66 protein-coding genes, 2 pseudogenes, 1 riboswitch and 1 other annotated feature (1 of these 70 only partly in view) are annotated in these 56,568 nt (G+C 36.3%); of the genes and pseudogenes, 34 read left to right on the top strand and 34 right to left on the bottom strand.

Annotation, left to right across the window (positions count from 1 at the left end):
- Positions 1-799, bottom strand: the 5' portion of a protein-coding gene (locus tag DN392_RS00355; protein WP_000007814.1) for a YdcF family protein. It extends 236 nt beyond the left edge of the window; the window shows 799 of its 1,035 coding nt (coding positions 1-799); it begins with the start codon at positions 797-799; the stop codon falls past the left edge of the window.
- Positions 800-1,508: 709 nt separating this feature from the next.
- On the opposite strand from DN392_RS00355, the gene DN392_RS00350 reads away from it, so the two are divergent.
- Together DN392_RS00350 and DN392_RS00345 are read left to right on the top strand one after the other, a co-directional pair.
- Positions 1,509-1,919, top strand: coding sequence for an excalibur calcium-binding domain-containing protein (locus DN392_RS00350; protein ID WP_001049555.1), 411 nt, complete (start codon positions 1,509-1,511; stop codon positions 1,917-1,919).
- Positions 1,920-1,999: 80 nt separating this feature from the next.
- A complete protein-coding gene (locus DN392_RS00345; RefSeq protein ID WP_033658693.1) occupies positions 2,000-2,233 on the top strand; it encodes a spore germination protein in 234 nt (77 codons plus the stop codon).
- Between the two features lie 162 nt (positions 2,234-2,395).
- Here DN392_RS00345 and cydB read toward each other — a convergent pair whose 3' ends face one another.
- Both cydB and cydA read right to left on the bottom strand, forming a co-directional pair.
- Positions 2,396-3,424: a cytochrome d ubiquinol oxidase subunit II gene (gene cydB / locus DN392_RS00340; protein WP_000017672.1), complete on the bottom strand. Its 1,029-nt coding sequence runs from the start codon at positions 3,422-3,424 to the stop codon at positions 2,396-2,398.
- Positions 3,414-4,763, bottom strand: a complete 1,350-nt coding sequence (gene cydA / locus DN392_RS00335) for a cytochrome ubiquinol oxidase subunit I (RefSeq protein ID WP_046956116.1) — start codon at positions 4,761-4,763, stop codon at positions 3,414-3,416. Before cydA ends, cydB begins: the two co-directional genes overlap by 11 nt.
- A gap of 224 nt (positions 4,764-4,987) precedes the next feature.
- Here cydA and DN392_RS00330 point away from each other — a divergent pair, with 224 nt between their 5' ends.
- Complete coding sequence (locus tag DN392_RS00330) at positions 4,988-5,551, top strand: beta-class carbonic anhydrase (protein WP_000838167.1); 564 nt, start codon at positions 4,988-4,990, stop codon at positions 5,549-5,551.
- Here the strand turns inward: DN392_RS00330 and yidD are convergent.
- Complete coding sequence (gene yidD, locus DN392_RS00325; RefSeq protein WP_000809334.1) at positions 5,548-5,784, bottom strand: membrane protein insertion efficiency factor YidD; 237 nt, start codon at positions 5,782-5,784, stop codon at positions 5,548-5,550. The genes DN392_RS00330 and yidD overlap by 4 nt on opposite strands.
- Before the next feature lie 128 nt (positions 5,785-5,912).
- On the opposite strand from yidD, the gene luxS reads away from it, so the two are divergent.
- On the top strand, positions 5,913-6,386 hold the full coding sequence (luxS, locus tag DN392_RS00320) for an S-ribosylhomocysteine lyase LuxS (protein WP_001141371.1): 474 nt from the start codon (positions 5,913-5,915) through the stop codon (positions 6,384-6,386).
- 388 nt (positions 6,387-6,774) lie between these two features.
- Here the strand turns inward: luxS and DN392_RS00315 are convergent, their stop codons facing one another.
- From DN392_RS00315 to ytzI, 6 genes are read right to left on the bottom strand one after another with little or no spacing between them, the layout of a single operon-like run.
- A complete protein-coding gene (locus tag DN392_RS00315; RefSeq protein WP_000916679.1) occupies positions 6,775-7,005 on the bottom strand; it encodes a YczI family protein in 231 nt (76 codons plus the stop codon).
- A gap of 11 nt (positions 7,006-7,016) precedes the next feature.
- Complete coding sequence (locus DN392_RS00310; RefSeq protein ID WP_000548108.1) at positions 7,017-7,256, bottom strand: hypothetical protein; 240 nt, start codon at positions 7,254-7,256, stop codon at positions 7,017-7,019.
- Between the two features lie 27 nt (positions 7,257-7,283).
- Positions 7,284-7,517 carry a hypothetical protein gene (locus tag DN392_RS00305; RefSeq protein WP_064056376.1) on the bottom strand — a complete coding sequence of 78 codons (234 nt, stop codon included), beginning with the start codon at positions 7,515-7,517 and terminating at the stop codon, positions 7,284-7,286.
- Positions 7,518-7,546: 29 nt separating this feature from the next.
- Positions 7,547-7,777, bottom strand: coding sequence for a YczI family protein (locus DN392_RS00300; RefSeq protein WP_000912049.1), 231 nt, complete (start codon positions 7,775-7,777; stop codon positions 7,547-7,549).
- A gap of 43 nt (positions 7,778-7,820) precedes the next feature.
- Entirely contained in the window at positions 7,821-8,018 is a 198-nt protein-coding gene (locus DN392_RS00295) for a DUF3953 domain-containing protein (protein WP_050552255.1), read from the bottom strand.
- Positions 8,011-8,160: a YtzI protein gene (gene ytzI, locus DN392_RS00290; protein WP_000472802.1), complete on the bottom strand. Its 150-nt coding sequence runs from the start codon at positions 8,158-8,160 to the stop codon at positions 8,011-8,013. The genes DN392_RS00295 and ytzI overlap by 8 nt, the downstream gene beginning before the upstream one ends.
- Positions 8,161-8,243: 83 nt before the next feature.
- On the opposite strand from ytzI, the gene DN392_RS00285 reads away from it, so the two are divergent.
- The 3 genes from DN392_RS00285 to DN392_RS00275 all read left to right on the top strand — a co-directional run bounded on the left by DN392_RS00285 (position 8,244) and on the right by DN392_RS00275 (position 9,776).
- Positions 8,244-8,561, top strand: coding sequence for a hypothetical protein (locus DN392_RS00285; protein WP_000448410.1), 318 nt, complete (start codon positions 8,244-8,246; stop codon positions 8,559-8,561).
- Between the two features lie 84 nt (positions 8,562-8,645).
- Positions 8,646-9,125 (top strand): antimutator 8-oxo-(dGTP/GTP)ase, encoded by a 480-nt coding sequence (mutTA, locus tag DN392_RS00280; protein ID WP_000276389.1) that lies wholly within the window; start codon positions 8,646-8,648, stop codon positions 9,123-9,125.
- A 111-nt stretch (positions 9,126-9,236) separates the two neighbouring features.
- Positions 9,237-9,776: a DUF3267 domain-containing protein gene (locus tag DN392_RS00275; RefSeq protein ID WP_000361296.1), complete on the top strand. Its 540-nt coding sequence runs from the start codon at positions 9,237-9,239 to the stop codon at positions 9,774-9,776.
- Between the two features lie 100 nt (positions 9,777-9,876).
- Here DN392_RS00275 and DN392_RS00270 read toward each other — a convergent pair whose 3' ends face one another.
- Positions 9,877-10,548 carry an HAD family hydrolase gene (locus tag DN392_RS00270; RefSeq protein ID WP_000617299.1) on the bottom strand — a complete coding sequence of 224 codons (672 nt, stop codon included), beginning with the start codon at positions 10,546-10,548 and terminating at the stop codon, positions 9,877-9,879.
- A 93-nt stretch (positions 10,549-10,641) separates the two neighbouring features.
- Between DN392_RS00270 and DN392_RS00265 the strand changes: the two genes are divergently transcribed.
- Together DN392_RS00265 and DN392_RS00260 are read left to right on the top strand one after the other, a co-directional pair.
- Positions 10,642-11,754, top strand: coding sequence for a hypothetical protein (locus tag DN392_RS00265; RefSeq protein WP_061673067.1), 1,113 nt, complete (start codon positions 10,642-10,644; stop codon positions 11,752-11,754).
- A 214-nt stretch (positions 11,755-11,968) separates the two neighbouring features.
- The gene (locus DN392_RS00260; protein WP_000849118.1) at positions 11,969-12,196 is read left to right on the top strand and encodes a hypothetical protein; all 228 of its coding nucleotides are present in this window, start codon (positions 11,969-11,971) and stop codon (positions 12,194-12,196) included.
- A 33-nt stretch (positions 12,197-12,229) separates the two neighbouring features.
- On the opposite strand, the gene DN392_RS00255 is transcribed toward DN392_RS00260, so the two are convergent.
- From DN392_RS00255 to DN392_RS00245, 3 genes are read right to left on the bottom strand one after another with little or no spacing between them, the layout of a single operon-like run.
- Positions 12,230-13,036: an ABC transporter permease gene (locus tag DN392_RS00255; protein WP_000368763.1), complete on the bottom strand. Its 807-nt coding sequence runs from the start codon at positions 13,034-13,036 to the stop codon at positions 12,230-12,232.
- The gene (locus DN392_RS00250; protein ID WP_064056374.1) at positions 13,029-13,793 is read right to left on the bottom strand and encodes an ABC transporter ATP-binding protein; all 765 of its coding nucleotides are present in this window, start codon (positions 13,791-13,793) and stop codon (positions 13,029-13,031) included. The genes DN392_RS00255 and DN392_RS00250 overlap by 8 nt, the downstream gene beginning before the upstream one ends.
- An 11-nt stretch (positions 13,794-13,804) precedes the next feature.
- Entirely contained in the window at positions 13,805-14,812 is a 1,008-nt protein-coding gene (locus DN392_RS00245) for an ABC transporter substrate-binding protein (RefSeq protein WP_000713416.1), read from the bottom strand.
- A 120-nt stretch (positions 14,813-14,932) separates the two neighbouring features.
- Here DN392_RS00245 and DN392_RS00240 point away from each other — a divergent pair, with 120 nt between their 5' ends.
- The 3 genes from DN392_RS00240 (at position 14,933) to DN392_RS00230 (ending at position 17,888) form a co-directional block, all read left to right on the top strand.
- Positions 14,933-15,229: a DUF3986 family protein gene (locus tag DN392_RS00240; RefSeq protein WP_000455571.1), complete on the top strand. Its 297-nt coding sequence runs from the start codon at positions 14,933-14,935 to the stop codon at positions 15,227-15,229.
- An 11-nt stretch (positions 15,230-15,240) separates the two neighbouring features.
- Positions 15,241-15,471: a hypothetical protein gene (locus tag DN392_RS00235; RefSeq protein WP_000227436.1), complete on the top strand. Its 231-nt coding sequence runs from the start codon at positions 15,241-15,243 to the stop codon at positions 15,469-15,471.
- 272 nt (positions 15,472-15,743) lie between these two features.
- Positions 15,744-17,888, top strand: a complete 2,145-nt coding sequence (locus tag DN392_RS00230; RefSeq protein WP_064056409.1) for an LTA synthase family protein — start codon at positions 15,744-15,746, stop codon at positions 17,886-17,888.
- Between the two features lie 207 nt (positions 17,889-18,095).
- On the opposite strand, the gene DN392_RS00225 is transcribed toward DN392_RS00230, so the two are convergent.
- The gene (locus DN392_RS00225) at positions 18,096-18,905 is read right to left on the bottom strand and encodes an alpha/beta fold hydrolase (protein WP_000498292.1); all 810 of its coding nucleotides are present in this window, start codon (positions 18,903-18,905) and stop codon (positions 18,096-18,098) included.
- 16 nt (positions 18,906-18,921) lie between these two features.
- The gene (locus tag DN392_RS00220) at positions 18,922-20,952 is read right to left on the bottom strand and encodes a catalase (RefSeq protein ID WP_000348757.1); all 2,031 of its coding nucleotides are present in this window, start codon (positions 20,950-20,952) and stop codon (positions 18,922-18,924) included.
- Between the two features lie 182 nt (positions 20,953-21,134).
- Between DN392_RS00220 and DN392_RS00215 the strand changes: the two genes are divergently transcribed.
- Together DN392_RS00215 and DN392_RS00210 are read left to right on the top strand one after the other, a co-directional pair.
- A complete protein-coding gene (locus DN392_RS00215) occupies positions 21,135-22,391 on the top strand; it encodes an ATP-binding protein (RefSeq protein WP_048565809.1) in 1,257 nt (418 codons plus the stop codon).
- Complete coding sequence (locus DN392_RS00210; RefSeq protein ID WP_001030578.1) at positions 22,388-23,608, top strand: ATP-binding protein; 1,221 nt, start codon at positions 22,388-22,390, stop codon at positions 23,606-23,608. The genes DN392_RS00215 and DN392_RS00210 overlap by 4 nt, the downstream gene beginning before the upstream one ends.
- A gap of 77 nt (positions 23,609-23,685) precedes the next feature.
- On the opposite strand, the gene DN392_RS00205 is transcribed toward DN392_RS00210, so the two are convergent.
- Together DN392_RS00205 and DN392_RS00200 are read right to left on the bottom strand one after the other, a co-directional pair.
- Positions 23,686-24,846, bottom strand: a complete 1,161-nt coding sequence (locus DN392_RS00205) for a collagen-like domain-containing protein (RefSeq protein WP_088321330.1) — start codon at positions 24,844-24,846, stop codon at positions 23,686-23,688.
- Between the two features lie 103 nt (positions 24,847-24,949).
- Positions 24,950-25,138, bottom strand: a complete 189-nt coding sequence (locus DN392_RS00200) for a hypothetical protein (protein ID WP_064056586.1) — start codon at positions 25,136-25,138, stop codon at positions 24,950-24,952.
- A 120-nt stretch (positions 25,139-25,258) separates the two neighbouring features.
- Between DN392_RS00200 and DN392_RS00195 the strand changes: the two genes are divergently transcribed.
- Together DN392_RS00195 and DN392_RS00190 are read left to right on the top strand one after the other, a co-directional pair.
- The gene (locus DN392_RS00195; protein WP_000289558.1) at positions 25,259-25,582 is read left to right on the top strand and encodes an iron-sulfur cluster biosynthesis family protein; all 324 of its coding nucleotides are present in this window, start codon (positions 25,259-25,261) and stop codon (positions 25,580-25,582) included.
- Between the two features lie 179 nt (positions 25,583-25,761).
- Complete coding sequence (locus DN392_RS00190; protein WP_001233582.1) at positions 25,762-26,667, top strand: DMT family transporter; 906 nt, start codon at positions 25,762-25,764, stop codon at positions 26,665-26,667.
- Positions 26,668-26,695: 28 nt separating this feature from the next.
- On the opposite strand, the gene DN392_RS00185 is transcribed toward DN392_RS00190, so the two are convergent.
- A complete protein-coding gene (locus DN392_RS00185) occupies positions 26,696-26,917 on the bottom strand; it encodes a hypothetical protein (protein ID WP_000639043.1) in 222 nt (73 codons plus the stop codon).
- A 291-nt stretch (positions 26,918-27,208) separates the two neighbouring features.
- Here DN392_RS00185 and DN392_RS00180 point away from each other — a divergent pair, with 291 nt between their 5' ends.
- Positions 27,209-27,592 (top strand): ATP synthase subunit I, encoded by a 384-nt coding sequence (locus DN392_RS00180; protein ID WP_000624934.1) that lies wholly within the window; start codon positions 27,209-27,211, stop codon positions 27,590-27,592.
- A 115-nt stretch (positions 27,593-27,707) separates the two neighbouring features.
- Here the strand turns inward: DN392_RS00180 and DN392_RS00175 are convergent, their stop codons facing one another.
- Complete coding sequence (locus DN392_RS00175; RefSeq protein ID WP_000788114.1) at positions 27,708-27,905, bottom strand: hypothetical protein; 198 nt, start codon at positions 27,903-27,905, stop codon at positions 27,708-27,710.
- A 273-nt stretch (positions 27,906-28,178) separates the two neighbouring features.
- The gene (pckA, locus tag DN392_RS00170; RefSeq protein ID WP_000108819.1) at positions 28,179-29,765 is read right to left on the bottom strand and encodes a phosphoenolpyruvate carboxykinase (ATP); all 1,587 of its coding nucleotides are present in this window, start codon (positions 29,763-29,765) and stop codon (positions 28,179-28,181) included.
- Positions 29,766-29,993: 228 nt separating this feature from the next.
- Positions 29,994-30,115: riboswitch (SAM riboswitch) on the top strand.
- Between the two features lie 169 nt (positions 30,116-30,284).
- Between pckA and metK the strand changes: the two genes are divergently transcribed.
- Positions 30,285-31,484, top strand: a complete 1,200-nt coding sequence (gene metK, locus DN392_RS00165; RefSeq protein ID WP_000163113.1) for a methionine adenosyltransferase — start codon at positions 30,285-30,287, stop codon at positions 31,482-31,484.
- A gap of 41 nt (positions 31,485-31,525) precedes the next feature.
- On the opposite strand, the gene DN392_RS00160 is transcribed toward metK, so the two are convergent.
- On the bottom strand, positions 31,526-31,705 hold the full coding sequence (locus DN392_RS00160) for a hypothetical protein (RefSeq protein WP_000486782.1): 180 nt from the start codon (positions 31,703-31,705) through the stop codon (positions 31,526-31,528).
- A 6-nt stretch (positions 31,706-31,711) separates the two neighbouring features.
- Positions 31,712-31,891: a hypothetical protein gene (locus DN392_RS00155; protein WP_048565806.1), complete on the bottom strand. Its 180-nt coding sequence runs from the start codon at positions 31,889-31,891 to the stop codon at positions 31,712-31,714.
- Between the two features lie 330 nt (positions 31,892-32,221).
- On the opposite strand from DN392_RS00155, the gene DN392_RS00145 reads away from it, so the two are divergent.
- A complete protein-coding gene (locus DN392_RS00145; protein WP_000117133.1) occupies positions 32,222-32,731 on the top strand; it encodes a MogA/MoaB family molybdenum cofactor biosynthesis protein in 510 nt (169 codons plus the stop codon).
- Complete coding sequence (locus DN392_RS00140) at positions 32,728-33,330, top strand: molybdenum cofactor guanylyltransferase (RefSeq protein ID WP_064056584.1); 603 nt, start codon at positions 32,728-32,730, stop codon at positions 33,328-33,330. Before DN392_RS00145 ends, DN392_RS00140 begins: the two co-directional genes overlap by 4 nt.
- A gap of 279 nt (positions 33,331-33,609) precedes the next feature.
- Here the strand turns inward: DN392_RS00140 and DN392_RS00135 are convergent, their stop codons facing one another.
- From DN392_RS00135 to DN392_RS00125, 3 genes are all read right to left on the bottom strand, one after another.
- Positions 33,610-34,752, bottom strand: coding sequence for a glycosyltransferase family 4 protein (locus DN392_RS00135; protein ID WP_088321331.1), 1,143 nt, complete (start codon positions 34,750-34,752; stop codon positions 33,610-33,612).
- 12 nt (positions 34,753-34,764) lie between these two features.
- Positions 34,765-35,298 (bottom strand): phosphatase PAP2 family protein, encoded by a 534-nt coding sequence (locus DN392_RS00130; protein ID WP_000868580.1) that lies wholly within the window; start codon positions 35,296-35,298, stop codon positions 34,765-34,767.
- 143 nt (positions 35,299-35,441) lie between these two features.
- Complete coding sequence (locus DN392_RS00125; protein ID WP_000640210.1) at positions 35,442-35,954, bottom strand: gamma carbonic anhydrase; 513 nt, start codon at positions 35,952-35,954, stop codon at positions 35,442-35,444.
- A gap of 74 nt (positions 35,955-36,028) precedes the next feature.
- Here DN392_RS00125 and DN392_RS00120 point away from each other — a divergent pair, with 74 nt between their 5' ends.
- From DN392_RS00120 to DN392_RS00110, 3 genes are read left to right on the top strand one after another with little or no spacing between them, the layout of a single operon-like run.
- Entirely contained in the window at positions 36,029-36,832 is an 804-nt protein-coding gene (locus DN392_RS00120; RefSeq protein WP_000267435.1) for an alpha/beta hydrolase, read from the top strand.
- Positions 36,833-36,869: 37 nt separating this feature from the next.
- Positions 36,870-37,934 (top strand): tetraprenyl-beta-curcumene synthase family protein, encoded by a 1,065-nt coding sequence (locus DN392_RS00115; RefSeq protein WP_064056582.1) that lies wholly within the window; start codon positions 36,870-36,872, stop codon positions 37,932-37,934.
- A gap of 40 nt (positions 37,935-37,974) precedes the next feature.
- A complete protein-coding gene (locus DN392_RS00110; RefSeq protein WP_074651699.1) occupies positions 37,975-38,208 on the top strand; it encodes a hypothetical protein in 234 nt (77 codons plus the stop codon).
- Positions 38,209-38,245: 37 nt separating this feature from the next.
- Here DN392_RS00110 and DN392_RS00105 read toward each other — a convergent pair whose 3' ends face one another.
- The 7 genes from DN392_RS00105 to mnmL form a co-directional block, all read right to left on the bottom strand.
- Complete coding sequence (locus DN392_RS00105) at positions 38,246-39,547, bottom strand: PepSY-associated TM helix domain-containing protein (protein ID WP_088321332.1); 1,302 nt, start codon at positions 39,545-39,547, stop codon at positions 38,246-38,248.
- Between the two features lie 115 nt (positions 39,548-39,662).
- The gene (locus DN392_RS00095) at positions 39,663-40,187 is read right to left on the bottom strand and encodes a hypothetical protein (RefSeq protein WP_016085862.1); all 525 of its coding nucleotides are present in this window, start codon (positions 40,185-40,187) and stop codon (positions 39,663-39,665) included.
- Positions 40,184-40,858 (bottom strand): aspartate/glutamate racemase family protein, encoded by a 675-nt coding sequence (locus DN392_RS00090; protein WP_088321333.1) that lies wholly within the window; start codon positions 40,856-40,858, stop codon positions 40,184-40,186. Before DN392_RS00090 ends, DN392_RS00095 begins: the two co-directional genes overlap by 4 nt.
- A 24-nt stretch (positions 40,859-40,882) precedes the next feature.
- On the bottom strand, positions 40,883-41,563 hold the full coding sequence (locus tag DN392_RS00085) for an ABC transporter permease (protein WP_088321334.1): 681 nt from the start codon (positions 41,561-41,563) through the stop codon (positions 40,883-40,885).
- An 18-nt stretch (positions 41,564-41,581) separates the two neighbouring features.
- Positions 41,582-42,415, bottom strand: coding sequence for an ABC transporter ATP-binding protein (locus DN392_RS00080; RefSeq protein WP_088321335.1), 834 nt, complete (start codon positions 42,413-42,415; stop codon positions 41,582-41,584).
- 267 nt (positions 42,416-42,682) lie between these two features.
- The gene (mnmM, locus tag DN392_RS00070) at positions 42,683-43,255 is read right to left on the bottom strand and encodes a tRNA 5-(aminomethyl)-2-thiouridylate-methyltransferase MnmM (RefSeq protein ID WP_000764470.1); all 573 of its coding nucleotides are present in this window, start codon (positions 43,253-43,255) and stop codon (positions 42,683-42,685) included.
- Positions 43,252-44,211 (bottom strand): tRNA modification radical SAM protein MnmL/YtqA, encoded by a 960-nt coding sequence (mnmL, locus tag DN392_RS00065; protein ID WP_000868033.1) that lies wholly within the window; start codon positions 44,209-44,211, stop codon positions 43,252-43,254. Before mnmL ends, mnmM begins: the two co-directional genes overlap by 4 nt.
- 111 nt (positions 44,212-44,322) lie before the next feature.
- Here mnmL and DN392_RS00060 point away from each other — a divergent pair, with 111 nt between their 5' ends.
- The 10 genes from DN392_RS00060 to leuS all read left to right on the top strand — a co-directional run bounded on the left by DN392_RS00060 (position 44,323) and on the right by leuS (position 55,952).
- Complete coding sequence (locus DN392_RS00060; protein WP_000840870.1) at positions 44,323-44,586, top strand: YtzC family protein; 264 nt, start codon at positions 44,323-44,325, stop codon at positions 44,584-44,586.
- Between the two features lie 15 nt (positions 44,587-44,601).
- A complete protein-coding gene (locus DN392_RS00055) occupies positions 44,602-44,751 on the top strand; it encodes a hypothetical protein (protein ID WP_001129345.1) in 150 nt (49 codons plus the stop codon).
- Positions 44,752-45,038: 287 nt separating this feature from the next.
- A complete protein-coding gene (locus DN392_RS00050) occupies positions 45,039-46,061 on the top strand; it encodes a DUF418 domain-containing protein (RefSeq protein ID WP_088321336.1) in 1,023 nt (340 codons plus the stop codon).
- Between the two features lie 232 nt (positions 46,062-46,293).
- Positions 46,294-47,055, top strand: coding sequence for an ABC transporter ATP-binding protein (locus tag DN392_RS00045; protein WP_046198226.1), 762 nt, complete (start codon positions 46,294-46,296; stop codon positions 47,053-47,055).
- 17 nt (positions 47,056-47,072) lie between these two features.
- The gene (locus DN392_RS00040) at positions 47,073-48,932 is read left to right on the top strand and encodes an FtsX-like permease family protein (protein ID WP_088321337.1); all 1,860 of its coding nucleotides are present in this window, start codon (positions 47,073-47,075) and stop codon (positions 48,930-48,932) included.
- A 342-nt stretch (positions 48,933-49,274) separates the two neighbouring features.
- Complete coding sequence (locus tag DN392_RS00035) at positions 49,275-49,841, top strand: tyrosine-type recombinase/integrase (RefSeq protein WP_000454223.1); 567 nt, start codon at positions 49,275-49,277, stop codon at positions 49,839-49,841.
- Positions 49,842-49,874: 33 nt separating this feature from the next.
- The gene (locus DN392_RS00030; RefSeq protein ID WP_001026047.1) at positions 49,875-50,372 is read left to right on the top strand and encodes a cation:proton antiporter regulatory subunit; all 498 of its coding nucleotides are present in this window, start codon (positions 49,875-49,877) and stop codon (positions 50,370-50,372) included.
- A 3-nt stretch (positions 50,373-50,375) separates the two neighbouring features.
- Complete coding sequence (locus DN392_RS00025; RefSeq protein WP_061673052.1) at positions 50,376-51,599, top strand: cation:proton antiporter; 1,224 nt, start codon at positions 50,376-50,378, stop codon at positions 51,597-51,599.
- 277 nt (positions 51,600-51,876) lie between these two features.
- Complete coding sequence (locus DN392_RS00020; protein WP_001137570.1) at positions 51,877-53,070, top strand: MDR family MFS transporter; 1,194 nt, start codon at positions 51,877-51,879, stop codon at positions 53,068-53,070.
- A gap of 188 nt (positions 53,071-53,258) precedes the next feature.
- Positions 53,259-53,478: a binding site (T-box leader), on the top strand.
- 65 nt (positions 53,479-53,543) lie between these two features.
- A complete protein-coding gene (gene leuS, locus DN392_RS00015; protein ID WP_064056579.1) occupies positions 53,544-55,952 on the top strand; it encodes a leucine--tRNA ligase in 2,409 nt (802 codons plus the stop codon).
- Between the two features lie 27 nt (positions 55,953-55,979).
- Here leuS and DN392_RS30640 read toward each other — a convergent pair.
- Positions 55,980-56,060, bottom strand: a pseudogene (locus tag DN392_RS30640) (GNAT family N-acetyltransferase); the annotation flags it as partial.
- A gap of 95 nt (positions 56,061-56,155) precedes the next feature.
- Between DN392_RS30640 and DN392_RS00005 the strand changes: the two are divergent.
- Positions 56,156-56,568 (top strand): annotated as a pseudogene (locus DN392_RS00005) (hypothetical protein); the annotation flags it as partial.

Here is a 56,568-nt window from a genome sequence, read left to right as displayed (position 1 = left end):
TATACTTACCTTCAGGTTTTAAAGAATCCATAATTTCTTTAGAGAACGACATATTTTGATATGTGTTTACAGAGCGATTTTCTTGCACTGTATGTTCAATCGGAATTCCTTTTTCAACAGCATATTTTTGCATTGCTTCTGCTTCAGGAAGGCCTTCATCCGGACCTTGTCCGCCAGAGAAAATGATTGTTGGTGGTGTATTTACAGCGGCTTGTTTCCAATAAAAGTCGATTGCTTTATTAATGCGACTTGCCAGTAAAGGCGGTACTTTATCATTAATTAAGCCACTACCAAGAACGATGATGAAATCTTGATTACGCCTTGGTCTGTTGAATTGATATAAAAAATACGCGCTTAAGAAGTTAGATAAATGCACAAAGAAATACATAGTTATAAGAGATATAGCAGCAAAAATAAATTGAAAATGCTCTGAGAATAAACTCGCTGGACTTATGATGATGAATAGTATAGACAATAAAATCCCTAAAGCAGCAATTAAAGTTAAAGAGTTTGTGAAGCGTCTTCCTTCACGTTGCATTAAAATTTTTGCATTAAGAAATAGTCCAAACATTAAAGCGACTATAGCAAAAGGTATCATTACAATTAGCGCTAACATGGGAATAATAACGATAAAATGTAAAGAGTTACTACCAGACTCATATGAGGCTATAGCGCAAAATAATAGAAATGAACAGAAAAAGGCATTAAATAAAAAGCCATTTATTATTTTTCGTGGGTCTTTTAAGTAAGAGATAAGAAAAATAATAAACAATATAAGAGGAATGATTCCAAAAGACATAAATATAGTACACCTCAATTTGTATAAGAATTTGACATATCTTTTATATTACATGATTTTATAATTGAAAATGAAAGAAAAAGGATTTTGAATTTTCTCAATAAAATATATGAATACATATGTTAAAATGTATGTAAGGCGATATATTAAAAGTAAAATGGTTGAAAAGGCACTCTATGGAGTGTCTTTTCTTTTTTTCATGTAATTATGCATATTATATTTATTTTCAAGTGAAGAGGATTAAAATATAAGTGGTAGGCAGACTATATAAAGCAGAATTTCTTACAAACATTTCCCTCTACTTGTTGTATCTAACAATCGTATAACAATAAATAATTCTGTTTTATAGCGTCTGTTTATGAAAGGTGTCCTCTTTGAAGGCACCTTTTTGTTGTTTCATGTAGATACTTTTCACTGTTAATATAGTGAAAAGTATCTATACTAAACATTAGCAATCTTCCGTATAAATATTATCAATTCACTATATATTCCAGTGGTGTTAACCTACATATGAAAGGCTTTCTTTTTCAAAATATTACCCCTAATAAATTTTTGAAGAAGTCAACTGTCTCCAAAATTGCCATTCATGCTTAGCAAAAAAGAATCCAGCAGGATTCTTTTTTGTGTTCGACACGATATGACAAATTGTATTCTAATAACTTATTATTATGTTAAACGGTTATTAAGGGGAGTAAAAGGGGATCTTAGAATGAATTTAAAGAAAATATTTTTAACAGGCGCGATTGTCGTAACAACTCCCTTTACATCTATTGGAACGGCACAAGCAAGTATTATTTTCAAAGATGTTCCAACAGGGCATTGGTCTTATAAAGCAATTTTAGATTTAACAAGTAAAAATATTGTTAGTGGGTACGGAAATGGAATTTCTGGGTTTGGTGATGATGTGACTCGTGAGCAATATGTACAGTTCTTATATAATGCGACATTACCATATGAGGAAAGACCAGGAGCAAATCAAGAGCCAAAGCGCTTTGCTAATTGTAAAGAAGCAAACGATGCTGGATTTTATGATATTACAAGAGATAGTCCGTACTATGGTAAGCATTTAGATCGTGATGGCGATGGAATTGCTTGTGAGAGAGAGAAGAGCGGTAAATAAAAAAGCACTCACCCTGAGTGCTTTTTCTTATGGAAACATGCTATTTTTTTAGGCGATTCTCATAAACTAAAAGTAAGGAAATGAAAGTAGGTGACAAAATGCCGTCAGTTGTGGAAGGTGTTATTATTGAAAACTGTAACGGAACGATTAATTTAGGAGATAAATATAACGTGCAGCCGATTGAAAAAACGAAAGCTTATAATGGATCAGGATCATCGAATACAGGAAAAAAAGTACAAACATTTAGTGGTATTAGTACAGCAGATGTAAGGGATAGCGATGTGAACGATCAAGGAATACAGTTTACTTTATAGATAAATATGTAAAATTGCATAAAATGATGAACTTGCCCTGTGCTACAATCTAGCTGTGAGCTGTTAATGATTCTTCTGTATTATAGTTGTTAGATTGGAAATATAACATCTTATCGAAAATCATACGTAAAAAAGACACTTCAACGAAGTGTCTTTTTTATTTTAGTGATACCCTTTAGCAGAGTCTTTATGAATTTTATTTTTAAAGATACTGTAGCTCCAAAGTTGATATCCAATAACAATTGGTACCATAACCATTGCAACGAAGAACATAATTTTTAAGTTTAATTGACTACCAGCTGCGTTATATAGCGTTGTACTATAAGCATCGTTAATACGAGATGGTAACATTCTTGGGAACATACCTGCAAATCCAGTTGTCATAAACATTGCGATTGTTAAGCAAACGAATGTGAATGCGAGACCTATTTTATGTTTGTACACCATAATAAGTGCGAGTACACTCATTAACATGGCAAGTACCGGAAGAATGAATAGTACCGGATATTCTGTGAAGTTTTGGAATAAATTTGTACGATTTGCAGTTGCTACATAGAAAATAGCTAAAATGATAGCAGCTGCCATTGAAAATGGTCTTGCGATTTTATAAGCGCGATCAGATACTTCACCAGTCGTTTTAATCATAACCCAAAGGGCGCCAGATACGACGAATATAGCAGTGAAGAACAGGCCACCTAAAATACCATAATGATTTAGTAAGCTGAGTAAATTTCCTTCATAGCCATTTTTTCCGATTTGTAGTCCGTAATAAAGGTTAGCGAATGTAACACCGAATAAGAAGGCGATTAGGAAACTACCAATTGTAAATGCCCATTTACAAGTTTTTTGCCAAATTGGTGAATCGTCTTTATGCATAAATTCAAGTCCAGCAGCACGAGCAAACAGTGCGAGTAATACTAAAAATAGTGGTGTATATAAATAACTAAACATATTTGCATATGTGACTGGGAAAGCAGCAAATGTTGCGCCACCAGCTGTAATTAACCATACTTCATTACCACCCCAGAATGGGCCGATTGCTTCTTGTAATTGATTTCGTTCTTGTCGGTCTTTCGCAACGAAAGGAAAAATCATTCCGTTACCAAGTGCATACCCATCAAGAATGAAGTAAACTGTCCAAATCACGCCCCATAAACCAAACCAGACGATTGCAAGCATATCATGAGACATGTGCTGCACCTCCCTCAGTAGCAGGTTCTTCTAATGCTGCTGGTCCTTTTTTCGCGAACTTTAGCATTAAGTATACATCTGCAATTAAAAGTAATGTGTAGAACAAGATTAAACTAATTAATGAGAACCAAATTTGTGGAACAGATATAGGTGATACAGATTCTGCTGTACGCATTAGTTTATAAACTGTCCATGGTTGACGACCTACTTCGGCAACAATCCAACCAGCGTTAATTGCGATATATGGTAGTAAGACAGACCATATTGTAATTTTTAAATAACGTTTTGAGTTTTCTAGTTTTCCTTTTCGATTTAAGTAGAAACCGTACCAAGTTAATGCCATAAAGAACATACCAAGTGCAACCATTAAGCGGAAGCTATAGTACACGAGGTTAACATTTGGACGTTCATCTTTCGGGATATCTTTTAAACCAACAATTTCGCCATCAAATGAGTTTGTATAGAAGAAACTTCCTAGTTTCGGAATAGTAAGGAATTCAAAGTTCTTTTCGTTCTTTACATCAGGAATTTGAACAATCGAAAAGCCTTGTCCTTTTCCAGTTTCCCAAACAGCTTCCATCGCAGCACCTTTTGCTGGTTGATACTTAGCTGCTGATACACCAGACTGATGCCCCATAAACGGTGTAACAGTTGCAGCGAATAAACCTAACATTAAGCCAAACTTAAATGATTTTTTGAAGAACTCCACTTCATTTTTACGTAATAAATGATAAGCACTAATTGCCATAACGAAGAAAGCACCAACGATATAACAACCAATTACAGTATGGAAGAACATGTTCCAAGCATATGGATTTGTCACAAGTGCCCAGAAATCATTTAGTTCAGCGCGGCCGTTACGTACGACGTAGCCAACAGGGTTTTGCATAAAACCGTTTGCTGTAATAATCCAAAGGGCGGAAATATTTGTTCCAAGTGCAACCATCCACATACAGAAGGCACGGAACTTTGGTGAAATTTTGTCTTTACCGAATAACCATATTCCCATGAAAGTAGATTCTAAGAAGAAGGCAACGAGTGCTTCGATTGCGAGAGGTGATCCAAAAATATCTCCCATATATTTGGAGTACTCAGACCAGTTTGTTCCAAATTGGAACTCCATCGTAATCCCGGTTATAATCCCCATTACGAAGTTAATTGTAAATAATTTACCCCAGAAATTTGCCATTTTGCGGTATGTTGGATTCAATGTGCGGGCGTATTGAGTTTCCATACATGCCACTAAAATAACAAGTCCGATTGTCAAAGGTACAAATAAAAAGTGATAAAAAATAGTAATTGCAAATTGAAAACGACTCAGTAACAGAACGTCGGACATAATGAATATTCACTCCTTTTTTACATTATCTACAATCAGTTTATAGTGAAAATACGTTTTAAATAGAGGGGACTTGTTACAAAGGTGTGTGTATATTTTGAAAGAATTATGTCGGTTATCTGAAAATATCTTATTTTTACTATAAAGCAATATCCTTTTTGAGTTTTTTAAATTTTGGTACACTATATAAGTAATGTAAATGAGAGAAAAGAGGGTTCTTTACTATGAAGTCATTAGAAGAGATTTTACAATACAATGAAAAATTCGTTGAAGAAAAAAAATACGAAGAGTACGAAACAGGTAAATTTCCAAACAAAAAGATGGTAATTATCTCTTGTATGGATACTCGTCTTGTTGAATTATTGCCGAAAGCGATGAATATGCGTAACGGTGATGTGAAAATTATTAAAGTAGCAGGCGCTGTTATTTCACATCCGTTTGGAAGTATTATGCGTAGTATTTTAGTTGCTGTATATGAACTTGGTGCTGATGAAGTTTGTGTAGTTGGTCACCACGATTGTGGTATGGCAAAAATTCAAGCAAGCAGTACAATTGAGAAGATGAAAGAGCGCGGTATAACAGAAGAGAAATTAGATACACTTCGTTATTCTGGAATCGATTTAGAAAGATTCCTACAAGGATTCTCTAGTGTAGAAGAAAGTGTAGAACATAGCGTATCAATACTTCGCAACCATCCATTACTTCCTGAAGAAGTACCTGTTCACGGTCTTGTTATAGATCCTGACACAGGAAAATTAGATTTAGTTGTGAATGGTTACGACAATTAAGAATTTACTTTGTCATCTTTTTTATCTGGGACAGGATCAAATCCTCCCGGGTGGAAAGGGTGACATTTTAATATACGCTTGCATGTAAGCCAAAATCCTTTCAGAGCACCATGTTTTTGAAATGCTTCTAATCCGTAATGAGAACAAGTTGGGTAAAAGCGGCACGTTGGTGGTGTCATCGGAGAAATGAACTTTTGATAAAAGCGTATAATCCCAATAAAAATCTGTTTCATAATGGTCTCCTTTTCAGCATAGTCTTAAAGTATTATAGCACGACTGTACATAATACTTTACTAATGTGCATTTCCGTTATATCATATTGGATATAACGGAATTAAATTAAAAGCGGGAGAGATGTTGTATGCCATCAGTAGAAAGCTTTGAATTAGATCATACGATTGTAAAGGCACCTTATGTAAGACATTGCGGAGTTCACAATGTAGGTAGTGACGGTATTGTAAATAAATTTGATATTCGTTTTTGCCAACCAAATAAACAAGCAATGAAACCAGATGTTATTCATACGTTAGAACATTTATTAGCATTTAATTTACGTAAATATATTGATCGTTATCCGCATTTTGATATTATCGATATTTCACCAATGGGCTGCCAAACAGGATATTATCTTGTAGTAAGCGGAACACCAACGGTTCGAGAAATTATTGATTTATTAGAACTAACATTAAAAGATGCGGTTCAAATTACAGAAATTCCAGCTGCAAATGAAACACAATGTGGCCAAGCGAAGCTTCACGATTTAGAAGGAGCACAACGCTTAATGAACTTCTGGTTAAGCCAAGATAAAGATGAACTTGAGAAAGTATTTGGATAAAGTGAAACTTTAATCAATGGTTGATGGGGGAGTGGCCCTATCAACCATTGATTATTAGTTGAACCAATCGGACCTTTACAGGCAGTTAAACTCCTACCTAACCTCTTCGTTTTTACATAATTTGGAGATAGGAGTCTTACTGCCTGTTAAGGCGGGATAAGAAGGGAAAACTGCCTGTGAAAGGGCAGTTTTTTTTGTAGCACGATAATAAATAAAATTATATCGACGATTTTTCGAATATATCGAACGCAACTTGAATTATATCAACGATTTTTTTAATATATCGACGTTTCGACACTGGATATCGACTTGCCGACAAAAACTGACAATATTATGAATCAAATAAAAAGAAGAGGTCGTCTAACATATGTGTTGGACGACCTCTTTTTTATGAAAGTATACTAGACACCCCAACATATAAAACAAAGGCAGAACCGAGAAAATAAACAAATGCCTTAGCTTTTTCTTGTTTCTTCATTTCATCAATTCCAAACAGGATAAACATAATACTTAAAAGAATAAACACGTAAGGTAAAAGAATAGTGAAGTTTGCAAATAGGCTAAATAGTGCAAGAGAAAGAGCGATAGTGGCGATTATAATTCGAATGTTTTTTAACATGTAATCCTCCTTTAAAAGAACATTATAAATGGAATAACAAAAACAATCGTAAAAAGACTTAAGCCGATGCTAATAGTTCCAATTTGTTTTTGCTGTTTTTGAATTGTCTCAATTCCTACTAAAATGCCATATAAACTAAAGAGGAACAAAATGATAGGTGAAAAGATTTGAAAGTTCATTGTAAAGGTGCTGTATAAGCATAAGATTAAAGTAATAAAAACGATGATGAGTTGTATTTGTCTAATATGCATTTTAGCCCTCCTTAGTAGAAAGAGAAGTTACCGAGAGAAAATAATAACAATAGCAACGATTAAAGTGAATACGCCAGAAAAGAAGGAGGGTGTACTATGTACTTTCTTTTGTTTCTGTTTTTCTTCTGCGCTCATGATGAAGGTCATAACAGATAAGGCGATGAGCATATAAGGCATTGTAACAAGTGCGTTTGTAAATATTACGGATAGAGCGAGAACGATGACGATAAGAGTGGATAATATGCGAAAGGTTTTTAGCATATTATTTCCCCCTTTTTTAAATAAACGACTTACCGAAATATTTCTGAGAAGCCAAGTAATAAAGCACCAGCTCCGGCCATGAAAGCAAGCATGCTGCTAGATTGTTTCTGTTTTTTTATTTCCTCTAAACCTATAGTGAAAGCCATAGCCCCTAAGAAAATGAACATGTAAGGCATAATGTCTCTGTTACCGCTAATAAAACTATAGGTTGCTATAGATAAAGTGATAAGTGCAAAAGTAATTCGAACGCCTTTTAACATAAAAGCCCTCCTTCTAGTTTATGTAGGTAATGATGATAACAATCTAAATGAAAGCACCTGCAACAATACAAATAAATCTAGTTCCTGAATCCTTTTTCCTTATTTGCTCAATGGTAATAAGAAGTAGTAAAACTCCTAATAGAAATTGTGAAAGTAGTAGAAAGTTATGTTGACCTGCCAGTAAACGAATGCTGGATATGATGTGGGCTAAAATAAGTAGTATATGAAGCGTATTATGAATTCTTCTTGCTGTTTTTTGTATAAGGGTTATCTTCTGGTTTATCAACGGAATGTTTATATGCATAGCCTTTATTAATCGTCATGACGGAGAGTACTAGTATGACTAGGACGATTATAATACCGATAATTAATATTTTGAACATAGAATCCCTCCTTTTCTTTATTTTACATAATTTTGTAATTGATGAAAACAATAGAAATTAAAAGGATGAAAGAAGGGTGTTACATGGAGACGAAAAAAACATATTATATATCAATAGGAAACGGCCAAATTTCACAAGTGAAGACAGCGGATACGTATAATTTTGAGATTTCCGCAAGTGATGAGGAAATTACGGAGTTAAGAGAGTACTTTGATCAAGCATATGTAGAGGATTTAGGTTCATTTGTACGTTCTCACGTTCCATTTGTTGAGTATCATCACGATTCGAATAATGACCGATATGATGAACAACTACAAAAAGCATATAAAATGATTTACGATTTAGGTAATCATGAGACGAAAGAATTAGTCGCGCAAATGGGAATAATCAATGGATTGTAATTGGATAATATTATGCAGAAAAGCGAGAATATGCTACAATTTGTGGTAGGAAAAACTTGTAACCATCAATAGGGGAGTAATGGCATGTACAAATTTAAAGATTATTACCACAACACTGTACAATTATCGTTTGAACGTTATCCATTTTCTCCTGAGCCAAAGCATGTTTGGGTTGTATGCCGGTACGGGGATCAATGGTTATTAACGCATCATTTACGTCGCGGTCTTGAATTTCCAGGTGGTAAAGTAGAATTAGGGGAAACACCGGAAGAAGCGGCAGTTCGAGAGGTTCATGAAGAAACTGGCGGCATAGTTTCTGATTTAACTTACTTAGGACAATATAAAGTATCTGGAAAAGACAAAATAATCATTAAAAACATTTATTTTGCAACAATTAGTGCGGTAGAGCAGCATACGCATTACGAAGAAACGAAAGGGTCTGTTTTATTAACAGACATTCCTGATAATATTAAAACTGATAGAAAATTTAGCTTTATAATGCGCGACGATGTATTGGCGCGTACGATGAAACATATAGAAGAAATCGGCTGTTTTACGAAGTAAAGTGGCTGGTTTCTTTTTTTTTGTAAGAATGAATGTAAATATATCCTTACAGTATTTTGGATATATTATACAATTTTTGTAAAGATATATTTACATTTTAGGAGGGGAAAGATGGATAAAAGAAAAGAAACGACTGTTACTGTTTCGATGGTTAAATTAAATATCTATGCATTTCTTATAATATTCGCTTTGGCGTTTGGAATTGGTTATTTGCATATATTTCTTTCAGGCGGGGTTCAATTTGAATTTACATTGCCCGTTATGTTTCTTTTGATTATTGGAATGATTGTTTTCGTTTGTATTCATGAGGCAATACATTTAATTGGATTTCGTTATATCGGAGGTGTTCCGTGGAGTGAACTAACATGGGGCGTCAATTGGAAATTAGGTGTAGCATACGCTCATTCTAAAAAAGAAATTACAGTAAAGCAAATGAAGAAAGTGTTAATGTTACCGTTTTTACCGACTGGAATTTTGCCAATTGTATTGGGATTAGTTATGAATCTGGAGCCACTCTCATTTTTAGGAATTTTACTAACAGCGAGTTGTATCGGTGACATTGCCTTATATCAAAAAGTTTCAAAGTTTCCAGATGATGCGCTAGTTAAGGATCATCCGAGTAAACCGCAGTTTACAGTATATGAATCATAAAGGAAGAGGAGGCGCTAGAGTAGCGACCTCCTCTTTTTGTTGTCACTTTTTGTCGGTAAGTCAATATATTGCAAAAATCGCTGATATAATTTATTAACTATTATTTTGTTTTCATCTCTACCTCTAAAAACGAAAGCACCTCCAACAAATCGTTCACCGTGCGTGAATGTTCAAAGTCACCCCAAAACGAATCTCTCTTCCAAACACCAAGAATTCCTACTCGTTCAGAACCAAGCACATCGTTTTCTGGATGATCTCCAACGTAAAGACACTCTGCGGCCTTAACGTCTAGCTTTTGCAAAGCTCGTTCGAAAATTTCAGGATGTGGTTTTTTTATTCCCTCCGCTTCGGAAACGAGAATTGTATTTGTATACGTATGTATGTTTAGTGCGCGGAGATTGCTCATTTGAAAGTCAGTAAAGCCATTTGTAATAATGCCAATTTTAATATTTTGTTGTGTTAAACGTTGAAGTAATTCATGCATGTTTTGGAAAGGAATACAATGATGTTGAAAATTTGTAATGTAGTCGTGCAGCAGTTGCTCTGGTGTTAAAGTGGTAATGTTGTATTCAGAAAGGAGAGTAGCATATACTTTATCTTTCCACGTATATCCATTATTATCGAGTTCAAGAAACCGAGAACAATACTCTAATTTTTCTATGCTCATTAAATGAGAGGCAAAGCGATTATATTGATCATAAATAAATTGTTCTAGAGATTGGCACCGATCTAAAAGTGTTCCATCTAAGTCGAAGAAGACTGCTCGAATCATGGGGAACCTCCTTACAATTTTTATAATTAATTATCGCATATTCGTTAAAAAATGATTATGATATTTTTGTAGAATGGAACGACGGAGGTTTATATGAAGAGACTGTATGGCAAGTTAGTAGGGTTTATCGTCGCAATTGGTTTACTAGCAGGATGCGATAGTTCTATGAAGAGTGTGAAGGAAAAAGAAGTTTGTAAAACAGAAGAAGAATGCGTGGAAATAGGAGATAATAAACTTCAAAAAGTATATGAAAAAATAGATGGATTATCTGAGCTTGAAGCAGTAGAAGATTATGATATAGAAGAGCATGAAAATGAGGATATGAAAGAGGCAGAGCAGAAAAAAGAGGATGACGAAAATTATTTCTTTTTAGCCTCTTATTATATTGATGGTGATGAAATTGTAGATCCTTATTTTGAAAAAATAGAACGGAAACGTTTAAATAAAGTATTCGCTGAAGATAAAGAAGCGAAAGAAGAGGTGCTACAACAGCGTCAAGATAGAGGTTATCATGAAGACTTATGGGATATGTACCGTACGCTCATTCCAGCTAAATATCGAGGGAATATAACAGAATTTGATTTAATAACGGACGGTTATGACGGTGTTGTTGCCCACGTTATGCCTAGTATGGAGAATCCGAAAGATTGGATCCTAAGCTTAGATACGCTTGATTCTGCAGTAAATATCGATGAAGTGATGAAAACATTAATTCATGAGACGGCTCACGTGTTGACGCTCGGGCATAAGCAAATACCAGTAGATGAAAAGTATGTAAAGGATTTTGAAGAAGATAAAGATATTTCAACGTACCGAAATAACTGTGAAACTCTTTTCTTACAAGAGGGATGTGCGAAGGAAAAATCTTATATTAATCAATTTTATAACTCTTTCTGGAAGGACATTGAGCAGGAGTGGACAGAAAAGAAAGTGGAAGAAAGTGAAGAAACTCAAATTGAATTTTTTAAAGAAAAGCATGAGGATTTTGTATCACAGTATGGAACGACAAATGTAGCGGAAGATATTGCAGATACGTTTACAGCATTTATTTTGCAAGATTCAAAAAAGGTGAAAGGGGAATCGGAGTTAAAGTATAAAAAAATTGCGTTCTTCTATCAGTTCCCTGAGCTTGTAAAAATGAGAGCGGAAGTGTTGTCGGGATTAGATGATATCTCAAAAACGATCGAACAACAAAGCGGACAATAATGAGAGGTATATATTTTAGCCAATAAAACGTAAAGAATTTTAGTTCTTTGCGTTTTTTTATGTTGATAAAATTGAAAATTCTGTCTTTTTTTAAAAAGAAGAAGGAACTGAAGCTTTAAAAGAGAATTAGTATAAAAATGTCACAAATTAGACACAATTATAATGCGCATATTGTAGGGACTATAAGTTTACTCTCAAGGAGGTAATGAAACGTATGAAAACGATTCTTGCGGTTGCTGGTCTCATTTGGGTAATGTCTCACGGTTTTCCGATTTTTGAAGGAGAGCAAATTCGTAGTGCATTAAATAAAAAGTATGATGATTATCATGTAATAGATCGAAAAGAAAATGTCGTTACAGTACGTGTGAAAGATTGTTTCCATACAGTTACGGTTGCAGATGGAAACGTTACAAATGAAACAAAGATGTGTGATAAAAGGTAAAGAAAGAAGCTGACTATAGTTTATCGCCCTAAGTCAGCTTCTTTTTCGTTTTCCAATTAGAAGTTTTTCAAATGCCTCAACAAACACATACATAAGTGTTGCGAGGACGCAGGTGAGTAGTACGCTCAGTAAGACGAGCGTGAAATTAAATACTTGGAATCCGTAGCTAATTAAGTAGCCAAGACCTTGTTTAGAGACGAGAAGTTCACCGAATATAACACCGACCCATGATAAACCAACGTTCACTTTTAACGTGGAAATAATTGCTGGGAAGGATGCAGGGAGAACGACTTGCTTATAACATTGCCACTTATTGGCGCCAAATGTGTCCATCACTTTTATATAGTTAGAATCGACTTCTTGAAATGCGCTGTAAATAACGAGAATGGTAATGATGATGGAAATGATTACTCCCATTGCAATCGACGAAGAAATATTTGGACCGAAGATTACAATGATAATAGGTCCAAGTGCCACTTTTGGCATGGCGTTTAGGACGACGAGATAGGGGTCGAGCACGCGAGCGAGAAGTGGCATCCACCAAAGAAAAGTAGCGATAATAGCGCCGAGCACTGTTCCAAGAATGAAGCCTACTCCTGTTTCAAGTAATGTCGTCCATATGTGAACCAAAAGCGAACCGTCAATCCATTTACTAAGGAAGAGATCCCAAATGCTTGAAGGAGAGCTAAAGAGTAAAGGATCAATCCACTCTTTTTTGCTAGCTATTTCCCATAGTGAAAAGAAAAGAATGAGCAGTAAAAGCTGCAGTGAGCGTGCTAACCATGCGCGCTTGCGTTCTTTTTTCTGAAACTGTTCATGTAGTTGCTTTATATTATCCAAGTCGCTCCAGCTCCTTCCATATATCTTGGAAGAGGGATGGGAAGTCGTGGTGATGGCGTGATTCTAACGGTGATAAGAAACGAATGCTTTCAGGGACGATAAATGTTTTTGCAATTTTTCCAGGGTTTGCTTGCAGTAAATAAATACGATCACTCATCGCAATGGCTTCTTCAATATCATGTGTTACGAGTAGTGACGTTTTCTTATATTTGCGTAGTAAGTTGAAAACGAGATCTTCTAGTTTCAACTTCGTTTGATAATCGAGAGCTGAAAAAGGTTCATCTAGCAATAAAATTTTCGGATCGGTCGCTAACGTTCGAACGAGAGCGGCACGTTGACGCATACCACCGGACAGTTCACGAGGGTATTGCTCTTCTACATCATGTAGACCGACTTGCTTTAAAAGTTGTAAAGTATGTTCTTTCGTCTGTTCATTGTAAATTTTTCGGGTGTGAAGTCCAAGCATAATATTTTCTTCAATTGTTTTCCAAGGAAACAAGTAATCTTGCTGCAACATATACCCCATAGATGAAGTTTTCGTTGTAATAGGCTCACCATCTAAAAAGACGATGCCCTCAATAGGATCAAGTAACCCGGCAATAATGGAGAGGAGTGTCGTTTTGCCGCAACCACTTGGACCGAGTATAGAAATAAATTCGCCTTCTTCCACTTGTAAACTCATATCTTCGAGAATCAGTTTGGCATTCTCTTTTGCGAAAAAGCAGTGAGAAACGTTACGTATTTGTAAAAAACTCATACACTTCGCCTCTATTTCTTAATAACGCTTTCGGCAATTTTTGTATTGACGAGCGCTTCATGTGGAACTTCTTTTTGTAATTCGCCAGCTTCTTTCATAATCGTTTGGAGCTGTTTCCATTCTTCAGCATCTAATAGCGGATTTGTCGCGTAAGAATGTTGCTTTTTATACCGTTCAATTACTTTTACTGTAATGTCTTTTGAAGTGTCTTTAAATAATGGAGACACAGCATCAGCAATCTCTTCTGGACTATGTGTATCAACCCATTGTTGCGCTTTATAGAGCGCACGTGTGAATTTTTCAGCAGCAGCCTTATCTTTCTTTAAGAAACTTTCTTTTGCCATAAACGTTGTATAAGGAACAGTGCCAGATTCAGCTCCGAAAGATGCGACGATATAACCTTTTCCTTCTTTTTCAAGTATACTTGCAGTCGGTTCAAAGAGCTGTACAAATTCTCCTGTACCAGATGCGAAGGCATTTGCAATATTAGCAAACTCGATATTTTGAATTAAGTTCGTATCTTTGTGAGGATCAATGCCATTTTTCTTTAAAACGTATTCTCCAACCATTTGCGGCATGCCGCCTTTACGTTGTCCTAAAAACGTAACACCTTTTACGTCATTCCAATTAAAAGAGTCTAACTTTTTACGCGAAACTAAAAATGTTCCATCTGTTTGTGTAAGTTGTGCGAAGTTAATGACGGGGTCTTTTGCTCCTTGTTGATGAACGTAAATAGACGTTTCAGAACCGACGAGAGCAATATCAATTCCGCCAGATAATAGGGCGGTCATCGTTTTGTCTCCGCCAGCTGTTGTTTGGAGGTCAATATTTAATCCTTCATCTTTAAAAAATCCTTTTTCAATCCCGACATATAACGGGGCGTAGAAGAGAGAATGGGTAACTTCGCCGATGCGAATGTTTTGAGTTTGTTCTTTCGTACCTTCTTTTTTACTACTGCAAGCAGCAAATGTGAAAACAGCTAGTAACATGATGCAAAAAACAGCTATAAATTTTTTCACTATATGACACCTCCTAGAAGTCACTCTACAAGCATGATATGTAGGTAAGTGCCCATATGTGAGTGTAGATAGCAGGAATTTTTTTGGTGATAAAGAAGTACAAATATAAGGGGTGATAAAATGGAGTACGAATATGATGATAGCGTACATTTACATCTTGATTATTTCGGAACAGAATGTGATATGGAATCGATTGCTTATAAGCGGAAGAATGAAGACGTGTGGGATGTGTATTTTAATTTTGGAGCATATGGTCTTCAGAAAGATGAGATTGAGACAGGTAGATTTATGGACGAATATGCTGGTCATTACGTTTTTTCTGTACATGCTCGTGATCTTAGCTGGGAATTTGGAAGTGCTCAATTTGAAGAGTGGGTTTTGAGAAATCAAATAGTAGAAAAATCGCTGCAAAAATAGGGAGGAATTTTGTGGTCGATTTTCTCATTTTCTTGTTCATTTTCGTAGTCGGATTTTTTATTATGCAAGTACTCGTTTATCGATTTGCAAAGAAAAACATTCAAAAATATACAAAAAGAAAATGGATTCATATGTGGCTAGAGATGAATATGAAAAAGGGCCCGAGATTAGATCTTTTTGATTTTGTAGTTATCGTACTTGTATGTATTATATGGAAAGTATGGATGTATTCTCTTATATAATACATATGCTCATGTCTGTTAGACTGAAGGAGAACCTGTCAGTGTTGGTAGGTTCTTTTTTTATGGTAATAATTTTGTGAAGCATAGTTCATTTATGCTGTTAGAATATAGAGCGAAGAAGTTTTATCCCGTTCAATCTTGAATGGTTCGGACTTATTAAAGTTTCACTGTATTTTTAAGGGGAAATTAAGGATACATGTGTATAATACAAACACATAGGGAGACTAACTGTATACAAATATGTTATTTTGTATATGACAATATGTTTGTTGATGCGAGACGAAGGGGTAAAGGAAAGAGGGAATAAATTGCGTTTTGATTTTTTAACACGACAACGAAGAAGAGATGAATTTTATCTTAGTTTTTCTCCTCAAGAGCCGAGGAAGAATCTATTAATTTCTATCATTCTTAGTGGAATGTGGGCGATTTGTTTAGAAACGCTGTTTTTTGTTATGTTAAGATCTTTCGAATTCGAGAGAACTAAAGAATTTTTTAATGGGAAAATACAGCTAAGTATACTTATTATTGTTTTGTGGGGTGTACTACTATACATTATTCATTTAAATAAAGGCATCGGTCATAAACTTAGGCCGGCTATTAGAGCTTACGCCTTACTATTTTTAATTGCCCATACAATGAATTGGATGTATATCATGATGCAGGAGAATATGAGCCTTGTATTAGTTAATAACTGGATTTACCAGCGATACGGACAGTATATACTAAGCCTATTATTTATTTATATGATATATGTTTTTGTGTATAGTTTGCTTGGACGAATCTTTTTGAGTGTCACGATAACAAGTTTGGTGTTAATTATCTTTGGTATTGTGAACCATTTTAAACTTATTTTTAGAGGAGATCCATTCTATCCGTCTGATTTCATACAGATTACTCAAATGCAGTCCGTTATACCAATGGTTATGGACTATTTTAGTTGGTGGACTATATTTTTGGGAATATTCGGGATTACTCTGCTTGTATATTTAGTTATGTATATACGAAAGCATATTCCAGTGATAAAACCTAATATAATTACGAGAATTATTTTAATATGTGGTTCTACGTTTATGGTGTATGCATATAGTAATTATCCTAATACATTTATGAGTAATGTATTGCAAAAATACGGGGTAACCTTCGTGGCTTGGAATCAAAATGTAAACTATATTGATAATGGTTTTGTTTTAGGATTTGTCAGTAACTTAGACACAACTGTCATTGAGAAGCCAGAAGAATATTCAAAAGAAACTATGCAACAAATTTCAAATAATATAAAGAAACAATATGGAAGCAATGTAGGGAAAAAAGAAAAGAGCGAGAAGCCAAATATTATATTTTTCATGAGTGAAGCTTTTTGGGATCCAACAAAGCTAACGAATCTTTCATTTAGCGAAGATCCGGTGCCGAATTTACATCACTATATTGAGAATTTTCCGGGTGGACAAACAGTAGCTCCTGTATTCGGGGGAAATACAGCGAATACAGAATTTGAAGCGTTAACGAGCTATTCAATGAGCTTTTTAAAGCAAGGTTCTATACCATATCAACAAGCGGTGACAGGACAAAGAGAAATTCCGTCTATCGCAAGTGAATTGAAAAAACATGGATATTATACGAATGCAATTCATGCTTATGGAAGGTCATTTTATAAGCGGGATGATGTATATAATGTTTTAGGAATTGATAATTTCAATGCAGAAGATACAATGCAAAACGTAGAGGTAGATGGAGATTATATTAGCGATGTATCTATTAGTAAAGAAATAATAGAGGAATTGAATAAGAGACAGCAACCTACGTTTATTCATGCAGTTACGATGCAAAATCATTTCCCATTCAATCCAGGACGATTTGAAGAAAAGCAAATAGAAATTAGCGGATTAACAGAAGAGGGATCGAAAGCAGAATTAGAAACATATACTGAGGGTGTACGTCGTTCTGATGAGGCTCTAAAATATTTAGTAGAACAAATTCAAGAGCTAGAAAGGCCTACTATATTGGTTTTCTTTGGAGATCACTTACCGATATTAGGGGTAAATAAAGCTATCTATGAAGAAGCTGGATATATAGAAAATGAAGAAACTCTAAATGAAAGATTAGCTATGTCAGAAACGCCATTGTTAATGTATGCAAATTTCGATTTGCCAAATGACAATTTAGGTTTAGTAAGTCCAATTTATTTTTCTAATCTTGTTTTTGATTATGCAGGGATAAATAAATCACCGTTTTATCAATTTTTATCAGAAATGCATAAAGAAATACCAGTCCTTAAAGAGGAGTTAAAGGTTAATAAAGATGGAGAAGAGATAACAGATTTAACAAAGAAACAAAAAGAAATGTTAGAGCAATATAAAATGATCCAATATGATTTACTTGCTGGAAAGCAGTATAGTAAAGATATACTTTTTAAATAAAACAAACAAAAAGAACTTGTATAACAATACAAGTTCTTTTTTTATAGTATTTAACGGGGTAACCAGACAAGCTGGGTTTAGGGAGTATTACCTGTATATTTAGTATAAATGAAAATGTAATCGTTTTATTGATTGATTTGTGAGAAATATGTGAATTTTAATCTTTTCAAAAACTGCGTTCCTATCGAAACGATTTGGTATAGATTTTTATGAATGCAAAAACTTTATAAGTTCTTCATTTAATTCATCCGCTTGATCGATTGGCGAGCCGTGACCGCTATTTGTAAGAGGATGTAACTGGGAATTTTTAATCTGCTTTTGTGTGAGTTCAGCGCTTTTGTAAGGGATCAGTTGATCGTGAACACCGTGGAATATTTTTGTTGGGACGTTAATTTTACTTAAATCTTTCGTTACGTCTTCATTTGCGGCTGCTTGCAATATTTTGATGAGAGCGTAGGAAGCAGACTGCATGCCGAGATAAGAAAACCATTCTAACGTAGCAGATCCTAAGTTTCTATTGAAAAATGATAAAGATACATCATTTAAAAATTTAGGCATATTGGCATACATTTGATTAATGAGGGTATCCGCTTGTTCTTTTGGGACGCCATAGGGCGATTCTTGATTTTTAACGAAAGAGGGGGAAACAGCATCGATTAATACAAGTTTAGAAATACGACGGCCATTGTAGCGGGACATGTACCGAATAGAAAGAGCGCCACCTATTGAAAAACCGACTAATGTAGCACTTTCTACTTGAAGTGCTTCTAGAACAATGGCGATATCGTCTGCTAAACGATCGTAAGTGTAACCAGTCCACGGTTTATCAGATTGCCCGTTTCCGCGTATATCCATAGCGATGCAGCGGAAACCATGCTGTGGTAACACATTGAGTTGATATTGGTACATTTGATGATTTAAAGGCCAGCCATGAACGAAAAACACGGTTTTACTACCGGGTCCAGGATTAACGTCTTGCACAAAAATATGCACATCTTTCTCGACGGTAACAAACATAAATTATCCCCCTAACCTATTCATATGCTCTATCCCAAAAGCGTTGTTTCGTCATGGCTTTAATGAATTCATTTGCAAGTTGCGTAGGATTTTGTTCTATTAGGACGCCAGGCTTTCCTTCAATATTTAAAGATTGAATAACGGTAGATCCATTTTGAAAGGCACCAATTGGCTTAAAGTGATTATATGATTCTACGACAAATGAACTCGCTTTATTAAGAAACTGTTCATCAAGGTTTCCTCCAATAAGAAGTAGCCCGTCATAAAGAAGTGAAGATCCCATTAAGAAAGTGTCATTCACGTCCCAACGTACATTTTGCGTTCCTTGCACAATACCTAATCGCTCGGAAACAATTACTGGCTGCAACCCAACTTGTTTGAATTGATTTACTATATATTGCGCGTTTTGTCCGTCATATCCATTTGCAACAATGACACCTACTCGTAATGTATTAGGACTAAATGTCGTATTTGCCATACTGAGTGCTGGCGATGATTTCGTAACGCCCGATTCTTGAATATTTGGGACTTTTGCGCCGATTGCTTCAGCGACTAACGTAGCTAATTCAGTACTAATATGCCCAATCATAGTTACGACTTGTTGGCGGACCGATTTACTTTTTACTTTTCCTAATTCAAAGGAGAAGGCTTGCATAATATGAACCTTTTCGACGTTACTCATACTATTCCAAAATAAACGTGCTTGAGAGAAATGATCTTTGAAACTAGCGGCTGTTTCTCTCGTTTTATGTCCTGATACAGTAGAAGGATATGTAACGAACCCACCCTTTGTACCGGGGACAGTGTAAGGAGTGTTATTTGCTAAGGAATTATTATGGTAAGCAATTTTTCCTTTGTCGATTATATATTTAGATGCACCATCTCTTTGATTGTTGTGAAATGGGCATATCGGACGGTTAATCGGTAATTCTTGATAATTTGTACCGACGCGTGCCAATTGAGTGTCTGTATAAGAAAAGAGCCTACCTTGTAAGAGCGGATCATTTGTAAAATCAATACCACGGACGATACTTCCCGGATGAAGCGCGACTTGTTCCGTTTCAGCGAATACATTCTCGACGTTGCGATTTAATGTCATTTTCCCGATGATTTTAACGGGGAAATCTTCTTCAGGCCAAATTTTCGTCGCATCTAATATATCGAAATCGTATTTAAATTCATCCTGTTCTTCTAAAATTTGAATGCCAAGTTCGTACTCAGGATAGTTTCCAGCATTAATATTTTCCCATAAATCACGGCGATGGTAATCTGGATCAGCACCACCTAATTTTTGCGCTTCATCCCAAATTAATGAGTGAATGCCGAGCTTCGGCTTCCAGTGAAATTTTACGAATCGTGACTTTCCATTTTTATTCACTAAGCGAAATGTATGAACGCCAAACCCTTGCATCATTCGAAAACTTCTTGGAATGGCACGATCAGACATAATCCACATCATCATCGCAGCCGATTCTTGGTTATTGGCGATGAAGTCCCAAAATGTATCATGTGCTGTTTGTCCCTGTGGAATCTCATTATGCGGTTCAGGTTTAAGGGCGTGAATAAGATCAGGGAATTTAATGCCATCTTGAATGAAAAAAATAGGAATATTGTTTCCGACTAAATCAAAATTTCCTTCTTCTGTATAAAATTTAACGGCGAATCCTCGTACATCTCGATTTGTTTCATTCGCACCTTTTGATCCAGCCACTTCAGAGAAGCGAACGAAAAGGGGTGTTTTTTTGGAAGGGTCTTGTAAAAAGTGGGCCATTGTTAGCTCTTCTAAAGATTCATATAGCTCGAAAACACCATGCGCACCGTATCCACGTGCGTGAACGACTCTTTCAGGAATTCGTTCACGGTCAAAATGAGCAAGCTTTTCTCGCATTAGGAAATCTTCTAGAAGGGTAGGACCACGATCACCAGCGGTTAAAGTATTTTCATCATTTGAAATGGTAACACCTGTATTTGTCGTCATTTTCTTTCCTTCATTCTCACGCGTGAAGGATTTAAGTTGTTCTGTTTTTTTATTTTTTTTGCCGTCCACATAAAACACCTCCCATAATATACGTATTATTGTTTATAGCTTTTATGCTTATATAGCCTGAAGATACTTTGCTTTATTGGGATGATTTTCCTCAAATGTTCGATTTATCTTTGTTTGTCTATGAAAATCATTTATTATAATAAATGGTATTCTTCGAGATATTATTTTGAAGGGGTGTTGAAGTGAAAGGAAGTTTTCTATCATATAAAGAAGAAGAAAGGAATGCAAAAATTTTTTTATGGGTGCTATATGTCATTGTTGTTTCATACCAAATTTTCTATGCAATCGTATTAGAAAATAAATCATTAACGGATAGGGGACATAGCATACTATGGCAAGTTATTTGCGGAACTGCAATACTCAGTGTGAATGTATATTTAATAAAAAAAGAGAAAGCGAACCTTGTTAAATATGCATGTGTATTTGCATACATAGGAATAGAAATCGTTAATATACTTTCGTATATGCTTTATAATGAGGCGGCATTTGATGGAGTAAATATAATAGAAATTATTTTCATCTTCTTTGTACCTATATTTTTAAATAAAAAATATTTTGTGTTTGTACTTTCGACAATTGTAGGGAAATATGTTATTTATTTATTCGTATTAAAGGAAGTAAAAGGATTTATGTTCCTCATTATGTATACACTCGTATTAATAGCGGCATACATCATTTTAAATCGATTTATACAATACCTTTCAGCGGTAAAGGAAAGTATTAAGATTGCTAGTGAATCACAAAAATTAGCAGTAATCGGAAAAATGGCAGCGACAGTGGGACATGAAATTAAAAATCCACTTGCTTCATTAAAAGGGTTTACGCAATTACAACGAGAGAAGCATGGGGAGGATCCTATTTACGAACAGATGATTTTTGAAATAGAAAATATGAATAATATGATAAGTGAATTGATGGAAGTTGCTACATGTAAACTCCCTATTTATAAGAAATATAATATAGGTGAAATTGCATTACAAGCAGTAAAAATTGTTCGCGAAAAAATGAATGAATCTAGCGTCCAGTTTATTTCTAATGTGGAAGAAAAGACGATAGAAGTTGAATGTGATGAGCGGAAAATAAGAGGAGTCTTTCTATATGTCATAAAAAATGCTCTGGAGGCAATGGAGCAAGGTGGCACATTAGAGTTACGGTTAGAAAACAAAGGACAAGATTATGTAATGCTAAGTGTAATTGATAATGGTTACGGTATTAAGAAAGAAAATTTAGCTCGTGTTACAGAAGCCTTTTATACAACGAAACAAGATAAAATTGGCCTGGGACTTACGGTAGCGAATCGGCTTGTTACCGAGCAGCATCTTGGTGAATTACATATTTCAAGTGAAAGAGATATTGGAACTAGAATAGACATCATTCTCCCAAAAAAGCGTGGAAATAGTGAAATCCAAGAAGGAGAAAAGCTAGGAGTTACGATATGAATAAAGACGATATATTTAAACATGAAGAAATGAAGGCATTGAAAATATTTTTAAGTTTATTTTTCATTATATTTTTTGTGTACGATCTTGCCTACGAATTTATTGTACCTTTAATAGGGGGCGGGCAAGAAGGAGTAGGAAAATTTGAAGATGGTTTAGGTTTATGGCTGTATTTTCTGATGGTGATTTTGTTTTGTATTGGAGTATACTTCATGAAATGGAAGAATCTATTTGCAGTGAAATATATTATTCTAATTGGATATAACCTATTAGATTTTATCCATAATTTTATGATTTACTATGGTAGTGATGCTGAGTTTGATGGTGGGAATATAGTAGAAGGATTTTTTATTTTATTTGCCCCACTCTTTGTAAACAAAAGATATTTTTTGTTAGTTCCGAGCATACTTGTTGGAAAATATGCTCTTATAGGAATCTTTATTCACTCGTCACTCGTTTTAATCCCGATGGCATTATATAGCGTATTTACTATCATATGTTGGATTATGTTTTTAAGGTTTCAATCTTACGTTCGTACGCTTGAGATGATGGATAAAGAAATACAACAAACAGAAAAGCTAGCAACTGTTGGGAAAATGGCTACAGTTATTGGTTACAAAATTAGAAGACCTCTAGCTAATTTGGATAAATTTGTTAATAAGCAAGCGAATAAATATCCTGAGGATAAAATATATAGTGATATTATGAAACAAGAAGTAGAGCGAATTCATACAATCGCTACAGAACTTAGTGGATTTGAGAAATCTAAATCACTAGAATCAGAAGTTCATAATATAGAAGAAATTATCGCTTATGTTATTCGAGTTATGGGAAAGCCTGCTTTAAAGCAAGGAGTGCACATACAAGGTATTTATAGTAAAGACATACCATCGATTACATGCGATGAAAAACGATTAAAGCAAGTATTTTTTAATTTAATTAAAAATGCGATTGAAGCAATGTCAGTTGGCGGAACGATTACGATTAAAGTGACTGTAGAAGATGCAATCATTGTTCAAGTTAAGGATGAAGGTTGCGGTATTCCAAAAGACAAAATTCCGAAGCTAAATGAAGCTTTTTACACAACAAAAGAAACGGGAACAGGTTTAGGTTTAGTAGTTACAGAAAAAATTATTAAAGACCACAACGGTAAAATGAGTTTTGAAAGTGAAGTTGGGATTGGAACGACTGTGAAGGTTATATTGCCGATATCATGAAAAACTATTTTTAAAAGGGAGATTACTTATTTGAGAGTGATCTCCTTTTTGTTAAATAAACGACTTTTAAGAGGGAACTATATATCAGTGATTAGAAAAATAGAATATACAGCACTGGCAGTAATTCCAGGGTTAATATAAAGGGATATAGCATCTCCTCTCGAAACTGAGTTTCCAGTTGTAATGCTAGTCCAAGTTACAGTAGCGGGACCTACTGCTGGATTAGGATTAAACACTTGAATTTGTCCTGCTCCAGTATCCGTCGGTTTAATGGAAAATATTATAGTTCCGGTGATTTTGTCAGTAATAGTTAAGGTAATAGTAGATAGGATGTAACTAGAAGTGGGGGCAGTGAGGTTTGTCGGGACATTCCTGCAAATATCAATCGTATAAACAGCAGCAGGTAAGTTATTTACATTTATAGACGCAGCAAACCCAACTATGCTACCGGTCCCAGCAGTGACATATGGAATAACGTTGGAGTCAATGCCAGGAGAACCTGCTATACGTTGAAAACCAGCATTTGTTCCTTGAAAAACAATACTTTTTGCTGATGCACTGCCGGCAATTCCAGTAGGCCCGGTACTACCAGTAGATCCAGTGTTCCCAGTGGGTCCGGTGATGCCGGTAGATCCAGTGTTCCCAGTAGGTCCGGTGATGCCGGAAGGTCCAGTGTTCCCAGTGGGTCCGGTGATGCCGGAAGGTCCAGTGTTCCCAGTAGGTCCAGTGTTCCCAGTGGGTCCGGTGATGCCGGAAGGTCCAGTGTTCCCAGTGGATCCAGTACTACCAGAAGGTCCGGTGTTCCCAGTGGGTCCAGTATTACCCGTAGGTCCAGTGATGCCGGAAGGTCCAGTGCTACCCGTAGGTCCGGTATTGCCGGTAGATCCAGTGTTCCCAGTAGGTCCACTTTCTACTAATACGATATAATCCGGAGATATATTCGGAAACCCTTGAGGTGCATCTTTTTTTACAACATAGCCGCTGCTCGTATAAGTGACAACTTGTCCTTTTTTATAGGTGGGAGCGGCTGCTAGACTAAAGGCGGTAGTACTTTGGAAACCAGCTCCGGAAGGCCCGGCAGAACCAGTAGGTCCAATACTTCCAGTGGGTCCGGTGTTCCCGGAAGGTCCAGTAATGCCGGTAGGCCCAGTAGGTCCGGTGCTACCAGTGGGCCCAGTGTTTCCGGTAGAGCCACTATTGCGTCTGCCGTCGCAACTAAAACAATTACGTGGGTACATGTATGTTCTCCTTTCTATATTTTGAAAAACTAGTTTTAAAAATAGAACCACTATATACATAGTATGAATTTTATATTTTTGTGTGTTCGATTGTATTGTATGTCTAGATTTCAAAAATAGGGGAGAAATGTGCTAGATTTAACGATGAGTGACATGCTTGTTTTTCCTGCTTAAAAGAAATCCAGCCAATAGAAGGAGAATAGGGAAGTATATGTTGTAATACCATTCCGCTAGAAATAAAAAAGCTACCGAGTAGCCCTAAGAAGATGGGGTATCGCAGTAATTTGAACATAAGTGATACAACCTCCTTTATGACATATATTGTATATTAGTCTTAATTTTCTGTATACAATGTTTTAGAAAAATAGTGGTACAATATATGAATGATACGAGAAAGGATGAGCATTAACATATGTACGTTACTGTAACAGAAGCCGCATATAAAAAGATTATGGATATGATTCCGGATGAAACGAAATATATAAAGTTATTTTACGATAATGAGGGTTGTGGTTGTGTCATGAGCGGAATTATCGATTTAGTAGCTGTAGCAGAAAAAGATGAGCGCGATGTGGATATCGAATCTAGCGTAATGAATTTTATCGCAGATCGCACAAAGCTTGTATTTATGGATGATAAGTTAACAGTTGATTGGCATGAAGTTGGAGGAACTTTTCAGCTGAAGAGCCCAAGCCAATTTTATAATCCAAATATGAAGTTACACGTTCGAGTATAAGAAAGAAAAGGTGGTTCCAAAATGTTTTTGGACCATCTTTTTTTATTGTCTAAGTCGCTGATATAATTTCATGTACTAAACAAAGAAAACCTCTCCATACAATACAAAGATTTTTTCACATAATGAAATGTACATGTGATTGAATTTTCTGTATAATTTTATTTGCGGAGGGGATACGCATGAGAAAATGGGGGATGGAGTTATTAATTTTAAGTGTCGTTATTATTTGGGGGATTAATTTTACGATTGCTAAATATGGACTTTTAGAATTTACAGCAATTGAGTTTACTGCACTTCGGATGATATCGGCGGCACCGCTTATGTTACTCCTTACATTTTTTATTGAAAAGTCGGTTTATATGGAACGAAAGGATATACCTAGATTAATCATCGTTAGTGTTGTAGGTATTGTACTGTATCAAACATTATTTATGGAAACTGTCAAATATACGTCCGCTACAAATGCCTCTTTACTCATTTCTATTTCACCTATTTTTACAACTGTATTTGCTATTTTTTTGAAACAAGAAAAGTTTTCTTCTAGAAAGGTCATCGGCTCTATCATTGCTTTTGGTGGGGCAGCATTAGTTTTAATAGCAGGGCATTCGCTGGCTAGTTCTTTTTATGGTAACGGAATTGGACTTATTACATCAATATGCTGGGGGCTTTATCCTGTTTTAGCAGGTCCATTAATTAAAAAATATTCAGCACTACGTGTTACCGCATGGTCAGCATTAGTTGGCGCGATTCCGCTTTTATTGTTAAGTGGACCACATGTATTTATAATGCCATTTCACATTACACATGGAATGACACTATTCGCTTTACTATATTCCATTTTCTTTGTAACAGTATTTGGTTTAGTGATGTGGTATGTTGGTATTCAAAAAATTGGCGCATCACATACGATGGTATATATGTATATAACGCCACTTGTAGCTGTTTTATTTGCAGCTGTATGGGCAAATGAATATGTATCATTTCAACAAATAATCGGTGGAATTATTATTTTCTTCGGTCTATGGTTTGTGAAATCGGAGAAAGTAAAAATTCATTCTACTGCGAGGGAACCTATATCAAAATAGGAAAACAGATCATCTATGATCTGCTTTCCTATTTTTTTATTTTTGGTAAGAAGACGAGAAATAAGATAGCAGTAATAAGTGGAATTAAGTTTAAAAATGGAATACGGAAGAGTGTGATAAGAATAATACCTGGAAGAAGAACACCGAGGACAGCGTAGAAAATACTATGATTTTTCGTGTACCAATACAATGAAAGTCCAATAAGTGCAGGGATAATGAGGTGAATGAGAGCCATTAAAAAATAAATCATTAGACGCCCCCTTTATTTGTGTACTTATTACATCATATCCGTATGTTCAGAAATTGATATCACATTTTTCATAAATGGACGAAAAATGTTTGGAAAAACGTCACAAATTATGAGAATATGATGTTTGAAATCTTGTATAATATTATTTCCTGAAAACATTTAAACAACATAAACACACTGTTTATGTTGTTTTTAATTTGAGTGAAATGAATTTTAAGTAGTATGAACTCGAAAGAAATGAGTTATACAGCTTTTGTTGGATAGATAAAAATTACTGAAGAGGAGAACAGCATGATTAGTATGTCATTAAGATCGTTTAAAATTCAATCGTATTATTTACTAGGTTTTCTTTTACTAGGCTGGATGTTAACACCGTTTTCAGCTCATTTTCTAGGTGCTGGAATTGGACTTATCGTAAGTATGTATTGTGTTTGGCTTTTAGGGAGACGAATTGAGAAGCTTGGAGATAGTATCGTAAAGAAAACGAAAGCACCGACGCTCGGTATGTTTAATCGTTTTGCAGCTGCCATTTTGGGCGCTGTTATTATGTACGAAATTGAGCACCACATGGTTATGTGGGCATTTGCAGTAGGGATTCTGGGTGGTTATTTCTTAATCGTTGTGAATTTAGGCTACTATAGTATGAAAGATGAGGAAGAATTAACAAAGAGCTAAAAAGATGAAAAGCCTCTTTTTAGATGGAATAGAGGGACCGGCGAGGGGTAGTTACAATAGGAAGCATAATTTTGCATAAAATACAGGTTTCTGCTTCCTATAAGCTAACATGAAATCACGTATTAGTATGACTCTTATGTTTTTTAAAAAAGGTGGATATAATACAACAAATTATTCCGGTAATTAGAATAATATATTTTATCGTTTCACTTGTATGCTCAAATAAATTAACATTAAGCATCACAAGTCCCCAAAACATTTGGATCGCTCCGTAACTGAATAAAATTTTTCCTGTACGAGAAAAATTTTTCATAGGCCTCATCCTTTCCTGCATATGTAAATTGTATCATAAAAAAATAATAATGAATGAATATAAAATGAATTTTCTGTAATTTCATGAACTAAGTCACAGATGAAGAGAGAAGATATAGAAAGAAGCTTACGTTAAAAACGTAAGCTTCTTTTTTATGTAAGTGTGTATAACCGTTAAGCCGCATTGGGTTTTGTCGGTGAGTACGCGAAACTTTACGGTTACACGACACTTATTCATATGAGTAAAAGGGTTATTCCAACAGAAAGTTTGTACTTAAGCGATTGGACCGCCTAAGTTAATAATATCTTCAGAAACGCTGTCGAACTTTTTGAAGTTCTCTTTGAATTCGCTTGCAAGTTCGATTGCTTTCTCTTTATAAGCAGCTTTATCAGCCCAAGTTTGTTCAGGCATTAACACTTCGTCAGGTACACCTGGTACGTGAAGTGGAACTTCAAGACCGAAGATGTCATGTTTAGCTGTTTCAGTTTTCGCAAGTTCGCCGCTTAATGCTGCTTGAATCATTGCACGAGTGTAACCTAAGTTCATACGTTTACCAATGCCGTATTCGCCACCAGTCCAGCCAGTGTTTACTAAGAATACTTTCGCATCGTGTTTCTCAATTTTTTCACCAAGCATTTCAGCATAGCGAGATGCATCAAGTGGTAAGAATGGTGAACCGAAGCAAGTTGAGAATGTTGCTTGCGGAGATGTAACGCCGCGCTCTGTTCCTGCTAGTTTACTAGTGTAACCACTTAAGAAATGATACATAGCTTGTTCTTTTGATAACTTACTGATTGGAGGCAATACGCCAGATGCATCAGCAGTTAAGAAAATGATTGTATTTGGGTGTCCAGCAACACTTGGCAGTACGATATTGTCGATCGCATGCATAGGGTATGCAGCACGAGTATTTTCTGTTAAAGTAGTATCGTTATAGTCTGCGATACGCGTTTGGTTATTAATGATAACGTTTTCTAAAACAGATCCAAATTTGATTGCATCGAAAATTTGTGGTTCTTTCTCGTGAGAAAGGTTTACACATTTTGCGTAGCAACCGCCTTCAATATTGAATACACCGTTATCAGACCAACCATGCTCATCATCACCGATTAATTTACGGTGTGGATCAGCAGATAATGTTGTTTTACCTGTTCCAGATAAACCGAAGAATAGTGCTACGTCGCCTTCTTCACCTACGTTTGCAGAGCAATGCATAGAAAGAATATCTTGTTCAGGTAGTAAGAAGTTCATAATAGAGAAGATTGATTTTTTCATTTCTCCAGCGTATTCTGTACCACCAATTAGTACGATACGTTTTTCGAATGAAACCATAATGAATGCTTCAGAGTTTGTACCGTCAACAGCTGGATCAGCTTTGAAATTCGGTGCAGAAACAATTGTGAACTCTGATTCATGAGTTGTTAATTCTTCTTCAGTTGGACGAATAAATAATTGATGTACAAATAAATTGTGCCATGCATATTCGTTAATAACTTGAATTGGTAGGCGGTAATTGCGGTCAGCGCCTGCAAATCCATTGAAGACGAATAACTCTTCTTTTTCTTTTAAGTATTCTAAAACTTTAGTATATAATTTATTAAAATGTTCTTCAGAGATCGGCTGATTCACTGCTCCCCAAGCAATTTTGTCAGCAACCGATGCTTCTTTCACAATAAATTTATCTTTAGGAGAACGTCCTGTATATTTTCCTGTTGAAGCAGAAACGGCACCAGTAGAAGTTAATTTCCCTTCATTTCGCATTAATACTTTTTCCACTAATTGCGGAACACTTAGTTGAATCTGTGCATTGCTTCCGTTCAATAATTCGTGTAAACCAATTTGGACATTCACAGTACTCATATTTATATACCATCCTTTTCATTTAATGAAATATTTCTCGTAATCCCCAACAAGAGTATAACACAATTATATAAATAATGTATACTATTTATTTCTTTTTGTTTGTGTGAATGTATTATTTCCTTATTAATATTTCATTCCAGGCGTATTGAGAAAAACTTTCAGGAAAATGTGAATATTAATTGACAAATGAATATCATTTCTTTAGTATAGGTTGGGACGGATACTCTCTTATCCCGAGCTGGCGGAGGGACAGGCCCGATGAAGCCCAGCAACCTCATTTGTAGTGGTAAATACAGGTGAATAGGTGCTAAAACCTGTGCGAGGCTAACGGTCTCGAACGATAAGAGCAAAGGGCAAAAAGCAGTATGCAAGTAGCAAATTAAACCTTTCCTCTATGTAAAGTAGGAAAGGTTTTTCTGTATGCTTGTGTGGGAGAATAAATGTATGTCGCAGTTTGTGGCAAATTAAGGATGAGTTCCGTACAATATATACAATTACTGTAGGGAGGTTTACCACATGACAAAAAAACGTCATCTGTTCACATCTGAGTCTGTAACTGAAGGACATCCAGATAAAATTTGTGACCAAATTTCTGATTCAATTTTAGATGCGATCTTATCAAAGGACGCAAATGCACGTGTAGCTTGTGAAACAACTGTAACAACTGGTTTAGTATTGGTAGCGGGGGAAATTACGACTTCTACTTACGTAGATATTCCAAAAATCGTTCGTGAAACAATTCAAGGCATTGGTTACACACGCGCAAAATACGGATTCGATGCAGAAACTTGTGCAGTTTTAACATCTATCGATGAGCAATCTGCTGACATCGCTATGGGTGTTGACCAAGCGCTAGAAGCACGCGAAGGTCTAATGACTGACGCTGAGATTGAGGCAATTGGTGCGGGAGACCAAGGTTTAATGTTTGGCTTCGCATGTAATGAAACACAAGAATTAATGCCACTTCCAATCTCGCTTGCTCACAAATTAGCTCGCCGTTTAACTGAAGTACGTAAAGATGACACATTATCATACTTACGTCCGGATGGAAAAACGCAAGTTACAGTTGAGTATGATGAAAATGGTAAACCTGTACGTGTAGATACAATCGTAATTTCTACACAGCATCATCCAGATGTTACATGGGAAGAAATCGATCGCGATTTAAAAGAGCATGTAATTAAAGCTGTAGTTCCAGCAGAATTAATGGATGGAGAAACGAAATTCTTCATTAACCCAACTGGCCGCTTCGTAATTGGTGGACCACAAGGTGATGCTGGTTTAACAGGACGTAAAATCATCGTTGATACTTACGGTGGATACGCTCGCCACGGTGGCGGTGCATTCTCTGGTAAAGATGCAACGAAAGTTGACCGTTCTGCAGCATATGCAGCTCGTTATGTTGCGAAAAACATCGTAGCAGCTGGTCTTGCTGACAAAGCAGAAGTACAACTTGCATACGCAATTGGTGTAGCACAACCAGTATCAATTTCAGTTGATACATTCGGGACTGGTAAAGTATCTGAAGACGTACTAGTAGAACTAGTTCGTAACAACTTCGATCTTCGCCCAGCTGGTATTATTAAAATGCTAGACTTACGTCGCCCAATTTACAAACAAACAGCAGCTTACGGCCACTTCGGACGTACTGATGTAGACCTAACATGGGAACGTACAGACAAAGCTGCAGCTTTAAAAGAGCAAGCTGGTCTATAATATATGAAAAAAAGCTTTGCGCGGTGAGCGCAAAGCTTTTTTTATTTTGTTTTACTTCTAATTTGAATGCATGAGCTACAATACACTTCGCCGTCTAGCTCAATATACTTTTTCATATTAGTCATACCACTTGCTGGAAAGGGCATATGAATCCATGCTTTTTCATACGTTTGTATTTCTTTTTCACATGATTTACAAAGGATTGGTTTCTTCTGGAACATATGTAATCAACCTTTCATTTGACGTGCTTTACCCGCGCAAAAGGCACTGCTGAGTAAAAATAGTGTTGCGAATATAATACTTACTAATGTAGCGTATTGGATTGCGCTTTTTAAGGAAAAGCCGACAGTGATTGAAGCGACAAATAAGAGGATAAATGTTGTTGTTAATTTTTTATAAAGTTCCATAATATGTAGACCTCCTTATTTAGAGATAGAACGTTTAAAAATAAAATCTATTATATAGGCAAGTGTGAGAGGAATTAATGTGCTAGTCAAATAGTAACGAATACCACCATCAGGCAAAAGTACATGCAATTTTAAAAAGTTAATATCGAATTCGTAAGCGATACATTGAAAAAGGGATAATATAATTAGGAATGGTATAATGGGTACGTATCGTTTTATATTTTGAATCATGTAAAGATCCTTTATATGGATAAATATACTTATATTGTATCATGTTGAATTCTTTGCTTCATACATAATTTTACAAGAAAATGAAAGGAAAGATAAAAAATGAGCGTAACTGAACATAAAAAACAAGCGCCAAAAGAAGTGCGCTGCAAAATCGTGACGATTTCCGATACACGTACGGAAGAGACAGATAAGAGTGGACAACTATTACATGAATTGTTAAAAGAGGCAGGGCATACAGTGACCTCTTATGAAATTGTAAAAGATGATAAAGAGAGTATTCAGCAAGCAGTGTTAGCTGGTTATCATCGGGAAGACGTAGATGTTGTATTAACAAATGGCGGTACTGGTATTACGAAACGTGATGTAACGATTGAAGCGGTATCAGCGCTATTAGATAAAGAAATTGTCGGGTTTGGTGAGTTGTTCCGTATGATTAGTTATTTAGAAGATATCGGAAGCAGCGCTATGTTAAGTAGAGCAATTGGCGGTACAATTGGGCGCAAAGTTGTCTTTTCAATGCCAGGGTCTAGCGGAGCAGTTCGCCTTGCGATGAATAAATTAATTTTGCCGGAATTAGGTCATATTACATTTGAGCTGCATCGCCAATGAGTAAATGGGCTGGAATTGTATTAGCAGGCGGTATGTCGAGTAGATTCGGTGAGCCGAAAGCGTTAGCGAGCTGGCAAGGGAGTACGTTTATTGAGCATATTTTGAAAGTGATGACAAGGACGCTCCAAGAGGTTGTAGTCATTAGTCATTCTGATATAAAAGAGCGAGTAGAGCAACTCGTACAAGTTCCTGTTATAGAAGATATTCCGCACTATAAAGGAAACGGACCACTTGCTGGGATTGTAGCAGGAATGGAATACATAGAAGCAGACTGGTATGCTATTATGCCTTGCGATGCGCCAAATGTTTCGCATGAATGGTTTACCATTTTATTAGAGCAAACGAGCAATGAATATGATGCGGTTGTACCTATTATTAATGGAAGAAAACAACCGTTACTTGCAGCATATCATAACCGTGTGAAAGAAAAGATTTATGCTTTGCTTCAAGAAGAAAAAAGAAGTATGGGCCAACTTTTATCACAATGCAATGTGAAATATGTTGCTGGTGAAGATGTACAAGCGAATGCGGATTGGTTTATAAATGTAAATACGAAAGAAGAATATGTGCAGGCTCAAAAAGACCTTTCAAATGAATGAAAGGTTTTTTTGATATACAGAAATTGGGGAACAATTCCTGTATAAAGGTATGTGAGTAAGTTGATTTTAAGGGGAATTCTTAAAATCATCATACAGTTAAAATAGTGTATAACCATATATTAATTTTTATGGGTTTTTATTACAAGTCTGTTTGTTTATGTTTGTTTTTGCTATAATGAATATAGAAATAATATGATATTTAACCTTGTGTATCATTCATTTAAGTAAATTTTACAACTGTGTAATAAACTCCCTTCGTTTTGAAGGGAGTTTTTCTATTTAAGCAAGCAACTCTGATGCGTTATGCTGAAGGACTTCTTCATATTGGTTAAGTAAGCCACGAAAGATCTCATCCCAGCTTTTTGATTTCGCATAAGATGAAGCTGCTATTCCCATCTGCTCAAGTTTTTCTTCATTTTGCAATAAAGAATAAATGGATGATAGAAATGAATCATCATTTTTGGGCGGACAAAGAACTCCCGTTTTTCCATCTGTAATGATGTTTTTAACCCCGCCACTATTTGCACCAATGACAGGTGTGCCGCATGCAAGTGATTCAAGTACAACATTTCCGAATGTTTCAGTAGCTGATGGAAATACCATGATGTTAGAACAAGCATATGCTTCAGCTAAATCCTCGCCTTGTAAATATCCAGTAAACGTGACATTTGTTTTCGGAACAGCTTCACGAAGACTTGTTGCTAGGGGACCGTCTCCTGCTATAAGCCAATGAATATCGTTTCGAGTATGTGCTAATTTAACGATAAGATTTTGCAACGTATCAATATCTTTTTCAGGAGCAATTCGTCCAACATAGGAAAGGACATACTTCGCTGTAATATTATATTTTTTTCGGAATAGGTCTGTATTGTAAGTTGGATGAAAGAGTGTGCAATCTACACCCCGTCCCCAAATAGAGAGGGCCTGAAAGCCTTTATTTTTTAATTGATGTAATGTTTCAGGGGATGGAACGAAATTTTTTTGCATATGACTATGAAACCAATTTAAATAGTTCCAAAGCATATTAGAGAGAAATTCAATTTTGTAGTAGCGTAAATAAGCATCGAAATCAGTATGATAAGAACCGACAACTGGGATGTTTAACTTTTTTGCATAATACAATCCACAAAGTCCCATGTTGAAAGGTGTGGCAATGTGAATAATGTCAGGTTGAAAGGAAAGAAGTTCACGTTTAATGCGCGGAGTAGGAAAAGAAAAACGACATTCTGGATATAATATTGTTAACGGGATACTTCTCATCTTATTCACATTCGCTACGAAATTATCTTCAGCTGTATGCTGAGGGGCGAAAACAGAATAGGCGATCTTTTCTTTCTGAAAGTAACGTGTTAATCGTTCTAATGTTTTCGCAACCCCGTTGACTTGTGGCGTAAAAGTATCGGTAAAAATGGCGACTCTCATCATATCACTCCTTTATGTGAAAAGTGGGATGAATTGATAAAAAGAGATGATGCCAGAGCAAGTGCCGAGGCACATACCGACGAATACATCAGACGGATAGTGAAGCCCTAAATAAATGCGAGAAATACCAACGCATAATGCTAACGGTAATAGAAAAACAAATAAGTTTGGATTATAGCAAATAAATGGAATAAAGACAGAGAAAACGGCTGTTGTATGACCAGACGGGAAAGAGTGGTCTTTTAATGGATGGACTGGATATTTTGCATCCTGAATTGTTAAATAAGGACGTTTTCGCGGATACCATCTTTTTAATATTTGCACAGGAATATGGCTAATTGCTAACGAAATAGCAGTTGCGATTGCAGCTTGGTGCAAAGTTCCCTTTGCGAAAATTAAAAAGAACAGTGTGAGTGCAATGGAGAAAGTCGCGCCACCGATATGAGTAATATTGCTGAAAAAGATATTTAACGTTTTTTGATCAAAGTATCGGTTAATTCCTTTGAAAATGTAACATTCTATTTTATACAGTCCACTGACCTTCATGAAAATTCTCCTCCCTCGTTTACATATATATGGAGATATTAGCTTTTATTTTAATAAGATTTTATTGAGGGAGTAATAATGTTTTGTAAAGAAAAAGTTAGTTTTTTTATAAAAAAGCTGCCAGTATTATGGCAGCGGTAAAATCACTTTTGTAGTGATTTATAATATTGACCTTTTTCAACATATTGTGTGCGAATTCGCTCCATGTCTTTACGGTCTTCCTCTGTTAACTCACGAACGACTTTAGCTGGGCGACCGAATGCTAACGTGTTTGGTGGAATTTTCTTTCCTTGTGAAACGAGGCTTCCAGCACCGATAAAGGCTCCTTCGCCAATTTCAGCACCATCCAATATAATAGAGCCCATTCCAATTAAAGCATCCTTTTTTATATGGCAGCTATGTAAAATAACTTGATGCCCAACTGTCACATCATCTTCTAAAATAAGAGGGTACTGTGGGCTTTGGTGAAGTGTACATTGGTCCTGTACATTTACTCGGTCTCCGATGATTGTTGGTGATACATCGCCGCGTATGACTGTATTAAACCAAATACTTGCTTCTTCGCCAATTGTCACATCACCTGTAATGGTTACGTAGTCAGCGATAAAAGCACTACTCGCAATTTTCGGATTTTTTTCTTTGTAAGGATATATCATGTAAAGCCTTCCTTTCCTAGAGACTAGTTTTAGTGTATCAAATTATGAGAAAGAGTGAAATGGAGGAGAGCCGTATGTGGAATTATGAAGCAGAGGAAGCGAAAGCTGTCGTTGTTATCGTGCACGGCGCAATGGAATATCACGGACGTTATGAAGCCGTTGCGGAAATGTGGAATCATATCGGCTACCACGTCGTGATGGGGGACCTTCCGTCACATGGAACGACTTCAAGAAATAGAGGACATATTGATTCATTTGATGAATACATAGAGGAAGTTAAATTATGGGTGAAAGAGGCAAGAAAGTATAGGTTACCTATCTTTCTATTTGGTCATAGTATGGGTGGTCTTATTGTCATTCGTATGATGCAAGAAACGAAGAGAGAAGATGTAGACGGCATTATTTTAAGTTCACCCTGCTTAGGGGTAGTGACTGGACCTTCTGCACCGCTTCAAGCTGTCTCAAAAATATTAAATGTTATTGCTCCAAAATTGCAATTTGCAACGAATCTTACAGTAGAAATGTCAACTCGTAATCATGAAGTTCGGGATGCGATGGAGAATGATTCATTGTTCTTGCGCAAAGTATCAGTACGTTGGTATAGTGAATTGATTAAGTCTATCGAAATTGCGCATAAAAAAATAGGCGATTTTCCAGACGTTCCACTCTTGCTAATGCAAGCTTGTGAGGATAAACTTGTAGATAAAATACGTGTCCGTACTTGGTTTGATAATGTTAAAATAAGTGATAAGGCTTTTAAAGAATGGCCGAATTGTTATCATGAGTTATTAAATGAGTATGAGCGTGATGAAATTTTGAATTATATTCAGTCATTTACTGAAATACACATCAATAACATAATAGAAACAAATAAGTAAATTATTTGTACATTGAATAGAGGAGATGAAGGAAGAAGTGAACGTACCGAGTAATCCCATAACGCTCATGGCGAAAGTATACCGTGATGTGTTTCCGGTTGTACACCATGAGCTAGCGATGTGGAAAGAGCGTGCCTACCATATTCCGAATGACGAGCTTCATAGTCAGGCAATCGCAAGTATTGAGAATAAAACGTTTCATTGCGAGGGCGGTGGCATTTTAGCGCTATTAGCAAATGAACACCGAGAGGAATGTATTCGTTTTATCGTAGCGTATCAAACGATTAGCGATTATTTAGATAACTTATGTGATCGCAGTACATCACTTGATCCAAATGATTTTGCCGCGCTGCATGAGTCCATGTTAATGGCTTTATCACCTGAAGTAGAAGGTGGCGGTAATTATTATCGTTATCGTGATGATCAAGATGATGGTGGCTATTTAGATGAACTTGTTGAAACATGCCAAGATGTTTTAAAGAAAACGAAGCACTATGACAAAATTGCTCCTGTTCTTCATGAACTTGCTTGTTATTATTGTGATTTGCAAATTCATAAACACGTGAAGTTAGAAGAAAGAGAACCACGCTTACAAACATGGTTTGAAGCACATAAAGAAAAATTACCAGAGATGAGTTGGTTCGAATTTTCAGCATGTGCTGGTTCTACGCTTGGAATCTTCTGTCTTGTAGCATATGCCTTTCATGATGAATTACATGATGAAGATATTGCGAAAATTAGACAAGGATATTTCCCTTACGTACAAGGACTTCACATTTTACTTGATTATTTCATCGATCAAGAAGAAGACCGTATAGGCGGAGATTTGAATTTCTGTAGTTATTATGAAAATGAGCAAGCTATATTAGATCGTATGAAACATTTTGTAGAAGAAGCAGAGAAGAGCATTGGTGATTTGCCTCATGCGAAGTTTCATCGTCTCATAAGCCGAGGGTTACTTGGTATTTACTTATCAGACCAAAAAGTATCAGCGCAAAAGAATATGAACAAAATGGCACGGCGCATTGTAAAATACGGAGGCCTCACTTCACGATTCTTCTATTGGAACGGGAAGATGTACCGAAAGAAAATGGCGCAGTGATGAAGAAAACCACTCATGTAGAGTGGTTTTTTGTTATAATATGGTAAAGGTGGTGATGGAAATGAAGCGATTGTTTCAAAAGCTATATGACAATATTGAAGTAACATTACTCGTGCTACTTTCCATTTCATTTATAACTGGAATGTATATGATGATGAATAAAGCTGGCGGTCCGACAACGATGGATTATGTAGCTCAAGTTATCATTGCATTGATTATTATAGTAGATATTGTCTTTTTAATAAGTGGTAGAAAAAAAGAAAATAGTAAATAAAAAAGCATTTGTACACGGGAGTACAAATGCTTTTTCATTATGACCGTATTTTTGAAAATACATATATAAGAAGTTCAATCGCAAAAATAACTAACACAGATAGTCCGAATAAAGGCATGACAGCGCCTAGTATAACCATCATGATAAAGAAAACAAATATACTTTTCTTATCTCTTTGTTTTGGAGGTGCTGCTAATTTTCCTTTCGGCTTTCTTGCTAACCACATTTTTATTCCGTAATAAATGAGAAGTAATAAAGATAATGTCGTTAGTAAGCATAATATTTTATTTGGCCATCCGAATAAATGACCTTCATGAAGCGGGATACCGTAAGTGAACCATTGTGCAAATAATCCATAATCACGATAGTCCGTTTTTGAAATGAGTTCACCGCTATATTGATCAAAATAAGCTGTTATTTCTTCATTTGGTGCCACATCCATACCCGTAATACCAGAACCGCTCGATTTCGAAACGGTGAATACACCTTTCGGATCAGCCGGTAGTGAGATTACATATGGCTTCTGTATTTCAATTCCTTTTTGTAATGTATCAACTGAAATTGCTTTTGGCTCATTTGAATTTGATTCAGGAGGAGCTTCCTTTCTTGTTGCCCACGGCAATTCTTTTACCTTTGATTCAGGCGGTGCCATATACAATTTCGGATACCCGAGCGATTCATTCGACGATGCGATTTTATAAATTTGGTTACCCATAAACCCTGACCACGGCAATCCAGATGCGACTAACAAAATGAGAGGAATTGTAAATATAATACCGATAATAGAATGACGTCGTTTTGCCTTTTCTCGTTTATTGGATGCTGATGTGTTTTTGAACTGGCGTATACTCATATACAATCCGGTTACAATTAAAAAGATTGTCCAGCACGCCGCAAGTTCTACAATATAGTTAACGACAGTACCACCAACTAAAAGAGAACTATGTAATTCCCTCATTATATTCGCAAACGTTTCACTTGCGTTTTGATCCCCAACAATTTGATTATTGCTATCTAAATACACATATTTTTGTTGCCCAGTATATTCATTTGCAATCGTAAGTCTCGTATTATAATCCCCATTAAACTCACTAATTTTCGCCACACTATAGTGTGGATACTTTTTCTCTGTTAAGGAAAGCGAATCAGACATCGAAATAGATTCTGTTTGGGCGCTCTTCCCAAAATATAAATCTTTATAGATGAAATCTTCAACTTCTTCTCGAAATAAATACCCAATTCCGCTCAGTGACAAAGTAATAAGAAGCGGCGTAATAAAAAGACCAGCGTAAAAATGCCAACGCCAAAAAATGTAATGAAGCGAACGATTTACTTTCATACTTTCAGTTCCCCTAACCTTCCCTATATGAATAACTACTTATTTAATATAGCGAGATTAAGTGTGATTACTTTGAAAGAATTGTGAAGAAAGTTAAAAGTTTTTAGGGAAGATTTTATCGGCGAGACATACAATACGCAATGCAAAGCTTAGTTGAATGAATTAGCTCTTCATTTCCTTTTTGTAGCCTAATTTGAAGTGCCTTTTGAAAATAAGTAAGGGCGGTGTGGAAGTCACCCTCATCTAATTTACTTTTTCCGTAATGTTGGTAGAAGAAGTCTTTATAAGTAGGAACGTTCGGCAACATATGTTGAAGTTCGGTAAATAGTGTATTTGCCGTATGGAAATTTTGTTCCCAATGGTATGTGTGTGCGAGACGTAGTTTGTTAACAAAGAGTCCTTCTTTATTATTTAAATTTGTATAATATGCAATTGCTTCCTGTAAGTAATACTTACTTTCAGGAAGGTTGCCAGCGATTCGTTCATAAACACCGATTAATCCGCAGTTTTTTCCATATAACGATCCTTCCTGTAAATGCTCTTTCAAAAACACAATCCCTTGCTTCATTTCAGCAAGGGATAAAGGTTCTTCTCTAAGGTTTTCGTCAAATGTGTATCCCATTTCAAAAGGTATATTCATTGGGACCTCCTTATATTTTCTACATACATTCTAACAACCGCTTCAGCAAGACATTGAGAGGAATCAACAAAATCCTCACTCGCCACCACATTCAAATCGGTACATGCAATAATTGCGGTATCTACTTCATCTTTCAACTGTACAACGAGCGCACTCCATAATTGGCGAGCTACTTCAACTTCTCCGTTTTTAATATAAGTAATAATGTGATTAATCATTTCCTGCCATTTTTCATGATGAATGTATCCTATATTCCGTTTTGCAATCCCGTCTTGATAAATTCCAGCTTGAACAGTCGCTTCCGTTGCGAGAAGAGCGACTTTTTTTGCAGTTTCAGGAATAGCTTGTAACGTCTCGTCGACTATATTCAAAATAGGAATAGAAATAGAACGTTGTAATTCCTCAAAATAAAGATGCGCTGTATTGCACGGCATAGCGATAAAGCTTACGCCAGTACTTTCAGGTTTTTGTGCCCCTTCAATAATTGCTTTTTTCATTGCTTCGTGATCAATAGGGCGATCCATATAAAACGGTGTTGGACACGAATAAATCATCATATGAGGAAAGTCCATATCATGTTTTGCTCCGTATATTGTTTGGCACCTTGCTACAACTGTATCGACGAATGGTCCAGTTGATTTTGGCCCCATTCCTGCTAGTATTCCGATCATTGCTTCGTCTCCTTTAATAGGTAATTAAAAACGTTTTTTGCGAACGAGAAAAAGAAATAAAGTAAGTAATAAAAATGAATATACGATAGCCCAAGCTGTGAGCCATAAAGTGTGAGTAAGTATATTATATTTGTATTGTCCAAGCATTAGAAAGCTTTCGACAGGTGGTAAAAACCATAGCAACTCTTTTTTAAACTGAATGGAGGCGATCGTTATAATTAATATAAATATAAGGCTAAGCCAAGCAGTGCCTGCTTTTTGAATCATATTTCTAGTAAATAAAGTTGCGATTGAAATTCCTAATATAGAGAAAGACATGTGAGCGAGAAATCCGACTAGAAATAAAGAAACTGTCATTTTTTCATTAAACATTTGCAAAATAATGGGATAGATTACGGATATAAAAGATAACACAGTACAAATGAGAAGAGCTGTAATATATTTACCAACGTATAATGCTGAAATGTTATTTGTGTGTGAAATAGTGATTTGCTCTTGTACAGGGTCTTCTGTATGAAAAATTGTGACCGTAATCCAGGCAGATAATAAATATAGCGCGAGTGCTGTTTCTAAATATGTGGGTACAATAGGAGTCGGTTTATATGTATATACAAAAAGTAAGCTCATGCAGTACATCGCAATAGGAGGGACGTACTTATACGATTTTGTGTAGTCGAGAAAATGGTAACGAATAAGCGCGAACATAATAAACCTTCTTTCGATTTAAAAGTTAGGTTGTAGCAGTGTGATAGATGCTTTTTTATGTAATAAAAACTGAAGCATTTCGTTTGTATATTCTTTTTCGATTTGTAATTGAATAAGGTTTTGATTTGAATTGTGTACAACGTGTATAAAACCTAATTGTTTCCGTAGTTCTATCACTGAAAATGTGTCGTAAACGATTGCTTCAATATAGACTTGTTCTGCCCCTTTTTGTACAAAGGTATCTGTTGTGATTGTATGATTTGCTAACGTCACAATTCTATCGGCAAAGTTTTCTAGTAGTTGTTTTTCGTGACATGTGAAGAGTACAGATATACCTTGTTGTTTTAATGAGAGTAAAATATGTTCTAATTCTTGTTGGGAGTTAGGATCGAGCCCAGAAAGCGGTTCGTCTAAAATTAATAAATGGACATCTGTAAGTAATGCTTGTAAGATGCCTGTTTTTTGTTTCATACCTTTTGAAAAGTTTCGTACAACAGAATGTCTTGCATGATGTAAATGAAAAGATTCAAGAAGCATCGGAATTTTATCTTTTAAATATTTTGTTGATAAACCGTGGATGTGGCCGAGATGATATAAATAATCTTCTAATGTAAAACGAATCCCTTCAGGAAAATGTTCAGGTACATAGCCGATTTGTATATGTTCTTTTCTTTGAAGTGTCCCTGCCGTAGGTGAAATAAATCCTGCAATTATTTTGAGTAGCGTACTTTTTCCAGTCCCGTTCCCGCCAATAATAGCGAGCGCTTCTCCTTCTGGAATGGATAAATCAATGTTGTCTAGTATAAGTGATTTGCCATACTTCTTTTGAATTCCCCTTAGTTCTACTAGCAAAGTTCTATCCTTCTTTCTTCAAATATTGTATATATCCATTATATAGGAGAATAACAAAAAGACGTGCAATGAGTGCACGTCTTTTTTTGGTATGTTTTGTCGAATTATCGATATATCTGAAAAATCGTTGATATATTGTAAGTTATGATAGATATATTGAAAAAATCGTTGATATATCCGGCATTACGATAGATATAATTGAAAAATCGTTGATATAATTATCCCGCTATTTACCAGGCAGGAAAACCCGCTGATTAAAGTTTCACTTTATCGTTTCTCAATCGCCACAATAAATGGCGGGTTATTTTGTTGGTTAATGAAGCCGTATCGCAGTACGTGTGCTTGTTTTTGGTCTAGTTCTTCTGCAAATGTAAGTACAGCGTCGCGTTCTACTTGTCCTTCTGGATGTCCGTGGTAAATGACAAGGACGATGATACCTTCAGGCGCCATTACTTCTAATAATTGCTCAATCGCTGAGATTGTTGAGTTCGGTTTTGTAACGATATGCTTATCTCCGCCAGGAAGGTAACCTAAGTTAAAAATTGCGCCTGTTACTTTTCCTTTTGCATCTTCTGGTAATACGGATAGAAGTGTATCGTGGCTATCATGAATTAAAACAGTACGTTCGAAAAGTTCTTTTTCTTTTAGACGAGTTGTTGAGCTTTCAATTGCCTCTTTTTGAATATCAAATCCAAATACTTTTCCGTTATCTCCAACGATTTCAGCTAGGAAGCAAGTGTCATGACCGTTTCCTAAAGTTGCATCTACAGCGTAATCGCCTTCTTTTACTGCCGTTTGCAGAAGTGAGCGAGCAAACGGTAATACACGTTCTAATTTCATTTTTGTTTCTCCTCATTTGCATATTTTCCTTGCCAGCTTCCGCGGCGTACAAATTCTGCATCGATGGAATTTAATACTTCCCATTTATTTAAGCTCCACATTGGGCCAATCATTAAATCAGGTGGACCGTCACCTGTGATGCGGTGCACAATTACGTCTTCTGGAATAATTTCAAGTTGGTCAACAACGAGACTTACGTAATCTTCAAGAGAAAGGAATTCTAATTGTCCTTTTTCATATTGCTTCACCATTGGCGTTCCTTTTAATAAGTGAAGTAAGTGGATTTTAATTCCTTGTACGTCAAGTTTCGCTACTTCACGAGCTGTTTCCATCATCATGTCGTAATCTTCAAGAGGAAGACCGTTAATAATATGAGAGCAAACTCGAATGCCATGTTTACGTAATTTATTTACGCCTTCAACGTAAGAAGGATAATCGTGAGCACGATTAATAAGATTTGCAGTTCGTTCATGAACAGTTTGTAGTCCGAGCTCAACCCAAAGGTACGTGCGTTTATTTAAGTCCGCTAAATATTCAACGACATCGTCTGGTAAACAATCTGGACGAGTCGCAATAGAAAGACCGACAACGTCTTTTTCTGCTAGAAGCGGTTCGAATTTTTCTTTTAACACTTCAAGTGGTGCATGTGTATTTGTATAAGCCTGAAAATAAGCGATACATTTTCCATCTTTCCACTTTGAGCGCATTTTTTCTTTCATTTCATGATATTGCGTTATAACATCATCGCGGCGATCGCCAGCGAAGTCACCAGATCCAGCAGCACTGCAAAATGTACACCCGCCATAAGCAACTGTACCGTCACGGTTCGGACAATCGAAGCCAGCGTCTAATGAAACTTTAAAGATTTTTTCACCAAATTCATTTCGTAAATGGTAATTCCATGTGTGATAACGTTTATTGTCGTTTGTATATGGAAAAGGGTTTTGAACCTTCATTACTTTCCCTCCTAAGCCGAGTCAAAATGAAACAAAATCCATTATAACATACTCATAAGGTTCATATGGAAGGGACACACTAAAGGGGAATTGAAGCAAGGAGGGACAATTATGGCAGAGCGTCAATCACTTGAATCGTATATTACACAAGCGGAACAAGCGGTGGAATATGCGAAAGAACAATTAGACCAAGGTATGAGACAAGAGCATTACAATACGATGGAGTATTCAGATGCGCAATTACAATTAGAACAAGCATATAACGATTTACAAACGATGCAGCAACATGCGAATGATGAGCAACGTGAGCAATTAAATAGAGCACGTATGGCAATTCGCCAATTGCAACATCAAATGATTATTACACCGCGCTAATAAGGAGTGAATGTAATGGCGAAACGTTCAGATCAAAATAACCCAGAGCAAAAAACGCAAAATGGACATAACGCTGAGTTTTCGAATGAGCTTGATCCAGTTGTTCAAGTGAAACAGCGTAACAGTAAAAAGGGACAACCTCAAAGATCGAAGCAATCAGAGTAGACCAGGTCGCAATATGACCTGGTTTTATTTTATTATATTACAATAATGTAAGATTTCTGTAAGGTTTGTCGATAGTTGCGAGCCGTTTTCTCCAGTAGAGTAAGGAAGGATTAAATTTTATCCCGCTTTAATGGGCAGTAAGACCCCCACCTCAAAATTCAGCGAAAGCAAAGAAGTTAGGTGGGGATCAACTGTCCATAAAAGTCCGATTGGTTCAACTAATAATCAGTGGGGGATGGACAAAACCCCCACTGATTAAAGTTTCACTTTATACAAGGAGTTGCTTTATGGGGAACAATATTACAAACAAACGAATTGATGAGTTAGATTACATTCGTGGCTTTGCACTACTGGGGATTATTTTAGTAAATATTTTCGCACGACTTAACATTAAAATTCCAGATCCTAATACAGTGGATGCTAGCTATCAAAGATTTTTATACTTATTTGTAGAAGGTCGTTTCTTCTCAATCTTCTCATTCTTATTTGGAGTGGGATTCTATATCTTTATCTCTAGAGCAATTGCGAAAGGGAAAAATGGGTATGTTTTATTTTTCCGCCGCTTAGTTGCACTATTTATTTTCGGTTTGATTCATCAAATGTTTCAGCCTGGAGAAGCACTAGCGTTATACGCAATTTGCGGGTTACTTGTTTTACCGTTTTATAAAGCGAAAAAAGAAGTGAACCTAGTTATAGGCCTTATTTTAACAATTGCCTTTAGCATAATGGGTGTTAAAGAACTATTACCACTCGGCTTAATTTTATTAGGGCTGGCTGCAGGACAATATCGTGTATTTGAAAATCTTACGCAAAATATAAAGAAAGTCGCTATTTTTACAGGTATTATGTTTGTTTTAAGTGTCGTAGCTGTATGGTATCAATATGGGCACGTTCCTGCTGAACCATTTGTAAATGGGATAATGGAGAACGAAGATGGAACAATGGATGCTGCAAGCCAATTTTTAAAAATTGGTATTACAGTTGGACCAATCATTTCAGCTTTCTATGTGGGAGCATTAATTTTATTACTTCAACTAAAACCAGTTCAAACATTGTTAGCGCCACTAAAATATTATGGACGTATGGCGTTAACAAATTATATCGGACAAACTGCAATGATTTTAATCGCAGGAAGTGTCTTTAACTTTGCAGAAAACTTAACGTACATGCAGACGTTATATGTATGTATCGCAATTTACGCAATTCAAATTGTGTTTAGTGTGATTTGGATGAAAATCTTTAAAATGGGTCCACTAGAATGGATTTGGCGTGTTATTACGTATTGGACGGTAACACCTTTAAAGAAATAAAGAGAGAAGTGGGCTGTTTCTTTTGTGGAACAGCCTATTTTTTATTGTCATCTTTTTCGGTAAGTCGATATTACTTGTCGAATCGCTAATACAATTGCATTTACCAACGAACCTTACACACGCATCTTTTTTATATTACAAAAGTGTAAGGTAAATGTAATGTTAACAAATAGCAGTTCCCTTCCAAAAGGCGCAAAATAGGTAATGGAAAAACAAGCGTAGGAGGATATATATGACGAAACCAGTTGTAGACGTAAAAAACGTTCAAAAAGTGTACGGTAAAAAAGGTGAGAACCAATCGCATGCGTTAAAAGGTGTGTCATTCTCGATTCAAGAGGGTGAGTTTGTCGGAATTATGGGACCATCTGGTTCTGGTAAAACGACATTATTAAATGTAATTTCAACGTTAGATAAAGCAACAGGCGGCGTTGTTGAAATTGCAGGAACAGATATTACGAAAATGAAGCAAGGTGAGCTTTCTGATTTCCGCTCGCAAAAATTAGGATTCATCTTCCAAGACTTTAACTTATTAGAAAACTTATCTATTTATGAAAACATTGCACTTCCACTTTCTCTTCAAGGTGTCTCGTCACGAAATATTGGACCGAAAGTAGAAAAAGTAGCGGATATGTTAGGGATTACAGAAATTCTTCAAAAGTATCCATCTGAAGTATCTGGTGGACAGAAACAACGTTCAGCAGCAGCTCGCGCACTAGTACATGAGCCGGCAATTATTTTAGGGGACGAGCCAACAGGAGCTCTTGATTCTAAAAATGCGACGAGTTTACTTGATGCGATGACAAACTTAAATAAAGATCAAGGCGTATCCATTATGATGGTTACACATGATCCTTACAGTGCAAGTTACTGTCAGCGTATTTTATTCATTCAAGATGGTGAGCTATATAAAGAAATTCACCGTGGTGGTACGCGTGAAGAGTTTTATAAAGAAATTTTAGATGTACTTGCAGATTTAGGTACACAAAAAGCGTAAGGAAGGAGGTCTAGAGCATGTTATTCAAACTTTCCATGTCAGGGCTAAAGAGTAAGCTAAAAGATTACATCGTCTTACTTGTCGGTCTTGTCATGTCGATTTCAATTTTTTATATGTTTCAAACGTTAGCGTTAAACGAAGCCTTCCTTAAGGAGAATTCTACTATTGGTCAAATTGGATTCGTATTCCAAGCAGGTTCATTTTTACTAGCCATTATAACGTTCTTCTATATTTTATATGCGAACTCTTTCTTATTATCTCTTCGCCAAAAAGAGTTTGGTATGTATATGATGTTAGGAGCAAAAAAGCATAAAGTTACATTACTTATGTTTATTGAAACAATCGTATTAGGTGCTGCGTCTCTTGCGATTGGTATTATAGTTGGGGTAGGACTTGCAGAAGGTATCGGTCAGTTATTAATGAAACAATTAGAATTTGCAGGTGAAGGTTATAAAGCATTTTATCTGCCATCTATGACTGTTACTTGTATCTTCTTCTTTGCACTATTTGTATTATCAGCAATTATGAATAGTATTAAGTTATCACGTATTTCTGTACTGCAACTTGTACATGCAGATGCACAAACAGAACGTGTTGCGGTAAAAGGAAAAATGACAGGTTTAGTCGCATTCCTTGCGGTTATTTTATTAGGAATGGGCTATGCATCAATGATTTACATGGAAAAACTAAGAGAAATGGGAATTCTTATCGCATTAATTACAACAACAGCTGGTACTTACATGCTATTTGGATCATTTCTTCCAGTTATTATTAAAAAGTTAAAAAGTAATAAAAAGCGTAGTGAAAAAGGGCTTAACGCTTTTACATTTGCACAATTAAACTTCCGTATTAATAGCTTAACAAAGGTGCTTGCGACAGTAGCGATGTTAGTTGCTCTTGGAGCTGGTGCAATTTCAGGTGGTATGGCGTTTAAAAATAACGTTATAAAAATGGTTGATGGTTTAATAATCTATGATTCAGTAGTTCATAATCCAACAGCTGAAGAAAAGAAAATTTTAGACGGTATTACATTTAAAGAGAAAAGCGAATATCGTTACAAAGTTGATGATAAATACGTTTATTATGTAAAAGAGGATTTGGAGAAAAATCGTCCTTTAGTAAAAGATATGACAAATATAAAGTCGATGAAGGATTTAGTGAATACGAAGAAGGCTTCACAGGAACTACCAGTAGGCGCAGTTTCTAGAGAAATGAATGAAAAAGATGCGAACGCTAAAGAACTTCCAGAAGAATGGGTAGATGCTTTTAGCACAATTCATCCGTATTATCTACACGAAGATCATGCAATTAAAATTGTAGATCAAAAAATGTACGATGAGATAAATGGTAAAGAAGGTATAGCATTTATTGGAAAAACAGATGATTTCTTAACATATACAAAAGAATGGAAAAAACTTGACGAGTTGCAACTAGATAAATATAAAAATGTAACAGCTGAAAGAATGAACAGTAAATATCAATCTTACGACATGTTCTACGGCGTTGCGAGCGGAACAGTGTTTATGGGATTCTTCCTTGGAATTGCTTTCTTAGCAATGATGGCAAGTTGTTTAATGTTCAAAATTCTTTCTGGTGCATCAAAAGATATTACGCGTTATCAAATGCTTCGTAAAATTGGGGTGCGCCGTGAATTATTAACAAAATCAATTTATAAAGAGTTATTCTTAGTATTCTTATTCCCAGCAATTGTAGGTATTGCTCACGTATTAGTTGGTATGAATATTTTCGGATTTATTTTACTTGATCCGTACTTCCGTATTTGGGTACCGATTGTTATCTTCGTAATGATTTATGCAATTTATTACTTCATTACCGTTCAATTGTATAAAGGAATTGTTCTTCCGAAAGAAGATTAATAAAAAACCGAGCGAAACTGCTCGGTTTTTATTATTTTCAGAAAAAACACTTTAATGTTACTGAAATATATAATATAATATAAATAAGTAACATAATATAAAAGTAGAAGCAGCTGGATAATGAAAGGAGGAATCCGATCTGTAGAAAGAGGCTGAACTTGTATCCCCTATTTTGCCTACCCCACTGTATTTGCACAATTATCAATTTCCAAATGAAAAATTTTCGGACCGAAAAGTATATTGAAAAATAATGGATAATACATGGAAATCCCATAGCATGATAAGGTAAAATGGACAACATGATGAGAAAATTACCGTTCATAAGATGAGGAGAATACATGTATGGAAGTTGTAGAGGCATTAAAAGATATAAGCCAAATTGAGGCTATGAAAAAGTATTTAAAAGAGCACTCGCAGCGAGATTATCTTTTATTTGTTATTGGAATTAACACAGGATTAAAGATTACTGAGTTACTTAGTATGAAATTTGAAGAGGTATTAAATGAAGATGGAACTGTTAAAGAGTTTTATTCTCTTCCTGTGAAGGATGAAAAGTTTAAACAAGATATTTATTTAAATACAAAAGTAAAAGAAGCACTTTTAGAGTACGTACAATCTATTAATGTGAAAAGAGAAAACTACGTATTTCAATCTAATAAAACGACAAATTCAATTACGCGTCAACAAGCGTATCGTGTAATTCATAATGCTGCTGAAGCAGTTGGGGTTGTTGGTAAAATCGGAACGAACTCAATGAGAAAAACATTTGGATTTCATGCATACAAAAGAGGGATAGCGATTGCGCTATTGCAAAAACATTTTCATCACGCGACACCTTCAGAGACATTAAAGTATTTGGGAATCTCAAAAGATGAAGAATTTAAAACAGAGATTGATGTAGATTTGTAAAAGCCGTAACTAAAAACTTTAGGAGGCGGGAATATGAATATTAGAGAGAGTGAATTACCGGGCATTGGATGTAAGTTTGAAGTAATTACAAAAGGTAATGAAAAAATGGTTATCGTTATTCATGATGATGGACGAAGAGAAATGTATCATTTTGATGCGGATCATGATGAAAGTATTTCAAGCATTTCTCTTCGTGATTCTGAGGCGAGACAAATTGCAGCTATATTAGGCGGAATGGTATACAGACCACAAGCGTTAGACACAATTGAGATGGCTTTTGAAGGATTATCAATTGAATGGTTTAAGGTGGAAAATAACGCACCAGTCGTACAAAAAACAATTGGTAGCTTACATGTCAGAAAAACGTATAACGTAACGATTATTGCTATTTTGAAAAAGAATATGAAGAAATTCTTTAATCCAGGTCCAGACTCTATTATTGAAGCTGGTGATATGCTCGTGTTATCGGGTGAAAGACATGAAGTGAAAAGAATTATTAATGAATTGCTTTCAGCAGGAGGTGATTCATAATCGATGGATACTTTAATCTTTGAAGTTGGAACTGCGTTAGTATTAGTAGCTTGTGCAGCTATCCTCGCTGCGAAGTTAAAGTTCTCGATTATTCCGTTTCTCATTATACTCGGTATGTTGGTGGGGCCTCATGCCCCAGATTTAGGACTTATCGATTTAAGATTTATTGAAAGCGGAGAAGTTATTTCCTTCCTCGGACGTGTTGGCGTCATATTCCTCCTATTCTATTTAGGCTTAGAATTCTCAATAAAAAAATTAATTAAATCAGGAAAATCAATTGCTTTTGGGGGGACTGTCCACATATCACTTAATTTCATATTAGGTTTGCTTTATGGATATGTTATGGGCTTCCCCTTATTAGAAACATTAATTATTGCTGGAATCATTACAATTTCATCAAGTGCAATTGTTGCAAAAGTAATTGTTGATTTAAGAAGATCGGGTAATAAAGAGACTGAATTAATATTAGGAATCATTATGTTTGATGATATTTTTTTAGCTGTATATTTATCAGTCGTTTCAGGGTTAGTACTCGGTGGTGCAACATCATTTGTAGGTGCTCTTACATCGGTGTTAATCGCGGTAGGGTATATGCTACTATTCTTTGTAATCGCTAGAAAAGCTACGCCGTTTCTAAATAAAGTATTAGATATTTCGTCAAACGAAATTTTTATTATCGTAATATTCGCCATTTTATTCTTTGTAGCAGGATTTTCAGAGACGATTCATGTTGCTGAGGCAATTGGAGCATTATTGTTAGGACTCGTCTTTTCTGAAACAGAGCATAGTGATCGGATTGAGCATCTCGTCGTTCCGTTTCGTGACTTCTTTGGAGCCATATTCTTTTTCAGTTTCGGTTTAAGTATAGATCCGTTTTCACTTGGAGGAGCAGTGTGGTTGGCATTAGGAGCAGTTTTCATTACGCTCATCGGTAATTTTACAGCTGGAATGATGGCGGGACGTAAAGCCGGGTTATCGCATAAGGCTTCTACGAATATCGGTTTAACCCTCGTATCACGCGGAGAGTTCTCCATTATTGTAGCCAATGTCGGCATTGCGGGTGGTTTAATGGCAACGATTAAACCGTTCTCTGCACTGTACGTTTTAATATTAGCATCGTTAGGACCGTTATTAACGAAGGAGTCTGGGAGAATATACTCTCTACTAGATAAAATATTTAAATGGAGTGCGAAAGAACGTGCAAAGCGAGAAAAAGAAGTTGGATAGTATAAATAAGGGGGAGACTGCATGAACTTTATGCAGTCTTCCTTTTTTATATATTGTTGTTGATGTCGTTTTTGTCGGTAAGTCGATATATTTTGAGATTCGCCGATATATTTTAATAATCGCCGATATATTTTTAAGTGACAATTCATATAATTTCATTTACCGAAAAATCATTATCTGAATTTCATCAACTATTAATCAGTTGCCTTCCTATTTAAAAACGACTACAATTTTACTGTTATAGATGAACGAAAAAAATAGAATAGGAGGGGAGACTATGCCAAGGAAAGTATGGCTATTAGTAGCTGGGATGATTATTAATGTCACGGGTGCTTCTTTTTTATGGCCTTTTAATACAATTTATTTGCATGATCACCTAGGAAAATCTTTATCTGTGGCCGGAATGGTATTAATGATCAACTCGCTTACTGGTGTAATCGGAAACTTGCTCGGCGGTGTTTTATTTGATAAATGGGGCGGTTATAAATCAACTTTAGTAGGGATTGTTATTACACTCGTATCGATTTTAGGTCTTGTGTTCTTCCATGGTTGGCCGTTATATGTTGTGTGGCTAGCATTAATCGGCTTTGGTTCTGGAATGGTCTTTCCATCGATGTATGCGATGGTCGGTACGGTTTGGCCAGAGGGCGGAAGACGGGCATTTAATGCGATGTATGTTGGGCAAAACGTTGGTATTGCGATCGGAACAGCGTGCGGTGGTTTAGTTGCATCTTACCGTTTTGATTATATTTTCTTAGCCAATTTTGTTTTGTACTTTGTTTTCTTCTTAATTGCTTTTATTGGATTCCGTGGTATGGAAGACAAGAAAGAGCCAGGAGTGCAAAAAGAAGTCGAAACGAAAAAAGGCTGGACACTTACACCTGGATTCAAAGCACTTCTTATCGTATGTGTAGCATATGCTTTATGCTGGGTTACATATGTACAGTGGCAAGGGGCGATTGCGACTCATATGCGGGAATTAGATATTAGCCTCCGCCATTATAGTTTATTATGGACGATAAACGGAGCGATGATTGTTTGTGCGCAGCCACTTGTTAGTATGTTAATTCGCTGGATGAAACGTTCTTTAAAACAACAAATTATGATTGGAATCGTCATTTTTGCGGCGTCATTTATTGTGTTAAGTCAAGCGCAACAATTTACGATGTTCCTCGTTGCGATGGTGACGTTAACGATTGGTGAGTTATTCGTATGGCCAGCAGTTCCGACCATTGCAAATATACTTGCGCCAAAAGATAAGTTAGGGTTTTATCAAGGGGTTGTAAATAGCGCAGCGACTGTAGGGAAAATGTTCGGACCGGTCGTTGGCGGAGCAATTGTTGATTTATACAATATAGAAGTATTGTTTATAGCAATCATGGTAATGCTTGTAGTAGCGATTATTGCAACGAGCATGTATGATAAACGAGTAAAAGTAGAAGAAACAGTAGAAGAAAAAATTGCAGTTTAGTTTGACGGAACATGTAACATGTTTTAGAATATATTTAAATAAAACAACCTTTGGAACAAGGGAGATAGCTCGGCTGTCCTAAGACGAATTCGTTAGTTAGTAAGAGTAACGATTAACCGAGAAGCCTTAGCTTCAAGTAAGCTCTTTAGAGATACGAAGTGGTGGGTAGTTCACATTAACTTATATTTGTAATAACAGTGAGAAGGAGTAGTAGTAATAGAAGCTGGTTTAGAGAGTTGACGGTCGGTGCAAGTCAATCCACGTTTCGTTATGAACTCGCCTTTGAGTTGCAGTTGTGAAACTAGTAGTAGCAATTGCCGTTAATCCACGTTACGGATCTAAGCGAATGTATATTTGTACATTAATTTAGGGTGGTACCGCGGGAATCTATAACCTCTCGTCCCTTTCTAGGGATGAGAGGTTTTTTGTATTTTGGGCGGTGAAAATAAATAGAATTTCAAGGAGGGTATCTCATGAGCTTTAATCATCAAAATATTGAGAAGAAGTGGCAAGGGTACTGGGAAGAGAATAAAACATTCCGTACGCCAGATGAGACAGAAAAACCAAAATTTTATGCACTAGATATGTTCCCATATCCATCAGGTGCAGGCCTACACGTAGGACATCCAGAAGGTTATACAGCGACAGATATTTTATCTCGTATGAAGCGTATGCAAGGATATAACGTTCTTCATCCAATGGGATGGGATGCATTCGGTCTTCCAGCAGAGCAATATGCACTTGATACTGGAAACAGCCCAGCAGAATTTACAGAGCATAATATTAATACGTTCCGTAACCAAATTAAAGCATTAGGTTTCTCTTATGATTGGGACCGTGAAGTAAATACAACAGATCCAAACTACTACAAGTGGACACAATGGATCTTCCTACAACTATTTGAAAAAGGCTTAGCTTACGTTGATGAAGTACCTGTAAACTGGTGCCCAGCACTTGGTACAGTACTTGCAAACGAAGAAATCATTGATGGTAAGAGTGAGCGCGGTGGACATCCAGTTGAGCGTCGTCCGATGAGACAGTGGATGTTAAAAATTACAGCTTATGGAGATCGTCTATTAGAAGATCTAGATGAGCTTGATTGGCCAGAAAGCTTAAAAGATATGCAACGTAACTGGATCGGTCGTTCTGAAGGTGCAGAAGTACACTTCAACATCGATGGTACAGACGAGAAATTCACAGTTTTCACAACGCGCCCTGATACACTATTTGGTGCAAGCTACTGTGTACTTGCTCCAGAGCATGCGCTTGTTGCAGACATTACAACAGCAGATCAAAAAGAAGCTGTAGAAGCTTACATTAACTCTGTAAAAATGAAGAGTGATTTAGAGCGTACAGAACTTGCGAAAGAGAAAACTGGTGTATTCACTGGTGCTTACGCAGTTAACCCAGTAAATGGCGAGAAATTACCAATCTGGATCGCTGACTATGTTCTTGCAACTTACGGAACAGGTGCTGTAATGGCAGTTCCAGCTCATGATGAGCGTGACTATGAATTCGCATCAACGTTCAATCTTCCAATGAAGGAAGTTGTAAAAGGCGGAGACATTACGAAAGAAGCATACACAGGTGATGGTGCGCACGTAAACTCAGCATTCCTTGATGGCTTAAATAAAGAAGAAGCAATCGCAAAAATGATTGAATGGCTTGAAGTAACGAGCGCAGGAAATCAAAAAGTAACGTACCGTCTACGTGACTGGTTATTCAGCCGTCAACGTTACTGGGGTGAGCCAATTCCAGTAATTCACTGGGAAGATGGCACAATGACAGCTGTGAAAGAAGAAGAATTACCATTAGTTCTTCCGAAAACAGAAAATATTCGTCCTTCAGGTACAGGTGAATCACCACTTGCTAACATTGACGAGTGGGTAAATGTTGTTGATCCTGAGACTGGTAAAAAAGGTCGTCGTGAAACGAACACAATGCCACAATGGGCTGGTAGCTGCTGGTATTACCTACGTTACATCGATCCAAACAATAGCGAAGCACTTGTAGACCCTGAAAAAGTAAAACAATGGCTTCCAGTTGATATTTATATTGGTGGTGCAGAGCACGCTGTACTTCACTTACTATATGCTCGTTTCTGGCATAAAGTATTATACGATATCGGTGTAGTTCCAACGAAAGAGCCGTTCCAACAATTATTCAACCAAGGTATGATTCTAGGTGAAAACAACGAGAAAATGAGTAAATCAAAAGGTAACGTTGTAAATCCTGATGATATCGTAGCAAGCCATGGTGCAGATACACTTCGTCTATACGAAATGTTCATGGGACCATTAGATGCTTCAATCGCTTGGTCTGAAAATGGTCTTGACGGAGCTCGTCGTTTCTTAGACCGCGTATGGCGCCTATTCGTTCAAGAGAACGGTGAATTAAGTGAGAAAATCACTGATGCACCAAATAAAGAGCTTGAAAAAGCTTACCACCAAACAGTGAAGAAAGTAACAGAAGACTATGCAGAGCTTCGCTTCAACACAGCGATTTCTCAAATGATGGTATTCATCAACGATGCATACAAAGCTGAAACACTTCCGAAAGAATATGTAGAAGGTTTCGTAAAAATGATTGCACCAGTTGCACCTCACATTGGGGAAGAGCTATGGAGCAAGCTTGGTTACAATGAAACAATCACATATGCAAGCTGGCCAACATTTGATGAGTCTAAACTTGTAGAAGATGAAGTTGAAATCGTTGTTCAAATTATGGGCAAAGTTCGCGCGAAACTAACAATGAGTAAAGACGCATCAAAAGAAGAAATGGAACAACTTGCACTTGAAGCAATTCAAGACCAAATCGAAGGAAAAACGGTTCGTAAAGTAATTGTAGTTCCTGGAAAACTTGTTAACGTTGTTGCAAACTAATTCACTCTAAATAAAAGCTCAGAGTATTTATACTCTGAGCTTTTTTGTGTAGAAAATAATCTCAGGATCACCCTCATCTAAGTTTTCAATCATTCCACTGCGTACAAATAAAAGAGCGGAATTCCAATACAGACAAACACCTATTTTTTTATAGGAAATATGATAAAAAAGGTAGGCTAAATTAAGTAGAAGAGGTGAAAGGAATGAAAGGGATGGACAATAATGCACCACATGGCTTCTTCGGAGGTGGATCGGGTAGTTATGAACAAATGATGTTAATGGGAGGAGCTGACCAACAAGGATACGGTGGAATTCCGAGCTGGATGGGTGGAGCAGCAGGAGGTTTTCCAACATCGGTAGCTGGCATGCAAACTGGAATGCCTACATCAATGGGAGGATTTTCGACATCAGGGGTTGGAATGCCTACAGTAACAGGAGGCTTTCCAACATCAGTAGCTGGCGTACAGACAGGAATTCCAGTAGGGATACCAACTACATTTCCTTCTTTCGTTGGAGGAGTGCAGACAGGATTTCCGGTACCAGGAATAGGTGTTGTAGCTGGAGGAATAGGTGGGTATCCGCAAGGTGTTCACGGTCATCATGGACATCACCACCA

It is taken from the genome of Bacillus sp. BB51/4 (genome assembly GCF_008368845.1).
GTDB classification, from domain to species: domain Bacteria; phylum Bacillota; class Bacilli; order Bacillales; family Bacillaceae_G; genus Bacillus_A; species Bacillus_A wiedmannii.
The sequence above is the reverse complement of the archived record's forward strand: the minus strand, read 5'-3'. Positions and strand labels throughout refer to the sequence as shown.

Bases quoted from the DNA above. Each gene is read 5' to 3' on its own strand.
- DN392_RS00225 (WP_000498292.1), bottom strand. From the start codon at position 18,905: ATGTTTGTTACCGTCGAGAAAGATGTGCATATTTTTGTGCAAGACGTT.
- DN392_RS00085 (WP_088321334.1), bottom strand. From the start codon at position 41,563: ATGTTCGCGCTTATTCGTTACCATTTTCTCGACTACACAAAATCGTAT.
- yidD (WP_000809334.1), bottom strand. From the start codon at position 5,784: ATGAAACAGATTTTTATTGGGATTATACGCTTTTATCAAAAGTTCATT.
- DN392_RS00140 (WP_064056584.1), top strand. From the start codon at position 32,728: ATGAGTAAATGGGCTGGAATTGTATTAGCAGGCGGTATGTCGAGTAGA.
- DN392_RS00190 (WP_001233582.1), top strand. From the start codon at position 25,762: ATGAGAAAATGGGGGATGGAGTTATTAATTTTAAGTGTCGTTATTATT.
- DN392_RS00275 (WP_000361296.1), top strand. From the start codon at position 9,237: ATGGATAAAAGAAAAGAAACGACTGTTACTGTTTCGATGGTTAAATTA.
- DN392_RS00160 (WP_000486782.1), bottom strand. From the start codon at position 31,705: ATGTTCCAGAAGAAACCAATCCTTTGTAAATCATGTGAAAAAGAAATA.
- DN392_RS00030 (WP_001026047.1), top strand. From the start codon at position 49,875: ATGAATATTAGAGAGAGTGAATTACCGGGCATTGGATGTAAGTTTGAA.
- DN392_RS00125 (WP_000640210.1), bottom strand. From the start codon at position 35,954: ATGATATATCCTTACAAAGAAAAAAATCCGAAAATTGCGAGTAGTGCT.
- DN392_RS00020 (WP_001137570.1), top strand. From the start codon at position 51,877: ATGCCAAGGAAAGTATGGCTATTAGTAGCTGGGATGATTATTAATGTC.
- DN392_RS00175 (WP_000788114.1), bottom strand. From the start codon at position 27,905: ATGAAAAATTTTTCTCGTACAGGAAAAATTTTATTCAGTTACGGAGCG.
- DN392_RS00195 (WP_000289558.1), top strand. From the start codon at position 25,259: ATGTACGTTACTGTAACAGAAGCCGCATATAAAAAGATTATGGATATG.
- metK (WP_000163113.1), top strand. From the start codon at position 30,285: ATGACAAAAAAACGTCATCTGTTCACATCTGAGTCTGTAACTGAAGGA.
- mutTA (WP_000276389.1), top strand. From the start codon at position 8,646: ATGTACAAATTTAAAGATTATTACCACAACACTGTACAATTATCGTTT.
- DN392_RS00330 (WP_000838167.1), top strand. From the start codon at position 4,988: ATGAAGTCATTAGAAGAGATTTTACAATACAATGAAAAATTCGTTGAA.
- DN392_RS00155 (WP_048565806.1), bottom strand. From the start codon at position 31,891: ATGGAACTTTATAAAAAATTAACAACAACATTTATCCTCTTATTTGTC.
- DN392_RS00090 (WP_088321333.1), bottom strand. From the start codon at position 40,858: ATGATCGGAATACTAGCAGGAATGGGGCCAAAATCAACTGGACCATTC.
- DN392_RS00240 (WP_000455571.1), top strand. From the start codon at position 14,933: ATGGAGTACGAATATGATGATAGCGTACATTTACATCTTGATTATTTC.
- ytzI (WP_000472802.1), bottom strand. From the start codon at position 8,160: ATGTTCAAAATATTAATTATCGGTATTATAATCGTCCTAGTCATACTA.
- cydB (WP_000017672.1), bottom strand. From the start codon at position 3,424: ATGTCTCATGATATGCTTGCAATCGTCTGGTTTGGTTTATGGGGCGTG.
- DN392_RS00205 (WP_088321330.1), bottom strand. From the start codon at position 24,846: ATGTACCCACGTAATTGTTTTAGTTGCGACGGCAGACGCAATAGTGGC.
- leuS (WP_064056579.1), top strand. From the start codon at position 53,544: ATGAGCTTTAATCATCAAAATATTGAGAAGAAGTGGCAAGGGTACTGG.
- DN392_RS00135 (WP_088321331.1), bottom strand. From the start codon at position 34,752: ATGAGAGTCGCCATTTTTACCGATACTTTTACGCCACAAGTCAACGGG.
- DN392_RS00310 (WP_000548108.1), bottom strand. From the start codon at position 7,256: ATGCATATTAGACAAATACAACTCATCATCGTTTTTATTACTTTAATC.
- mnmM (WP_000764470.1), bottom strand. From the start codon at position 43,255: ATGAAATTAGAACGTGTATTACCGTTTGCTCGCTCACTTCTGCAAACG.
- DN392_RS00250 (WP_064056374.1), bottom strand. From the start codon at position 13,793: ATGAGTTTTTTACAAATACGTAACGTTTCTCACTGCTTTTTCGCAAAA.
- DN392_RS00305 (WP_064056376.1), bottom strand. From the start codon at position 7,517: ATGCTAAAAACCTTTCGCATATTATCCACTCTTATCGTCATCGTTCTC.
- DN392_RS00185 (WP_000639043.1), bottom strand. From the start codon at position 26,917: ATGATTTATTTTTTAATGGCTCTCATTCACCTCATTATCCCTGCACTT.
- mnmL (WP_000868033.1), bottom strand. From the start codon at position 44,211: ATGAAGGTTCAAAACCCTTTTCCATATACAAACGACAATAAACGTTAT.
- DN392_RS00285 (WP_000448410.1), top strand. From the start codon at position 8,244: ATGGAGACGAAAAAAACATATTATATATCAATAGGAAACGGCCAAATT.
- DN392_RS00210 (WP_001030578.1), top strand. From the start codon at position 22,388: ATGAATAAAGACGATATATTTAAACATGAAGAAATGAAGGCATTGAAA.
- luxS (WP_001141371.1), top strand. From the start codon at position 5,913: ATGCCATCAGTAGAAAGCTTTGAATTAGATCATACGATTGTAAAGGCA.
- pckA (WP_000108819.1), bottom strand. From the start codon at position 29,765: ATGAGTACTGTGAATGTCCAAATTGGTTTACACGAATTATTGAACGGA.
- DN392_RS00200 (WP_064056586.1), bottom strand. From the start codon at position 25,138: ATGTTCAAATTACTGCGATACCCCATCTTCTTAGGGCTACTCGGTAGC.
- DN392_RS00105 (WP_088321332.1), bottom strand. From the start codon at position 39,547: ATGAAAGTAAATCGTTCGCTTCATTACATTTTTTGGCGTTGGCATTTT.
- DN392_RS00040 (WP_088321337.1), top strand. From the start codon at position 47,073: ATGTTATTCAAACTTTCCATGTCAGGGCTAAAGAGTAAGCTAAAAGAT.
- DN392_RS00060 (WP_000840870.1), top strand. From the start codon at position 44,323: ATGGCAGAGCGTCAATCACTTGAATCGTATATTACACAAGCGGAACAA.
- DN392_RS00130 (WP_000868580.1), bottom strand. From the start codon at position 35,298: ATGAAGGTCAGTGGACTGTATAAAATAGAATGTTACATTTTCAAAGGA.
- DN392_RS00265 (WP_061673067.1), top strand. From the start codon at position 10,642: ATGAAGAGACTGTATGGCAAGTTAGTAGGGTTTATCGTCGCAATTGGT.
- DN392_RS00025 (WP_061673052.1), top strand. From the start codon at position 50,376: ATGGATACTTTAATCTTTGAAGTTGGAACTGCGTTAGTATTAGTAGCT.
- DN392_RS00345 (WP_033658693.1), top strand. From the start codon at position 2,000: ATGAAAGTAGGTGACAAAATGCCGTCAGTTGTGGAAGGTGTTATTATT.
- DN392_RS00145 (WP_000117133.1), top strand. From the start codon at position 32,222: ATGAGCGTAACTGAACATAAAAAACAAGCGCCAAAAGAAGTGCGCTGC.
- DN392_RS00350 (WP_001049555.1), top strand. From the start codon at position 1,509: ATGAATTTAAAGAAAATATTTTTAACAGGCGCGATTGTCGTAACAACT.
- DN392_RS00055 (WP_001129345.1), top strand. From the start codon at position 44,602: ATGGCGAAACGTTCAGATCAAAATAACCCAGAGCAAAAAACGCAAAAT.
- DN392_RS00045 (WP_046198226.1), top strand. From the start codon at position 46,294: ATGACGAAACCAGTTGTAGACGTAAAAAACGTTCAAAAAGTGTACGGT.
- DN392_RS00095 (WP_016085862.1), bottom strand. From the start codon at position 40,187: ATGAATATACCTTTTGAAATGGGATACACATTTGACGAAAACCTTAGA.
- DN392_RS00270 (WP_000617299.1), bottom strand. From the start codon at position 10,548: ATGATTCGAGCAGTCTTCTTCGACTTAGATGGAACACTTTTAGATCGG.
- DN392_RS00035 (WP_000454223.1), top strand. From the start codon at position 49,275: ATGGAAGTTGTAGAGGCATTAAAAGATATAAGCCAAATTGAGGCTATG.
- DN392_RS00260 (WP_000849118.1), top strand. From the start codon at position 11,969: ATGAAAACGATTCTTGCGGTTGCTGGTCTCATTTGGGTAATGTCTCAC.
- DN392_RS00120 (WP_000267435.1), top strand. From the start codon at position 36,029: ATGTGGAATTATGAAGCAGAGGAAGCGAAAGCTGTCGTTGTTATCGTG.
- DN392_RS00180 (WP_000624934.1), top strand. From the start codon at position 27,209: ATGATTAGTATGTCATTAAGATCGTTTAAAATTCAATCGTATTATTTA.
- cydA (WP_046956116.1), bottom strand. From the start codon at position 4,763: ATGTCCGACGTTCTGTTACTGAGTCGTTTTCAATTTGCAATTACTATT.
- DN392_RS00230 (WP_064056409.1), top strand. From the start codon at position 15,744: ATGCGAGACGAAGGGGTAAAGGAAAGAGGGAATAAATTGCGTTTTGAT.
- DN392_RS00050 (WP_088321336.1), top strand. From the start codon at position 45,039: ATGGGGAACAATATTACAAACAAACGAATTGATGAGTTAGATTACATT.
- DN392_RS00300 (WP_000912049.1), bottom strand. From the start codon at position 7,777: ATGTTAAAAGGCGTTCGAATTACTTTTGCACTTATCACTTTATCTATA.
- DN392_RS00110 (WP_074651699.1), top strand. From the start codon at position 37,975: ATGGTAAAGGTGGTGATGGAAATGAAGCGATTGTTTCAAAAGCTATAT.
- DN392_RS00315 (WP_000916679.1), bottom strand. From the start codon at position 7,005: ATGTTAAAAAACATTCGAATTATAATCGCCACTATCGCTCTTTCTCTT.